General features: G+C 69.8%; 50 protein-coding genes and 1 pseudogene (1 of these 51 running past the window's edge). 34 read left to right on the top strand and 17 right to left on the bottom strand.

All coding sequences use genetic code 11. The features are described from left to right. Window positions 1-303 carry the beginning of a hypothetical protein gene (locus ACFYX0_RS02395; RefSeq protein WP_388965429.1) on the bottom strand. It extends 654 nt beyond the left edge of the window, so the window shows 303 of its 957 coding nt (coding positions 1-303); its start codon is at window positions 301-303; its stop codon lies beyond the left edge, outside the window. A 449-nt stretch (window positions 304-752) separates the two neighbouring features. Here ACFYX0_RS02395 and uvrC point away from each other — a divergent pair, with 449 nt between their 5' ends. The 11 genes and pseudogenes from uvrC (at window position 753) to pgi (ending at window position 15,202) form a co-directional block, all read left to right on the top strand. Beyond that, complete coding sequence (uvrC, locus tag ACFYX0_RS02390; protein WP_388965427.1) at window positions 753-2,789, top strand: excinuclease ABC subunit UvrC; 2,037 nt, start codon at window positions 753-755, stop codon at window positions 2,787-2,789. Then, the gene (rapZ, locus tag ACFYX0_RS02385) at window positions 2,786-3,796 is read left to right on the top strand and encodes an RNase adapter RapZ (RefSeq protein ID WP_388965424.1); all 1,011 of its coding nucleotides are present in this window, start codon (window positions 2,786-2,788) and stop codon (window positions 3,794-3,796) included. The genes uvrC and rapZ overlap by 4 nt, the downstream gene beginning before the upstream one ends. Further along, window positions 3,793-4,836, top strand: a complete 1,044-nt coding sequence (yvcK, locus tag ACFYX0_RS02380) for a uridine diphosphate-N-acetylglucosamine-binding protein YvcK (RefSeq protein WP_355903572.1) — start codon at window positions 3,793-3,795, stop codon at window positions 4,834-4,836. The genes rapZ and yvcK overlap by 4 nt, the downstream gene beginning before the upstream one ends. Further along, window positions 4,827-5,816, top strand: coding sequence for a DNA-binding protein WhiA (gene whiA / locus ACFYX0_RS02375; protein ID WP_355903569.1), 990 nt, complete (start codon window positions 4,827-4,829; stop codon window positions 5,814-5,816). Before yvcK ends, whiA begins: the two co-directional genes overlap by 10 nt. A gap of 151 nt (window positions 5,817-5,967) precedes the next feature. After that, a pseudogene (locus tag ACFYX0_RS02370) lies at window positions 5,968-8,901 on the top strand (M14 family zinc carboxypeptidase). Window positions 8,902-9,128: 227 nt separating this feature from the next. Next, a complete protein-coding gene (gap, locus tag ACFYX0_RS02365) occupies window positions 9,129-10,136 on the top strand; it encodes a type I glyceraldehyde-3-phosphate dehydrogenase (RefSeq protein WP_355903563.1) in 1,008 nt (335 codons plus the stop codon). A 159-nt stretch (window positions 10,137-10,295) separates the two neighbouring features. Next, entirely contained in the window at window positions 10,296-11,507 is a 1,212-nt protein-coding gene (locus ACFYX0_RS02360) for a phosphoglycerate kinase (RefSeq protein WP_311697110.1), read from the top strand. Between the two features lie 6 nt (window positions 11,508-11,513). Next, window positions 11,514-12,290, top strand: coding sequence for a triose-phosphate isomerase (gene tpiA / locus ACFYX0_RS02355; protein WP_355903557.1), 777 nt, complete (start codon window positions 11,514-11,516; stop codon window positions 12,288-12,290). 131 nt (window positions 12,291-12,421) lie between these two features. Next, complete coding sequence (gene secG / locus ACFYX0_RS02350; RefSeq protein WP_355903554.1) at window positions 12,422-12,658, top strand: preprotein translocase subunit SecG; 237 nt, start codon at window positions 12,422-12,424, stop codon at window positions 12,656-12,658. 275 nt (window positions 12,659-12,933) lie between these two features. Next, complete coding sequence (locus tag ACFYX0_RS02345; RefSeq protein ID WP_210719133.1) at window positions 12,934-13,221, top strand: RNA polymerase-binding protein RbpA; 288 nt, start codon at window positions 12,934-12,936, stop codon at window positions 13,219-13,221. 328 nt (window positions 13,222-13,549) lie between these two features. Next, on the top strand, window positions 13,550-15,202 hold the full coding sequence (gene pgi / locus ACFYX0_RS02340) for a glucose-6-phosphate isomerase (RefSeq protein ID WP_388965421.1): 1,653 nt from the start codon (window positions 13,550-13,552) through the stop codon (window positions 15,200-15,202). 137 nt (window positions 15,203-15,339) lie between these two features. Here pgi and ACFYX0_RS02335 read toward each other — a convergent pair whose 3' ends face one another. The 3 genes from ACFYX0_RS02335 to ACFYX0_RS02325 all read right to left on the bottom strand — a co-directional run bounded on the left by ACFYX0_RS02335 (window position 15,340) and on the right by ACFYX0_RS02325 (window position 18,947). Then, window positions 15,340-17,622 (bottom strand): FtsX-like permease family protein, encoded by a 2,283-nt coding sequence (locus tag ACFYX0_RS02335; protein WP_388965419.1) that lies wholly within the window; start codon window positions 17,620-17,622, stop codon window positions 15,340-15,342. A 63-nt stretch (window positions 17,623-17,685) separates the two neighbouring features. Then, entirely contained in the window at window positions 17,686-18,435 is a 750-nt protein-coding gene (locus ACFYX0_RS02330; RefSeq protein ID WP_388965416.1) for an ABC transporter ATP-binding protein, read from the bottom strand. Further along, window positions 18,432-18,947, bottom strand: coding sequence for a PadR family transcriptional regulator (locus ACFYX0_RS02325; protein WP_355903542.1), 516 nt, complete (start codon window positions 18,945-18,947; stop codon window positions 18,432-18,434). The genes ACFYX0_RS02330 and ACFYX0_RS02325 overlap by 4 nt, the downstream gene beginning before the upstream one ends. Window positions 18,948-19,235: 288 nt before the next feature. Here ACFYX0_RS02325 and ACFYX0_RS02320 point away from each other — a divergent pair, with 288 nt between their 5' ends. The 5 genes from ACFYX0_RS02320 (at window position 19,236) to ACFYX0_RS02300 (ending at window position 25,959) form a co-directional block, all read left to right on the top strand. Then, entirely contained in the window at window positions 19,236-20,507 is a 1,272-nt protein-coding gene (locus ACFYX0_RS02320) for an ABC transporter substrate-binding protein (RefSeq protein ID WP_388965413.1), read from the top strand. A gap of 247 nt (window positions 20,508-20,754) precedes the next feature. After that, window positions 20,755-22,389 carry a glycoside hydrolase family 13 protein gene (locus tag ACFYX0_RS02315; protein WP_388965907.1) on the top strand — a complete coding sequence of 545 codons (1,635 nt, stop codon included), beginning with the start codon at window positions 20,755-20,757 and terminating at the stop codon, window positions 22,387-22,389. Between the two features lie 37 nt (window positions 22,390-22,426). After that, window positions 22,427-23,752: an ABC transporter substrate-binding protein gene (locus ACFYX0_RS02310; protein ID WP_388965410.1), complete on the top strand. Its 1,326-nt coding sequence runs from the start codon at window positions 22,427-22,429 to the stop codon at window positions 23,750-23,752. 6 nt (window positions 23,753-23,758) lie between these two features. Beyond that, window positions 23,759-25,123 carry an ABC transporter permease subunit gene (locus ACFYX0_RS02305; protein WP_388965407.1) on the top strand — a complete coding sequence of 455 codons (1,365 nt, stop codon included), beginning with the start codon at window positions 23,759-23,761 and terminating at the stop codon, window positions 25,121-25,123. Continuing rightward, window positions 25,120-25,959, top strand: a complete 840-nt coding sequence (locus ACFYX0_RS02300) for a carbohydrate ABC transporter permease (protein WP_388965405.1) — start codon at window positions 25,120-25,122, stop codon at window positions 25,957-25,959. The genes ACFYX0_RS02305 and ACFYX0_RS02300 overlap by 4 nt, the downstream gene beginning before the upstream one ends. Window positions 25,960-26,032: 73 nt before the next feature. Here the strand turns inward: ACFYX0_RS02300 and pgl are convergent, their stop codons facing one another. Genes pgl through tkt form a run of 5 tightly spaced genes read right to left on the bottom strand, consistent with a single transcriptional unit; the run spans window position 26,033 to window position 32,659 of the window. After that, window positions 26,033-26,815, bottom strand: coding sequence for a 6-phosphogluconolactonase (pgl, locus tag ACFYX0_RS02295; RefSeq protein ID WP_355903532.1), 783 nt, complete (start codon window positions 26,813-26,815; stop codon window positions 26,033-26,035). Beyond that, complete coding sequence (gene opcA, locus ACFYX0_RS02290; RefSeq protein ID WP_388965402.1) at window positions 26,812-27,870, bottom strand: glucose-6-phosphate dehydrogenase assembly protein OpcA; 1,059 nt, start codon at window positions 27,868-27,870, stop codon at window positions 26,812-26,814. Before opcA ends, pgl begins: the two co-directional genes overlap by 4 nt. Beyond that, window positions 27,867-29,399, bottom strand: a complete 1,533-nt coding sequence (zwf, locus tag ACFYX0_RS02285; protein WP_355903526.1) for a glucose-6-phosphate dehydrogenase — start codon at window positions 29,397-29,399, stop codon at window positions 27,867-27,869. The genes opcA and zwf overlap by 4 nt, the downstream gene beginning before the upstream one ends. Before the next feature lie 4 nt (window positions 29,400-29,403). Further along, on the bottom strand, window positions 29,404-30,522 hold the full coding sequence (gene tal / locus ACFYX0_RS02280) for a transaldolase (RefSeq protein ID WP_355903523.1): 1,119 nt from the start codon (window positions 30,520-30,522) through the stop codon (window positions 29,404-29,406). A 34-nt stretch (window positions 30,523-30,556) separates the two neighbouring features. Next, entirely contained in the window at window positions 30,557-32,659 is a 2,103-nt protein-coding gene (gene tkt / locus ACFYX0_RS02275; protein ID WP_388965399.1) for a transketolase, read from the bottom strand. Window positions 32,660-33,070: 411 nt separating this feature from the next. Here tkt and ACFYX0_RS02270 point away from each other — a divergent pair, with 411 nt between their 5' ends. The 3 genes from ACFYX0_RS02270 to ACFYX0_RS02260 all read left to right on the top strand — a co-directional run bounded on the left by ACFYX0_RS02270 (window position 33,071) and on the right by ACFYX0_RS02260 (window position 35,686). After that, window positions 33,071-34,024 carry a heme o synthase gene (locus ACFYX0_RS02270; protein ID WP_355903969.1) on the top strand — a complete coding sequence of 318 codons (954 nt, stop codon included), beginning with the start codon at window positions 33,071-33,073 and terminating at the stop codon, window positions 34,022-34,024. A 130-nt stretch (window positions 34,025-34,154) separates the two neighbouring features. Beyond that, window positions 34,155-34,511: a hypothetical protein gene (locus ACFYX0_RS02265; RefSeq protein ID WP_311699433.1), complete on the top strand. Its 357-nt coding sequence runs from the start codon at window positions 34,155-34,157 to the stop codon at window positions 34,509-34,511. A gap of 68 nt (window positions 34,512-34,579) precedes the next feature. Then, complete coding sequence (locus ACFYX0_RS02260; protein ID WP_388965396.1) at window positions 34,580-35,686, top strand: amidohydrolase family protein; 1,107 nt, start codon at window positions 34,580-34,582, stop codon at window positions 35,684-35,686. 51 nt (window positions 35,687-35,737) lie between these two features. Here the strand turns inward: ACFYX0_RS02260 and ACFYX0_RS02255 are convergent, their stop codons facing one another. Genes ACFYX0_RS02255 through ACFYX0_RS02240 form a run of 4 tightly spaced genes read right to left on the bottom strand, consistent with a single transcriptional unit; the run spans window position 35,738 to window position 39,333 of the window. Continuing rightward, entirely contained in the window at window positions 35,738-36,745 is a 1,008-nt protein-coding gene (locus ACFYX0_RS02255; protein ID WP_388965393.1) for a heme A synthase, read from the bottom strand. A 54-nt stretch (window positions 36,746-36,799) separates the two neighbouring features. Continuing rightward, complete coding sequence (locus ACFYX0_RS02250) at window positions 36,800-37,570, bottom strand: ABC transporter permease (protein WP_388965390.1); 771 nt, start codon at window positions 37,568-37,570, stop codon at window positions 36,800-36,802. Then, window positions 37,567-38,490 carry an ABC transporter ATP-binding protein gene (locus tag ACFYX0_RS02245; protein ID WP_355903509.1) on the bottom strand — a complete coding sequence of 308 codons (924 nt, stop codon included), beginning with the start codon at window positions 38,488-38,490 and terminating at the stop codon, window positions 37,567-37,569. The genes ACFYX0_RS02250 and ACFYX0_RS02245 overlap by 4 nt, the downstream gene beginning before the upstream one ends. A gap of 51 nt (window positions 38,491-38,541) precedes the next feature. Continuing rightward, a complete protein-coding gene (locus ACFYX0_RS02240; RefSeq protein ID WP_388965387.1) occupies window positions 38,542-39,333 on the bottom strand; it encodes an aminoglycoside N(3)-acetyltransferase in 792 nt (263 codons plus the stop codon). A gap of 161 nt (window positions 39,334-39,494) precedes the next feature. On the opposite strand from ACFYX0_RS02240, the gene ACFYX0_RS02235 reads away from it, so the two are divergent. The 8 genes from ACFYX0_RS02235 (at window position 39,495) to ACFYX0_RS02200 (ending at window position 46,179) form a co-directional block, all read left to right on the top strand. After that, a complete protein-coding gene (locus ACFYX0_RS02235; RefSeq protein ID WP_388965384.1) occupies window positions 39,495-40,265 on the top strand; it encodes a helix-turn-helix transcriptional regulator in 771 nt (256 codons plus the stop codon). Then, entirely contained in the window at window positions 40,262-41,683 is a 1,422-nt protein-coding gene (gene sufB / locus ACFYX0_RS02230) for a Fe-S cluster assembly protein SufB (protein WP_311699440.1), read from the top strand. The genes ACFYX0_RS02235 and sufB overlap by 4 nt, the downstream gene beginning before the upstream one ends. Window positions 41,684-41,744: 61 nt before the next feature. Then, window positions 41,745-42,929, top strand: coding sequence for a Fe-S cluster assembly protein SufD (gene sufD, locus ACFYX0_RS02225; protein ID WP_355903500.1), 1,185 nt, complete (start codon window positions 41,745-41,747; stop codon window positions 42,927-42,929). Next, window positions 42,926-43,255, top strand: coding sequence for a non-heme iron oxygenase ferredoxin subunit (locus tag ACFYX0_RS02220; protein ID WP_311699442.1), 330 nt, complete (start codon window positions 42,926-42,928; stop codon window positions 43,253-43,255). Before sufD ends, ACFYX0_RS02220 begins: the two co-directional genes overlap by 4 nt. Before the next feature lie 7 nt (window positions 43,256-43,262). Further along, window positions 43,263-44,027: a Fe-S cluster assembly ATPase SufC gene (gene sufC, locus ACFYX0_RS02215; RefSeq protein ID WP_311699443.1), complete on the top strand. Its 765-nt coding sequence runs from the start codon at window positions 43,263-43,265 to the stop codon at window positions 44,025-44,027. After that, window positions 44,024-45,280 (top strand): cysteine desulfurase, encoded by a 1,257-nt coding sequence (locus ACFYX0_RS02210; RefSeq protein ID WP_355903496.1) that lies wholly within the window; start codon window positions 44,024-44,026, stop codon window positions 45,278-45,280. Before sufC ends, ACFYX0_RS02210 begins: the two co-directional genes overlap by 4 nt. Window positions 45,281-45,379: 99 nt before the next feature. Further along, window positions 45,380-45,847 carry a Fe-S cluster assembly sulfur transfer protein SufU gene (sufU, locus tag ACFYX0_RS02205; protein ID WP_355903493.1) on the top strand — a complete coding sequence of 156 codons (468 nt, stop codon included), beginning with the start codon at window positions 45,380-45,382 and terminating at the stop codon, window positions 45,845-45,847. Beyond that, window positions 45,844-46,179 (top strand): metal-sulfur cluster assembly factor, encoded by a 336-nt coding sequence (locus ACFYX0_RS02200; RefSeq protein ID WP_355903490.1) that lies wholly within the window; start codon window positions 45,844-45,846, stop codon window positions 46,177-46,179. Before sufU ends, ACFYX0_RS02200 begins: the two co-directional genes overlap by 4 nt. A 103-nt stretch (window positions 46,180-46,282) precedes the next feature. On the opposite strand, the gene ACFYX0_RS02195 is transcribed toward ACFYX0_RS02200, so the two are convergent. Continuing rightward, on the bottom strand, window positions 46,283-47,146 hold the full coding sequence (locus ACFYX0_RS02195; RefSeq protein WP_388965381.1) for an AbfB domain-containing protein: 864 nt from the start codon (window positions 47,144-47,146) through the stop codon (window positions 46,283-46,285). Window positions 47,147-47,641: 495 nt separating this feature from the next. Here ACFYX0_RS02195 and ACFYX0_RS02190 point away from each other — a divergent pair, with 495 nt between their 5' ends. From ACFYX0_RS02190 to dapD, 3 genes are all read left to right on the top strand, one after another. Beyond that, a complete protein-coding gene (locus ACFYX0_RS02190; protein WP_311699448.1) occupies window positions 47,642-47,962 on the top strand; it encodes a multidrug efflux SMR transporter in 321 nt (106 codons plus the stop codon). After that, window positions 47,962-48,501 (top strand): TetR/AcrR family transcriptional regulator, encoded by a 540-nt coding sequence (locus ACFYX0_RS02185; protein ID WP_388965379.1) that lies wholly within the window; start codon window positions 47,962-47,964, stop codon window positions 48,499-48,501. Before ACFYX0_RS02190 ends, ACFYX0_RS02185 begins: the two co-directional genes overlap by 1 nt. Window positions 48,502-48,598: 97 nt before the next feature. After that, complete coding sequence (gene dapD / locus ACFYX0_RS02180) at window positions 48,599-49,588, top strand: 2,3,4,5-tetrahydropyridine-2,6-dicarboxylate N-succinyltransferase (protein WP_388965376.1); 990 nt, start codon at window positions 48,599-48,601, stop codon at window positions 49,586-49,588. Between the two features lie 288 nt (window positions 49,589-49,876). Here dapD and ACFYX0_RS02175 read toward each other — a convergent pair whose 3' ends face one another. Next, window positions 49,877-50,350, bottom strand: a complete 474-nt coding sequence (locus ACFYX0_RS02175; RefSeq protein WP_388965373.1) for a GIY-YIG nuclease family protein — start codon at window positions 50,348-50,350, stop codon at window positions 49,877-49,879. Between the two features lie 413 nt (window positions 50,351-50,763). Between ACFYX0_RS02175 and ACFYX0_RS02170 the strand changes: the two genes are divergently transcribed. Further along, a complete protein-coding gene (locus ACFYX0_RS02170; RefSeq protein ID WP_388965371.1) occupies window positions 50,764-50,886 on the top strand; it encodes a hypothetical protein in 123 nt (40 codons plus the stop codon). Window positions 50,887-52,311: 1,425 nt separating this feature from the next. Here the strand turns inward: ACFYX0_RS02170 and ACFYX0_RS02165 are convergent. Then, window positions 52,312-53,319, bottom strand: coding sequence for a DUF1259 domain-containing protein (locus ACFYX0_RS02165; protein WP_388965369.1), 1,008 nt, complete (start codon window positions 53,317-53,319; stop codon window positions 52,312-52,314). 619 nt (window positions 53,320-53,938) lie between these two features. On the opposite strand from ACFYX0_RS02165, the gene ACFYX0_RS02160 reads away from it, so the two are divergent. Next, window positions 53,939-54,733 carry an NUDIX domain-containing protein gene (locus ACFYX0_RS02160; protein ID WP_388965367.1) on the top strand — a complete coding sequence of 265 codons (795 nt, stop codon included), beginning with the start codon at window positions 53,939-53,941 and terminating at the stop codon, window positions 54,731-54,733. Here the strand turns inward: ACFYX0_RS02160 and ACFYX0_RS02155 are convergent. Beyond that, window positions 54,717-55,850: an XRE family transcriptional regulator gene (locus tag ACFYX0_RS02155; protein WP_388965364.1), complete on the bottom strand. Its 1,134-nt coding sequence runs from the start codon at window positions 55,848-55,850 to the stop codon at window positions 54,717-54,719. The two genes, ACFYX0_RS02160 and ACFYX0_RS02155, sit on opposite strands and share 17 nt — an antisense overlap. 335 nt (window positions 55,851-56,185) lie before the next feature. Here ACFYX0_RS02155 and ACFYX0_RS02150 point away from each other — a divergent pair, with 335 nt between their 5' ends. After that, window positions 56,186-56,542 (top strand): hypothetical protein, encoded by a 357-nt coding sequence (locus ACFYX0_RS02150; RefSeq protein WP_388965361.1) that lies wholly within the window; start codon window positions 56,186-56,188, stop codon window positions 56,540-56,542. Window positions 56,543-56,544: 2 nt separating this feature from the next. Further along, the coding region (locus ACFYX0_RS02145; RefSeq protein ID WP_388965358.1) for an FtsK/SpoIIIE domain-containing protein at window positions 56,545-57,671 on the top strand (1,127 nt) is incomplete at its 3' end.

The following is a 57,671-nucleotide window of genomic DNA, read 5'->3' as shown; positions in this document are numbered from 1 at the left end:
GGTCTCGGCGAGCAGCCGGATGAGGGACTCGTCGGGCAGCTGGAGGATCTCCTCCAGGGCCCGTACGGCGCGCAGGGACTCGGGGCGCTGGGGGCGGCGCGCCCCTTGCTGCCAGTAGCTCAGGCTCGTCACCCCGACCCTGACCCCATACCGCGACAGATGGTGCTGCACGCGCTGCAGCGGCAGCCCGCGGGCGGTGATCGCGGCGCGCAGAGCGACATGGAAGGGGCCGCCGCGCAGGGCTGCCGCCAACTCCGCCGGAACGACCCGGACGACGTCCGCGTGCTGTGTGCCGTGCCGCATACAGGGGCCTTTCTGTGAAGGTGCGCGGCGGCTGGTCGGACCGCGCGCGGGGTCGTACCGGGCCACGCCGGAGGCGTGTGAGGTCCGTTCACAAGCGAACCTCTCCGGCGGCGGCCCGAAGTTTTCCCGCATTGAAGCGTGTTGACCAAGCCCCGACAACACCTGAGTTCCGACGGACGGTGGACCATGGCCGAAGGCTGTACCCGCTGCTGTGGGGCGATCACCGACTGCTGTGCGCAGGTGCCGAAACCGGACAGCCGAGGGCTCGCCGCGGTGTGGCCGACAAGACCGCCCCCGCGATCCGGCCGGACGGCGGCTCCGCGTCGGCGCGCCGCCTTGAAGAGGGCGACCGGGCGGGCCGGACGGCCCCGCGGGGCCGGGGCGGGATCCCGCCGGAGGTTGTCCACAGGGACGCCGCGCTGTCGGCCCCCGCCAGTAGGGTGTGAGACATGGCCGACCCCTCCAGCTACCGACCCAAGCCGGGCGAGATCCCGGACTCTCCCGGGGTCTACAGGTTCCGGGACGAGCACCGCCGGGTGATCTACGTCGGAAAGGCGAAGAGCCTGCGCCAGCGCCTGGCGAACTACTTCCAGGACCTGGCGGGCCTCCACCCGCGCACCCGCACCATGGTCACCACGGCCGCGTCCGTGGAGTGGACCGTGGTGTCCACCGAGGTCGAGGCCCTGCAGCTGGAGTACACCTGGATCAAGGAGTTCGACCCCCGGTTCAACGTCAAGTACCGCGACGACAAGAGCTACCCCTACCTCGCGGTGACGATGAACGAGGAGTTCCCGCGCGTGCAGGTGATGCGCGGCCAGAAGCGCAAGGGCGTGCGCTACTTCGGGCCGTACTCCCACGCGTGGGCGATCCGCGACACCGTGGACCTGCTGCTGCGTGTGTTCCCCGTGCGCACCTGCTCGGCGGGCGTCTTCAAGAACGCCGCCCGTACCGGCCGCCCCTGTCTGCTCGGCTACATCGGCAAGTGCTCCGCGCCCTGCGTCGGCCGGATCTCGCCCGAGGACCACACCGAACTGGCCGAGGAGTTCTGCGACTTCATGGCCGGCCGCACGGGCGCGTACCTCCGTCGTCTGGAGAGGCAGATGATGGAGGCCGCCGAGGACATGGAGTACGAGCGGGCCGGCCGTCTGCGCGACGACATCGAGGCCCTGAAGAAGGCCATGGAGAAGAACGCGGTCGTGCTCACCGACGCGACCGACGCTGATCTCATCGCGGTCGCCGAGGACGAGCTGGAGGCGGCCGTGCAGATCTTCCACGTGCGCGGCGGGCGGGTGCGCGGTCAGCGCGGCTGGGTCACCGACAAGGTGGAGGACGTCACCACCGGCGCCCTCGTCGAGCACGCCCTCCAGCAGCTCTACGGTGAGGAGACGGGCGACTCCGTGCCCAAGGAGGTCCTCGTCCCCGCGCTGCCCAACCCCATAGAGCCGGTCCAGGACTGGCTCACCGGCCGCCGCGGGTCCAACGTGTCGCTGCGCATCCCCCAGCGCGGCGACAAGAAGGCGCTCATGGAGACCGTGGAGCGCAACGCCCTGCAGGCGCTCGCCCTGCACAAGACCAAGCGCGCCTCCGACCTGACCACCCGCTCCCGCGCCCTGGAGGAGATCGCCGAGGCCCTGGACCTGGACAGCGCCCCGCTGCGCATCGAGTGCTACGACATCTCGCATCTCCAGGGCGAGGACGTGGTGGCCTCCATGGTCGTCTTCGAGGACGGACTGCAGCGCAAGAGCGAGTACCGCCGCTTCCAGATCAAGGGCTTCGAGGGCCAGGACGACGTCCGCTCCATGCACGAGGTGATCACCCGCCGCTTCCGGCGCTACCTCGCGGAGAAGGAGAAGACCGGTGAGTGGGCGGACGGGGAGATCGCCCTGACCGAGGACGACGGGCGGCCCAAGCGGTTCGCCTACCCGCCGCAGCTCGTGGTGGTCGACGGCGGGCAGCCGCAGGTCGCCGCCGCCCGGCGGGCCCTGGACGACCTGGGCATCGACGACATCGCCGTGTGCGGTCTCGCCAAGCGCCTGGAGGAGGTCTGGCTGCCGGAGGAGGACGACCCGGTGGTCCTGCCCCGTTCCAGCGAGGGGCTGTATCTGCTCCAGCGCGTCCGGGACGAGGCCCACCGCTTCGCGATCACCTATCAGCGCACGAAGCGGGCCAAACGCATCAGGTCGAGCCCCCTTGACGAGGTGCCGGGCCTCGGCGACACCCGTAAACAGGCGCTCGTGAAGCATTTCGGCTCGGTGAAAAAGCTGCGATCCGCGACAATCGACCAGATTCAGGAGGTCCCCGGGATCGGCCGCAAGACGGCCGAGACGATCGCCGTGGCCCTCGCCCAGGCGGCTCCGGCCGCACCCGCCGTGAACACGGCGACTGGAGAGATCATGGAAGAGGAAGAATCCGGGACGATCCCGGATTCCCCCGGGGAGCCCGTGTCCGCGGGTGCCCCGGACGAGCGACGGGGGCAGGAGACATGACCGAGCACGACCAGAGCGCAGAAGAACGCTCAGCCCAGGGGCGGGCCGCCCCGAGCGATGCGGGCGAGGACCGGACGCAGGCGACGGTCCAGGAAAACGGAGAACAGGTGAGTACGGGCAGTGAGACAGCCGGGGCCGCCGACGCGGGCATCCCCGAGCTGGTGATCATCTCCGGCATGTCCGGTGCCGGCCGTTCGACGGCCGCCAAGTGTCTGGAGGACCTCGGCTGGTTCGTCGTCGACAACCTGCCGCCCGCACTGATCCCCACCATGGTGGAGCTGGGCGCCCGCTCCCAGGGCAACGTCGCCCGGATCGCGGTCGTCGTGGACGTCCGCGGCCGGCGCTTCTTCGACAACCTCCGCGAGTCCCTGGCCGATCTGGAGGCCAAGCACGTCACCCGGCGGATCGTCTTCCTGGAGTCCTCCGACGACGCCCTGGTCCGCCGCTTCGAGTCGGTGCGCAGGCCGCATCCGTTGCAGGGCGACGGCCGCATCGTCGACGGGATCGCCGCCGAGCGCGAGCTGCTCCGCGAGCTGCGCGGCGACGCCGACCTGGTGATAGACACCTCCAGCCTGAACGTTCACGAGCTGCGCGCCAAGATGGACGCCCAGTTCGCCGGCGAGGAGGAGCCCGAGCTCCGGGCCACCGTCATGTCCTTCGGGTTCAAGTACGGCCTGCCGGTCGACGCCGACCTGGTCGCGGACATGCGCTTCCTGCCCAACCCGCACTGGGTCCCGGAGCTGCGCCCCTACACCGGCCTCAACGAGGAGGTCGCCGCGTATGTCTTCAACCAGCCCGGCGCCAAGGAGTTCCTCGACCGGTACGCCGAGCTGCTCCGGCTCATCGCGGCCGGGTACCGCCGCGAGGGCAAGCGCTATGTGACCATCGCCATCGGCTGCACGGGGGGCAAGCACCGTTCCGTCGCCATGTCCGAGAAGCTGGCCGCCCGCCTGGCCTCCGAGGGAGTGGAGACCGTGGTCGTGCACCGGGACATGGGGCGCGAGTGACCGGACGTACTCTGCGGCTGAGCAGGCTGCGCCGAGTGGTGCCCGAGGGACGTGGCGGCCGGCCGCGCCGCCGCGGCACCCAGCCCAAGGTGGTCGCCCTCGGCGGAGGCATGGGCCTGTCCGCCTCGCTCGCCGCTCTGCGCCGGATCACCGGCGACCTCACCGCCGTCGTCACCGTCGCCGACGACGGCGGCTCCAGCGGGCGCCTGCGCGACGAGCTGGGGGTGCTGCCGCCCGGCGATCTGCGCAAGGCGCTGGCCGCGCTGTGCGGCGACGACGACTGGGGCCAGACCTGGGCCCGTGTCATCCAGCACCGCTTCCACTCCCGGGGCGATCTGCACGACCACGCGGTCGGCAATCTGCTGATCGTGGCCCTGTGGGAGCAGCTCGGCGACCACGTCCAGGCCCTCGACCTGGTGGGCAGGCTGCTGGGTGCCCACGGCCGGGTGCTGCCCATGTCCGCCGTCCCACTGGAACTCCAGGCCCTGGTCAAGGGCCACGACCCGGAGCACCCGGACGAGGTCGGCACCGTACGGGGACAGGCGACCGTCGCGCTCACCCGGGGAGAGGTGCAGTCGGTGCACCTCGTGCCGCCCGACCCGCCGGCCGTGCCGGAGGCCGTCGCCGCGGTCCTGGACGCCGACTGGGTGGTGCTCGGGCCCGGCTCCTGGTTCTCCTCCGTGATCCCGCATCTGCTCGTGCCCGAGCTCCTGGACGCGCTCATGGAGACCAAGGCCCGCCGGGTGCTCTCGCTGAACCTCGCGCCGCAGCCGGGAGAGACCGAAGGGTTCTCACCGCAGCGTCATTTGGAGGTTTTGGGACGACACGCCCCTAAACTCGCCCTGGACGTGGTGCTGGCCGACCAGGCCGCGGTGCCTGACCGCGCCTCGTTGACCGAGGCCGCCAAGCGGTTCGGCGCAGCGGTCGAGCTGGCGCCGGTGGCTCGTACCGACGGAACCCCGCGGCACGACCCGGAGCTGCTGGCCGCCGCGTACGACCGTATTTTTCGGATGCATGGAAGGATCGGCCCATGGCGATGACGGCAGCGGTGAAGGACGAGATCTCCCGGCTTCCCGTCACCCGGACCTGCTGCAGAAAGGCGGAGGTCTCGGCGATCCTGCGGTTCGCGGGCGGACTGCACCTGGTCAGCGGGCGCATCGTGATCGAGGCGGAGCTGGACACGGCGATGGCGGCCCGGCGTCTCAAGCGGGACATCCTGGAGATCTTCGGCCACAGCTCCGAACTGATCGTGATGGCTCCCGGTGGTCTGCGCCGCGGCTCCCGCTATGTGGTGCGCGTGGTGGGCGGCGGCGACCAGCTGGCCCGGCAGACCGGCCTGGTGGACGGCCGTGGCCGCCCGATCCGCGGCCTGCCCCCGCAGGTGGTCTCGGGGGCCACCTGTGACGCCGAGGCGGCCTGGCGCGGCGCGTTCCTGGCGCACGGCTCGCTGACGGAGCCCGGCCGCTCGTCCTCCCTGGAGGTGACCTGCCCCGGCCCGGAGGCCGCGCTCGCACTGGTCGGCGCCGCCCGCCGCCTGTCGATCGCCGCCAAGGCCCGGGAGGTGCGCGGCGTGGACCGTGTCGTCGTCCGGGACGGTGACGCGATCGGTGCGCTGCTGACGCGGCTCGGCGCGCACGAGTCCGTGCTGGCCTGGGAGGAGCGGCGGATGCGCCGCGAGGTCAGGGCCACGGCGAACCGCCTCGCCAACTTCGACGACGCCAATCTGCGCCGCTCGGCCCGTGCCGCCGTCGCCGCCGGCGCGCGTGTCGCCCGTGCTCTGGAGATCCTCGGCGAGGAGGTCCCCGAGCACCTCGCGGCGGCGGGGCGGCTGCGCATGGAGCACAAGCAGGCCTCCCTGGAGGAGCTGGGCGCCCTCGCCGACCCGCCGCTGACCAAGGACGCGGTCGCGGGGCGTATCCGCCGGCTGCTGGCGATGGCCGACAAGCGCGCCGCGGACCTGGGCATCCCGGGGACGGAGTCCAACCTCAGCGAAGAGATGGCGGACAACCTGGCGGGCTGACGAACACGCCCCCCGACAGGCCGGTGCCGACGCCCGCTCGGGCGTCGGCACCGGCCTGTTTATGTGTCCTTGGGGCGCTCTTGACTCGATCATGAATTGTCATGAGCCTGGCACGTGCTCGCCGCCGTGGCGAGCCACTGCTAGGGGGTCCATGAGACACAGAGCGAGATCGATCCTCGCCGTCGGCGCACTCCTGCTCGGCGGAGCGGGTCTCGCACCCGCAACCCAGGCGCAGACCGGCACGTCCCCGGCGCCCGATCCGGACGAGGTCGGCGTCTACCGGGCCGACATCACCCAGAAGCAGATACCCCTGCTGCTCAAGGCCGGACAGGACGGCCGGGAGCTCGGGCAGCAGGCGACCGGGAACGGGCGGAGCACCGTCGAGGTCTACCTCACTCACCGGTCGGCAGGCGCGAAAGCTCAGGAAACAGGGCGTGTCGCTCACCGAGCACACCCTGTCCGCCAAGGCGGAGAAGCGGGTCGAGGACGCGTCCCAGGGCGTGTTCCGCCCGTACAGCGGCAAGGGCGGCCTGGAGGAGGAGGTCGTCGCGACCGCCCGGGCCCATCCCGGTCTGGCGAAGGTCGTCTCCATCGGCAAGACCGTACGAGGACAGGACATCCTCGCGCTCAAGCTGACCAAGAACGCCAAGACCTCCCGGGACGGCTCCCGGCCCTCCGTGCTCTACCTGGCGAACCAGCACGCGCGCGAGTGGATCACTCCGGAGATGACCCGCCGGTTGATGCACTACTACCTGGACCACTACGCCACCGACCGGCGCATCAAGAAGATCGTCGACTCCACGGAGCTGTGGTTCGTGCTCTCCGCCAACCCCGACGGCTACGACTACACCTTCAAGGACCCCGGCACGCGCCTGTGGCGCAAGAATCTGCGGGACGCCAACGGAGACGGCGTCATCGGGGTCGGCGACGGGGTCGACCTCAACCGCAACTTCGCCTACAAGTGGGGCTACGACGACGAGGGTTCGTCCCCCAACCCCACCAGCCAGACCTAGCCCGAGACCCGGGCGCTGGATGCCTTCGAGAAGCGCGTCGGGTTCACCTACGGCGTCAACTACCACTCCGCGGCCGAACTGCTCCTGTACGGAGTGGGCTGGCAGGTGGCCACACCGACCCCGGACGACGTCCTGTACAAGGCGCTCGCCGGCACCCCGGACAACCCGGCGATTCCCGGCTATCACTCCCAGGTCTCCTCGGAGTTGTACACCACCAACGGCGAGGCGGACGGCCAGGCCGCCAACGTCAACGGCATGGCGATGTTCACCCCCGAGATGTCGACCTGCCAGACCGCCTCGAACGCCGACCCGAACGACGCCTGGAACGCGGCCGACTGCGCGTCGGTCTTCAACTTCCCCGACGACGAAAAGCTGATCCGGCAGGAGTTCGAGAAGAACGTCCCGTTCGCGCTCTCCGTCGCCGAGACCGCCACCCACCCCGACCGGCCGTCCTCGTCGGTCGGCCTCGACGCGCCGGACTTCACCCCGGCCCCGTTCCCGACGTCGTACGCGCGCGGAGGCGACCAGGAGGTCTCCGTCGTCGTCCGCAGGTCGGTGCGCGACAAGGAACTGAAGTACCGCGTCAACGGCGGCCGTACCCGGGACATGGCGCTCCGGCCCTGGAAGGGCGGCGAGAGGTACGGCGGTGAGGACAACCTCTACTTCGACGAGTACCGGGCCGAGGTGAAGGACGGCGGCCCGGGCGACCGGGTCGAGGTGTGGTTCACCGGCGAGACCGCGAACGGCAGGAGGACATCCAGCCCGTACTTCACCTACACCGTGGCCGCCCGGCCGAAGGCGGACGTCCTCGTGGTCGCCGAGGAGGGCGCCAAGGCCACCCAGGCGCGAACCTACGTCGACGCGCTCAGGGCGAGCGGCCGCACGGCGCTCGTCTGGGACGCCGCCACCCAGGGTGCCCCCGACGCGCTCGGCGTACTGAGTCACTTCGGCACGGTCGTCCACTACACGGGCGCGGGCATCCCGGGCAACGCCACCCAGCTCCAACTGCGCGCCTTCCTCAACGAGGGCGGCAGGCTGATCGAGGCGGGCGAGCAGGCGGGCGGCGCCGTCGACCTCGGTGACGGCACCCTCTCGGACGACTTCAGCCAGTACTACCTGGGCGCCTACTCGCGCACCTCGACCCGGGAGCCACCGGATTCACCGGTTCCGGCGCGCTCGACGGGGTCACCGGGACGCTCGGCGAAGCGCCCGGCAACCCCCTGGACAGGGCGGGCTCCTACGGCGTCACCTCGGACCAATTGCCCGCCGGGACCTACCCCCAGTTCGCGAGCGCCGGGGCGGGCCAGTTCGCCGGCACCGTCAACCCGTACGGGCCCTACGCCGGCTCGGCCATGGCGGCGGCCGTCCACACCGACGACGCGTACAAGCGGCTCACCCGCACCCTCGACCTCACCAGGGTGACCGCCGCCGACCGGCCCGCGCTGCGCACCCGGCTGCTGTGGGACACCGAGCCCGGCTACGACCACGCCGTGGCCGAAATCCACACCCTCGGGGCCGACGACTGGACCACGCTGCCGGAGGCCGGGGGCGCCACGAGCGACGCCGTCCCGGCGGACTGCGGGGCCGGGTTCCTCGTCGGCGAGCACCCCTGGCTCAAGCACTATCTGACCGTGACGGCGGGCGGTTGCGCCACGACCGGCACCACCGGCGCCTGGCACAGCCTCACCGGCGCCTCCAGCGGCTGGCAGCAGGTGACCTTCGACCTGAGCGCCTACGCCGGGAGGACGGTCGAGGTCTCGCTGAGCTACATCACTGACCCGAGCACCGGCGGCCTAGGCGTTCTCGCCGACGACGCCTCGCTCGTCGTCGGTGGCAGCGCCGCCGACACCGAGGGCTTCGAGACCTCCCTCGGTGCCTGGAACATGCCCGGCCCGCCCGCGGGCAGCCCCGCCGTCCTCAAGGGCTGGGCGCGCACCGGGGCGCTGTTCCGCACCTACGGCGCGGTCACCACGGACCGCACCGTGCTCCTCGGTTTCGGCCTGGAACACATCGCCTCGGCGGCCGACCGGACCGCGCTGATGGGCAAGGCACTCGCCGCGCTCGACGGCTGACCTCCTGTAGTCAACGGCAGTTGGTTCCGTATCGCCGGAAGGGGTGACGGGGCCTTCGGGGCAGGGCGGTCCGTACCCCTACTGGCGGGTACGGACCACACTGCCGTGTATGAGCCATCTCGATGTCACTCCGGGGGCCTCAGGGAGGTAGGGTCGTAGGCGGTCGGGGACATCCCAAACAAAGCTCGCCGGCGTCGAAAGCCGGCGTACCACGAGGAGATCGGTTCGTGACGATCCGCGTAGGCATCAACGGCTTCGGCCGCATCGGTCGTAACTACTTCCGCGCGCTGCTGGAGCAGGGTGCAGACATCGAGATCGTGGCTGTCAACGACCTGGGTGACACCGCGACCACCGCTCACCTGCTGAAGTACGACACCATCCTTGGCCGCCTCAAGGAGGAGGTGTCCCACACCGAGGACACCATCACCGTGGGCGGGCGGACCATCAAGGTCCTGTCCGAGCGCAACCCGGCCGACATCCCCTGGGGTGAGCTGGGCGTCGACATCGTCATCGAGTCGACCGGCATCTTCACCAAGAAGGAAGACGCCGAGAAGCACATCGCCGGTGGCGCGAAGAAGGTCATCATCTCGGCCCCGGCCAAGAATGAGGACGTCACCATCGTCATGGGCGTCAACCAGGACGTCTACGACCCGGCGAACCACCACGTCATCTCCAACGCCTCCTGCACCACCAACTGTGTGGCGCCGATGGCGAAGGTCCTCGACGAGAACTTCGGCATCGTCAAGGGTCTGATGACCACGGTGCACGCGTACACGAACGACCAGCGCATCCTGGACTTCCCGCACAAGGACCTGCGCCGCGCCCGTGCCGCCGCCGAGAACATCATCCCGACCACCACCGGTGCCGCGAAGGCCACCGCCCTGGTCCTGCCGCAGCTCAAGGGCAAGCTGGACGGCATCGCCATGCGCGTCCCGGTCCCGACCGGCTCGGTCACCGACCTGGTCATCGAGCTCTCCCGCGAGGTCACCAAGGAAGAGGTCAACGCCGCCTTCCAGAAGGCCGCGGAGGGTGAGCTGAAGGGTCTGCTCGAGTACACGGAGGACCCGATCGTCTCCTCCGACATCGTCAACGCCCCGGCGTCCTGCACCTTCGACTCCTCCCTGACCATGGTCCAGGACGGGAAGAACGTGAAGGTCATCGGTTGGTACGACAACGAGTGGGGCTACTCCAACCGCCTCGTCGACCTGACGGTCTTCGTCGGCAACCAGCTCTGATCGCCGAAGCAGGCACCTTGATGTGAGAACAGGGCTCGGGCAGCGCGCGCTGCCCGAGCCCTGACTCACGTGCAGCGAGCGGCTCCGCCCACGGCGGGGCCCCTTGTGTGCAGAACGATCAGCCCTCGTACGATCAAGAGCCCTCTCCATGGAGTCCCTATGAAGACGATCGACGAACTTCTCGCCGAAGGCGTGGACGGCAAGCGGGTCTTCGTCCGCGCCGACCTGAACGTCCCGCTGGCCGACGGCCTCATCACCGACGACGGCCGTATCCGCGCCGTGCTGCCCACCGTCAAGGCCCTCGCCGAGGCGGGCGCCAAGGTGGTCGTCGCCTCGCACCTGGGCCGCCCCAAGGGCGCCCCGGACCCGGCGTTCTCCCTGCTGCCCGCCGCCGAGCGCCTCGCCGAACTGCTGGGCGCGCCCGTGGCCTTCGCCCAGGACACCGTAGGCCCCGCCGCCCACGACGCGGTGAACGGCCTTCAGCCGGGCCAGGTCGCGGTCATCGAGAACCTGCGCTTCAACCCCGGCGAGACCGCCAAGGACGACACCGAGCGCGGCGAGTTCGCCGACCGTCTCGCCGCCCTCGCCGATGTGTACGTGGGTGACGGCTTCGGCGCGGTGCACCGCAAGCACGCCTCCGTCTACGACCTCCCGGCCCGGCTGCCGCACTACGCCGGCTACCTCATCGCCACCGAGGTCAACGTCCTGCAGAAGCTCACCGAGGACGTCAAGCGCCCGTACGTCGTCGTCCTGGGCGGCGCCAAGGTCTCGGACAAGCTGGCCGTGATCGACCAGCTGCTCGACAAGGCCGACCGGCTGCTCATCGGCGGCGGCATGGCGTACACCTTCCTCAAGGCCAAGGGCTACGAGGTCGGCATCTCCCTCCTCCAGGAGGACCAGATCCCGACCGTCACCGAGTACATCGAGCGTGCGGAGAAGCGTGGCGTGGAGCTGCTCCTCCCCGTCGACGTGCTGGTCTCGCCGGACTTCCCGGACCTGAAGACCAAGGCCCCGGCCAACCCCACCGTCGTCGCCGCGGACGCGATCCCGGCGGACCAGGAGGGCCTGGACATCGGTCCGGAGACCCGCAAGCTGTACGCATCGAAGCTCGCCGACGCCGCCACCGTCTTCTGGAACGGTCCCATGGGCGTCTTCGAGCACCCCGACTACGCCGAGGGCACCAAGGCGGTCGCCCAGGCCCTCGTCGAGTCCCCGGGCTTCACCGTGGTCGGTGGCGGCGACTCCGCCGCGGCCGTCCGCACCCTGGGCTTCGACGAGTCCGCATTCGGCCACATCTCGACCGGTGGCGGCGCCTCTCTCGAGTACCTCGAGGGCAAGACGCTCCCCGGCCTCGCCGCACTGGAGGACTGAACCTCGATGAGTACCCGCACGCCGCTGATGGCGGGCAACTGGAAGATGAACCTCAACCACCTCGAGGCCATCGCCCACGTCCAGAAGCTCGCCTTCGCCCTGGCCGACAAGGACTACGAGGCCGTCGAGGTCGCCGTCCTGCCGCCCTTCACCGACCTGCGCTCCGTGCAGACGCTGGTCGACGGCGACAAGCTCAAGATCAAGTACGGTGCCCAGGACGTCTCGGCGCACGACTCCGGCGCCTACACCGGCGAGATCTCGGGCCTGATGCTGGCCAAGCTGAAGTGCACCTACGTGGCGATCGGCCACTCCGAGCGTCGGCAGTACCACCACGAGAGCGACGAGCTGGTGAACGCGAAGGCCAAGGCGGCCTTCAAGCACGGTCTGACCCCGATCCTGTGCGTCGGCGAGGAGCTGGAGATCCGCGAGGCGGGCGACCATGTCGGGCACACGCTCGCGCAGGTCGAGGGCGGTCTGAAGGACCTCCCGGCCGAGCAGGTCGAGTCCCTCGTGATCGCCTACGAGCCCGTCTGGGCCATCGGTACCGGCAAGGTCTGCGGTGCCGACGACGCCCAGGAGGTCTGCGCGGCGATCCGCGGCAAGATCGCCGAGCTGTACTCGCAGGACGTGGCCGACAAGGTCCGCATCCAGTACGGCGGCTCCGTGAAGTCGGGCAATGTGGCCGAAATCATGTCAAAGCCGGACATTGACGGCGCTCTGATCGGCGGTGCCTCGCTGGACGCCGACGAGTTCGTCAAGATCGTGCGCTTCCGCGACCAGTGATCGGCGCCCCACGGGCGAACCGAGCAGGCGTGAGTGTGTCCTAGGGGCGATCCGTCGTACCCTTGCGGGGGCATGGTGGCTGTCCACCGTGCCCCCGTCGTCCATCCGAGTCCGAGGAAGTTGGTCCAGCCGTGGTTTTGGGGTTCTCGATCGCCCTGATCATCTTCAGCCTGCTGCTGATGCTGCTGGTGCTGATGCACAAGGGGAAGGGCGGCGGCCTCTCCGACATGTTCGGTGGCGGCATGCAGTCCTCCGTCGGCGGCTCCTCGGTCGCCGAGCGCAACCTCGACCGGATCACCATCGTGGTCGGTCTGCTCTGGTTGGCGTGCATCGTGGTGCTCGGCATCCTGATGAAGGTCAAGAGCTGAAGCTCGAGAGGGTGCGCGGGCCGGTGTCGGCAGACCGCGCATGAAGAAGTACGTAACGCCCCATGTCCGGTGCGCGTCTTCGGACGCGGCCTATCATGGGGCGTGCGTCTAGGGGCGGGGGTAACTCCCATCACTGGACGCGCGTTGGGCCTTACGTAGACTGAGGCGCTCGCGGCGAAGCGAAACGCCGACTCGCTTCGCGGCACCATCACGCAGGGAGTTACGACGTGGCAAGTGGCAACGCGATCCGAGGAAGCCGGGTCGGGGCGGGGCCGATGGGCGAGGCCGAGCGCGGCGAATCCGCGCCGCGTCTGCGCGTCTCCTTCTGGTGCTCCAACGGGCACGAGACCCAGCCGAGCTTCGCCAGCGACGCGCAGGTTCCCGACACCTGGGACTGCCCGCGCTGCGGCTTTCCGGCCGGTCAGGACCGGGACAACCCGCCGGCTCCGCCGCGTACCGAGCCCTACAAGACGCACCTCGCCTACGTGCGAGAGCGCCGCAGCGACGCGGACGGCGAGGCGATCCTCGCCGAGGCGCTCGCCAAACTGCGGGGCGAGATCTAGTAGCTGAGTCCGGCCGGGCACCGTGTGGTGCCCGGCCGGAGCCGGTTTTCCTCACCGGTGGCGGGCGTCGGTGGTGCCCTCCGGTGTGCGCTGCTGCGCGCCCGCGGCCGTCGTCCGCTGCCTCCCTGCCGGGCCTGGCCCCTCGCCGCCGCCTTCTTCTGTCCGTCGCCGTGCTGACACCCCGGCGCAAGCCGGACGTACCTGTTGTTGCGCCGGACGACGGCGCGACCCCCGGTCATCGCACCCCCTGATCAACTAGGTTGGGACCGGCAGCGGGGGTGAGGCATTTGCGCAGCAGCACAGGTAAGGAAGAAGGCGGAAGTCCGAGATGAACGCAGACAGCCGTACCAGGCTCAATCAGACGCCCGAGTGGACCGCTCTGGCCAAGCACCGCGAGGAACTCGGCGAGGTGCGGCTGCGCGAGCTGTTCGCGGCGGAACCCGGGCGCGGCAGCGGGTACACCCTGGAGGTCGGCGATCTCTACGTCGACTACTCCAAGCACCTGGTCACCGACGAGACGCTCCGGCTGCTGCGTGAGCTGGCCGCCGCCCGGGACGTGTTCGGCCTCAGGGACGCCATGTTCCGCGGCGAGAAGATCAACACCACCGAGAACCGCGCGGTCCTGCACACCGCGCTGCGTGCCCCCCGGGACGCCGTCGTCGAGGTCGACGGGGAGAACGTCGTCCCCAAGGTCCACGCGGTGCTGGACAAGATGAGCGCCTTCTCCGACCGGGTCCGCTCGGGCGAGTGGACCGGCCACACCGGCAAGCGCATCAAGAACGTCGTCAACATCGGCATCGGCGGTTCCGACCTGGGCCCGGCGATGGCGTACGAGGCCCTGCGCGCCTACACCGACCGCGGTCTGACGGTCCGCTTCGTCTCCAACGTGGACGGCGCCGATCTGCACGAGGCCGTCCGGGACCTGGACGCGGCCGAGACGCTGTTCGTCATCGCCTCCAAGACGTTCACCACCATCGAGACGATCACCAACGCGACCTCGGCGCGCGGCTGGCTGCTGGACGAGCTGAAGGCCGGTCAGGAGGCCGTCGCCAAGCACTTCGTCGCCCTGTCGACGAACGCCGAGAAGGTCGAGGAGTTCGGCATCGACACGGCCAACATGTTCGAGTTCTGGGACTGGGTGGGCGGCCGTTACTCCTACGACTCGGCGATCGGCCTGTCCCTGATGATCGCCATCGGCCCGGACCGCTTCCGCGAGATGCTCGACGGCTTCCACACCGTCGACGAGCACTTCCGCACCGCGCCCGCGGAGTCGAACGTCCCGCTGCTGCTCGGCCTGCTGGGCATCTGGTACGACAACTTCCACGACGCCCAGTCGCACGCCGTGCTGCCGTACGCGCACTACCTGTCCCGCTTCACCGCCTACCTCCAGCAGCTGGACATGGAGTCCAACGGCAAGTCCGTGGACCGGGACGGCAAGGAGGTCGACTGGCAGACCGGTCCCGTCGTGTGGGGTACGCCGGGCACCAACGGCCAGCACGCCTACTACCAGCTCATCCACCAGGGCACCAAGCTGATCCCGGCGGACTTCGTCGGCTTCGCCCGGCCCGTCGACGAGCTGAGCGGTGACCTCAAGGCCCAGCACGACCTGCTGATGGCGAACTTCTTCGCCCAGACGCAGGCGCTGGCGTTCGGCAAGACCCCGGACGAGGTGCGCGCGGAGGGTGTCCCGGAGGAGCTCGTGGCGCACAGGACGTTCAAGGGCAACCACCCCACCACCACGATCCTCGGCGGGCAGCTCACCCCGTCGGTGCTCGGGCAGCTCGTCGCGCTCTACGAGCACAAGGTGTTCGTCCAGGGCGCGATCTGGAACATCGACTCCTTCGACCAGTGGGGCGTCGAACTCGGCAAGGTCCTCGCCAAGCGTGTGGAGCCCGCGCTGACCGAGGGCGCCGAGGTCCCGGGCCTGGACGAGTCCACCAAGACCCTGGTCGCCAAGTACCGGGAGCTGCGCGGCCACTAGGGCCGGACCTTCGTGACACGTCCTGGTTCGCGGACCGGGAGGCGGGCGGCGCGTCCGCGGACCGGGAGGCGGGCGGCGCGCTGCCGTCCGCCTCCCGTGGACTCCCGGGTGGTCGCGCCGGTCGGTGCGCTCCCCGCTCAGGCCACCGCGCTCAAGGTGTCCGCGAGCCGCCGGTGTGCCGCGCGCGACGCGGGCAGCGCGGCGAGAGCGCCGGCCCCGAGCACGGCGACCGCCCCGAACGGGACCAGCAGGAAGGGGGAGGGCCCCTGGGCGAGCCCGGCGCCGATACCGCTGGACCGGCCCTGGGCGTCGATCAGCCAGTGGGCCAGGGGAATGCCGAGCGCCGTGGCGACGCAGACCGCGGCCAGGGCGGTGCAGACCATGGCCGTGACCGTGATCCCGGTGATCTGCCGCGGGGACAGTCCGATCGCCTTGAGCGCCAGCAGATCCCGCTCGCCCTCCCGGACGGTGCCGCCGATCGCGGTCAGCAGCTCGGTGATCCCGATGAGCGCGAGCACGGCGATCAGAGCGAGGACCACGCCGCGCAGCGGCGAGAGCCCGTCCGCGGGATTGGCCACCGGATGCACGTCCAGGTGCCCGTGCGCGGCCCGGGACAGCTCGTCGGCGACCTGGTGGGGATCGGCGCCGGGACGGAGCCGCAGCTGGTAGAGGGTGGGGTGCAGCCGCGGGTCGTTGTCGCGCAGGGTGTCGAGCGAGGTGGAGATGACCCGTCCGGCGTTCTCCGGCTCGATGCTGCGGCCCACGATGTGCAGGATCTGCGGCTGGTCGCCCACCGTCATCCGCACCCAGTCGCCGACGCGCACGTCCAGCAGATCGAGCAGCCCCTGGCCGGCCACCGCCTCGTCGGGGCCGTGCGCGCGGCGGCCCTCGGCCAGGGCGTAGGGGTAGGGATCCTGCCGGGTGCCGAGACCGCGCAGGGCGATCGTCGCGGTCTGGCCCGGCACCAGGGCGGCCACCTCCACGCCGGGGTAGGCGGCGGCGATCCGGGGGTTGCCCGCCAGCAGGGCGCGGGTGGCCGTGTCGTCGAGACCGGCGTCGGGGCGGACGGTGAGGGCGGCGGCGAGGCCGATGTCCGCGGGCCGTGAGTGGAAGCGGTCGATGGTGCTCCACGCGCTCATGGCCACCACGATCAGCAGCAGCGGCAGCGCGAGCCGTACGACCGTCGCCAGCGACCGGGCACGGCGGGTGAACGCCTGGCGCCAGCCCAGGACCAGCGCGGGCGGCAGCCGCAGGCCGAGCGCCGCCCGCGCCACCCCCGTCAGACGGCCGCCTGCCGATGCCGCGGGCCGTGGCACCGGCACCGGAGGCACCCGCCCCGCGCGCCAGGCCGCGAGCCCGGTGGTGGCGGCGATGAACAGCACCGCGGCGACGGGCACGGCGAGCAGGGCCACGGTGTGCCCGGGCAGTCCGTGCCACACCCCGACCGCGTCCCCGAGGCGTCCCGGGATCCGGCCGCCGAGCCCCTGGGTGAGCGCGGCCGCGACCACCGCACCCAGCAGGGCGTACGCCACATGCTGGAGCAGAAAGACGCGGACGACCTGGCCGGGGGTGAAACCGATCGCCTTCAGGACCGATATGTCCCGCAGATGTCCCCGGACACGGGTGCCGATCGCCCCGTGCACCGCGCATCCGGCGGCGACGAGCGCGCCCAGCCCGAACAGGCCGAGGACCTGTCCCAGCAGCCGGTTCTCGCCCTGAGCCTCGGCCCGCGCCTGCTGCCAGGTGGAGACCTCGCTGATCGCACCGGCACCCAGCACGGTGACGGCCCGCTGGACGGCGTAGTCCGTGTCCTCGGGGTCCGTCAGGCGCAACCCGGTGACCTGGCCGTCGGCGCTGCGCAGGGCGGACGGCAGCGCCCAGACGAGCCCCGGCTGCTCACCCGGGCTGTAGCGGGGTTCGGCGCTGTCGGCGATGCCGACGACGGTCAGGGACCGGGCCGTGCCGGGGATGCTCAGGGTGTCGCCGGGCTCGGCCAGCAGCGCCCGGGCGAGCCGGCTCTCCAGCACCACACCGGCGGGGTCCGACGGATCCAGCCAGTGGCCCGCGGTGAGCAGCGGCCGGCCGACGGAGGGCGGCCGGAGCGTGCCGCGCAGTTGGACCGAGGCCCGGGTGCCGCGGGAGGTGACGGTCACGGACTCGGTGGGGTAGGGGCCGGCGACGGACTCGACACCGTCCAGCCGGGCCAGTTTCGAGGCGTCGGACGAGCGGCCGGAGTGGATCCACACATGGGCGCCGTGGGCCTGGGTGAAGACCCGCTGCCAGGGGTTGGTCGCATACCCGAACAGGGCGGTGGCCAGGAGCAGCGAGGCGACGATGCCGGCGGAGACGAGCACCAGGAACAGCGCCTCGCCGCGGTGCGAGCGCAGATCGGAGTGCGCCCAGCGCAGGGTGGCCCGCACGGCGTCAGCCCCTCTGCCCGCGGCGGGGGGAACGGGTCGGCGTCGGACGGTCGGGCACCGCGATCAGTCCTTCAGTTCCAGCACACCGGAGGTCCCGCTGCGCGGGGAGGGCGCCCCGTCCAGCTCCGCGTCGTCGACGATCCGGCCGTCGAAGAAGCTGATCACCCGGTCGGCGGCGCTCGCCAGCCGGGCGTCATGGGTGACCAGCACGATGGTCTGGCCGCGCTGGTGGAAGCGGGTGAGCAGGCGCATCACCTCGCGGGTGCCCTTGCTGTCGAGGCTGCCCGCGGGTTCGTCGGCGAGCAGCAGCGGCGGATGGTTGACCAGGGCCCGGGCCAGCGCGACCCGTTGCTGCTCACCGCCGGACAGTTCGCCGGGCATGCTGCGTTCCTTGCCGGTCAGCCCCAGCTCCGCCAGCAGCTCCTCCCGGCCGGCGCGCGCCTGCTTCGGCGGCACCCCGGCGAGCAGCGCGGGCAGCTCGACGTTGTCCGCGACCGACAGTCCGGAGACCAGGTTGAAGAACTGGAAGACGATCCCGATGCGCTTTCTGCGCTCGATGGCCCAGCGCGCCTCGGTGTAGGAGTCCGTACGCTCGCCGTCCAGCCAGATGCGCCCGGCGTCCGGCCGCTGCAACCCGCCCAGCAGATGCAGCAGCGTCGACTTGCCGGCGCCGGAGGGACCGGTGACGGCCACGAACTCGCCCCGGGTGACGCGCAGATCGACCCCGCGCACCGCATGGGCGGGCGCGCCCTCGCCGTGATGGGTCTTGACGAGGCCCTCGGCTCGCAGCAGAGGTGGGGAGCCCTCGGTCACTGCAGCCCCTCCAGTTCCTCCTGGCACCGCTCCAGCCAGTCGAGGTCGGCCTGCAGATGCAGCATCGCGCCCTCGATCAGCAGCTGGGCGATCCGGTTGTCACGGTCTTCGGCGGCGGCCAGTCTCGACAGGCTGCGCATGGTGTTGAGGTACTGGCGCCGCTGCTTGTTGATCAGGGCGATCTGGTCGGCGAGACCGGTCTGCGGAGCGAGTGCCAGCTTCATGAAGAACTCGTCCCGTACCCGCGGTTCGTCCTCGGTCTCCTCGAACCAGGCAGCCAGTGCCTCCCGCCCGGCGTCGGTGAGGTGGTAGATCTTCTTGTTGGGCCGGCTGGACTGCTCGACCTCCTCGCCCTCGATCAGCCCCGACTTCTCCAGGCGGCCGAGGGTGACGTAGATCTGGCCGACGTTCGGCTGAGGGTACGCGGAGCCCAGCAGTTGCTCAAGGTCCTGTTTGAGCTCGTAGCCATGGGCGGGGCCGCGGGCGAGGAGTGCCAGGAGAGGCAGGCGCACGCGTGCAGTCCTCCTCGCGTCTTCGTAAAGTGCTCCAGGCCCTAGTGCCCCGACAGACAATGTTCGCCCCGTCGCGACGCCCGGCACGCCCTCTCGCCGCACCGGCCGAAAGCCCAAGTACATCCAGTACGAGGACTTCCGGCCGGCCGGCCGAGAGCACGCACCGGACGCCGCTCCTCGAAAGGCGAACGTTACCTGCCGGGGCACTAGTATCGCCCATACCTAACAGGTATACATGGCCTCTGACCCGGGCGAGGGTGCCCGGTGCCGGTGTACAGGGAGGAACCTATGCGGTGGATGCGCGCCGCCGGTAGGGGCCTCCTCGTCCTCGCCGTGGTCCTGACCGGCTATGTCGCCTCGGGGGCCCGCGCCGACGACGGGAGCGGCAGCGGCCGCGGGCCGATCACCCTGGCCACCGCGGGCGATCTCACCGGCTATCTCGGCCCGCTCCTCCAGGGCTGGAACCGCACCCACCCCGGCGAGAAGGTCACCCTGGTCGAGCTGCCGGACTCCGCCGACGAGACCCATGCGCAGATGACGACGGACCTGCGCGGCGGCGACCGCAGCCGGTTCGACGTCCTCAACATCGATGTCGCCTGGACCTCCGAGTTCGCGGCGGCCGGCTGGATCCGCCCGCTGCCGCGCGACCGGTTCCCGCTGAAGAGCTTCCTGCCGCCGGTCGTCGGCACGGCGACCTACGACGGGCAGTTGTACGCGGTCCCGTACGTCACCAACGCCGGTCTGCTGCTGTACCGCAAGGACATCCTCGCCAAGGAGGGCGTGGCGCCGCCGCGCACCTGGGCGGAACTGGAGCGGGACGCCAAGTCCATCGCCCCGAAGTACGGACTGGGCGGCTACGCGGGCCAGTTCCTGCCGTACGAGGGCCTCACGGTCAACGCGGCCGAGGCCGTGTACTCGGCGGGCGGCTCGATCCTCGGCGACGAGGGCGAGCGCGTCACCGTGGACTCGGCCGCGGCCCGCGAGGGCATCGGGTTCCTGGCCCGCGGAGTGCGCGAGGGCTGGATTCCCAAAGCGGCGCTGACGTACAAGGAGGAGGAGTCCAAGCAGGCCTTCCAGGACGGCCGGCTGCTCTTCCTGCGCAACTGGCCCTACGCGTATGTCGCCGCCTCCGCCAAGGGATCGCGGGTCGCGGGCGAGGTGGGCGCCGTACCGCTGCCGGGACCGCACGGGCCGGGGACCAGCGTCCTCGGCGGCTCCAACCTGGCCGTCAACACACATGCGCGGCACCCGGATTCCGCCGAGCGCCTGATCGCCTATCTGACCGGCGAGCGGGTCCAGCGCCAGGTCCTCACCCGCGGCGCCCTGCCGCCCGTACGGGCCGCGCTCTACGACGACCCGGAGCTGATACGGCGGTTTCCGTATCTGCCGACCCTGCGCGCGAGCGTGCTGGCCGCCGCGCCGCGCCCCAAGAGCCCGCGCTACGACCAGGTGAGCCTGGCCGTGCAGGCGGTCGTCCATGACGCGCTGACCGGGCACGAGACGCCCGAGAGCGCGGTGCGACGGCTGGCGCGGGAACTGGCCGCCGTCTCCGGCCACTGAGCCGTCCCGGTCCCGATTCCAGGGCCATCTAGTTACTTGTTAGGTAACGCGAGGGTCTCACCTGTGCCGTGAGTGGGTTGATATATCCCTTTATAGCTTCCCAACTGCTCGGTATCTTCTGCGGGTTCGTTGACACCCTTATGACACGCCTACTTAACATGCATGCATAACCACTGGGCCCCTCGCCGGTCATCGTCATGGGCCCTCCCGCACGCACAGACAGGTCGACGGGGTGAGTCTCGAGCGCATCCGCACCCACCGCTGGTGGCGCGACGCAGTGATCTACCAGGTGTACGTCCGCAGCTTCCTGGACAGCACCGGCGACGGCATCGGCGATCTCGCCGGGGTCAGGGCAGGGCTGCCGTACCTGAGGAAGCTCGGCGTCGACGGGATCTGGCTGAGCCCCTTCTACCCCTCACCGCAGCACGACCACGGCTACGACGTCGCCGACTACTGCGACGTGGACCCGCTCTTCGGCGATCTCACCGAGTTCGACCGGCTGACGGCGGCCGCCCACCGGCTCGGCCTCAAGGTCCTTCTCGACGTCGTCCCCAACCACTGCTCCAGCGAGCACCGGTGGTTCCGCGAGGCGCTTGCCGCCGTGCCCGGCAGCCCGGCCCGCGCCCGCTTCCACTTCGCCGACGGCCGGGGACCGGACGGCGCACAGCCGCCCAACAACTGGCACGCCATGTTCGGCGGCCCGGCCTGGACCCGCGTCACCGAGGCGGACGGCCGCCCCGGCCAGTGGTACCTGCACATGTTCACGCCCGAGCAACCCGACTGGAACTGGCGCACCCCCGAGGTCGCCGCCGAGTTCGACCGGGTGCTGCGCTTCTGGCTGGACCGGGGCGTCGACGGTTTCCGTATCGACGTCGCCGCCGGCCTCTTCAAGCACCCCGCACTGCCGGACTCCCCGGACCCGGAGGCCGACGCCCGGACTCGCGACTCGGTCAACCCGCTCGCCTGGAACCAGCCCGAGGTGCACGAGGTCTGGCGGCACTGGCGGGCGGTGTGCGAGGAGTACACCGCACGGGACGGCCGCGAACGCCTGCTGGTCGGCGAGGTCTCCGTGCCGACCGCCCGGGACCACGCCCGATACGTCCGCCCGGACGAGCTGCACCAGGCGTTCTTCTTCGACCTGCTCAGCGCCCCCTGGGACACCGACGCCTTCCGCAAGGTGATCTCGGAGGCCATGCAGGACATCGCCGGCACAGGCTCCACGGTCACCTGGGTGCTCAACAACCACGACCAGGTCCGCACCGTCACCCGCTACGGAGAACCCGCCACCGAGGGCAGCGGCCTGGGAACCGCCCGGGCGCGCGCCGCCGCGCTGCTGATGCTGGCGCTGCCCGGGGCCGCGTACATCTACCAGGGGGAGGAGCTGGGCCTGCCGGAGGTCGTCGATCTGCCCGACGACGTCCTCACCGACCCGATCTTCCGCCGCACCGGCAGTCGCGCCAAGATCCGCGACGGCTGCCGGGTGCCGCTGCCGTGGTCGGGGCAGGCCTCCCCGTTCGGCTTCACCTCCGGCACCGAGAGCGCCAAGCCCTGGCTGCCGCAGCCCGAGTGGTTCGCCGAGCACGCCACCGACCGGGCGCTCGCCGACACCCGCTCCTTCTGGCACCTGTACCGCGACGGTCTGCAACTTCGGGCCACGCTGCCCCAGTTGGGCGAGGGCGATCTGCGCTGGCTGGACACACCGCCCGGCGTCCTCGGCTTCGTCCGCGGCGACGGCCTGGTCTGCGCCGTCAACTTCGGCACCGCCCCCACCCCGGCCCCCGTCCCCGGCACCCCGCTGCTGGCCAGCGGTCCCTGCCCGCCCGGTGTGCTGCCCGGCTCCACCGCCGCCTGGTGGATCGGCGACGAGGCCCTCGCTCTCTGAACCCCTCAGTTTCCCACTCCCCGAAGGGACATCGACGATGATGCGACGACGTACCACCCTGCTCACCGGCTGCACCGCCCTGGCGCTGGCGATCGGCGCGACGGCCTGCGGCGGCGGACCGGTCTCCGCCGGCGGCGGCGACAAGGCGCTCAGCGGCCAGACGGTCACCGTGGCCGGCGTCTGGTCGGGCAGCGAACAGAAGAACTTCCAGAAGGTGCTGGACGCGTTCACCGCGAAGACCGGCGCCAAGACGCAGTTCGTGTCCACCGGCGACAACGTCTCCACGGTTGTCGGCAGCAAGATCGAGGGCGGCAACGCCCCCGACGTGGTGATGGTCCCGCAGGTCGGCGTACTCCAGCAGTTCGCGAAGAAGGGCTGGCTCAAGCCGCTGTCGGCGACCACGCAGGGGACCGTCGACGCCGACTACGCCTCCGTCTGGAAGAAGTACGGCAGCGTCGACGGCACCCTCTACGGCCTGTACTTCAAGGCCGCCCACAAGTCGACCGTCTGGTACAGCCCTGAGGCCCTCAACCAGGCCGGCGTCAAGGCGCCGAAGACGTACGACGAGATGCTCAAGGCCGGGCACACCGTCTCCGACTCCGGGCTCGCAGCCTTCGCCGTCGCCGGGCAGGACGGCTGGACGCTCACCGACTGGTTCGAGAACGTCTACCTCTCCCAGGCCGGACCCGAGAAGTACGACGCCCTCGCCGCCCACCGGCTGAAGTGGACCGACCCGAGCGTGGTCAGGGCGCTCACCACGCTCGGCGCGCTCTTCAAGGACAAGCAGCTGATCGCGGGCGGCCAGAAGGAGGCCCTCGACACCGACTTCCCGGGCTCCGTCGAGAAGGTCTTCGGACCCAAGCCCGAGGCGGGCATGGTCTACGAGGGCGACTTCGTCGCCGGGGTCGCCCACGACCAGTTCGGGAAGACGATCGGCAAGGACGCGGACTTCTTCCCGTTCCCGGCGGTCGACGGCGGCACCGCGCCGGTGGTCAGCGGCGGTGACGCGGCGGTCGTCCTCAAGGACGGCAAGAACGCCAAGGCCGGCATGAAGCTCCTGGAGTACCTGGCGACCCCGGAGGCGGCGGCCGTGTGGGCGAAGGCGGGCGGCTTCCTCTCCCCGAACAAGAAGCTCGACCTCGCCTCCTACGGCGACGACGTCACCCGCGCCACCGCCAAGTCCCTCGTCGGCGCCGGGGACTCGGTCCGCTTCGACATGTCCGACCAGGCGCCCGCGGCCTTCGGCGGCACCAAGGGCACGGGCGAGTGGAAGCTGCTCCAGGACTTCCTGCGCGACCCGTCGAACCCGAAGGCGACCGCCGCGGCGCTGGAGGCCGCCGCGGCCAAGGCCTACCAGGGCTGACCGGTCATGACCGCCACCACGCTCGCGAAAGAGGCGAGCCCCCCGCCCGTCGCGTCCGCCGCCCGCACGCGGCGCACGCGACGGCGCGGCCGGACCGTCGCCCTGCTGTTCGTTCTCCCCGCGCTGATGCTGCTCGGCGCGCTCGTCGTCTACCCGGTGCTGTTCTCCGTCGGCCGCAGCTTCTTCGACGCCTCCGGCACCCGCTTCGTCGGCGGCGACAACTACACCGAGATGTTCCGTGACCCGGCGACGCTGAAGGCCATCCGCAACACTGCGATCTGGGTCGTCGTCGCCCCCGCGCTGCTGACCGGGCTGGGCCTGATCCTGGCCGTCCTGGTCGAGAAGGTCCGCTGGGCCACCGCGTTCAAACTGCTGCTCTTCATGCCGATGGCCGTGTCCTTCCTCGCCGCGGGCATCATCTTCCGGCTCGCCTACGACGAGGACCCGCACAAGGGCGTGCTGAACGCCGCCGTGGTCTCGGTCCACGACGCCTTCGAGGGCACCTCCTCGTATCCGACCGCCCGCGCCCGCCAGGGGCAGGGACTGACCCAGGGCCCGGACGGCTCCTACGCCACGAGCGAGGCCGTCTCACCAGGTGCCTCGGTGACGCTCCCGATGGTCGGCGTGCTGCCCAAGGACCTGCCCCGAGGCGCCGCTCCCGCCGCCGCCGCGGCGGCCGGGCGCCGGCCCGCCCCCGGCGAGCTGCGCGGAGTCGTCTATCTGGACTTCACACCCGGTGGCGGCGGACGGCAGGGCAAGGTCGACCCGCGGGAGAGCGGCCTGCCGGGGATGAAGGTCGAGGCGGTGCGCGACGGGCGGACCGTGGCGCGTGCGACGACCGCGTCCGACGGCTCCTTCCGCTTCCCGAAGCTGGCCTCCGGCACCTACACGGTGAAGCTGCCCGCGGCGAACTTCGCGCCGCCGTACCAGGGCGTCTCCTGGCTCGGGCCGGCCCTGGTCACCCCCGCGATCATCGGGGCGTATCTGTGGATCTGGACCGGCTTCGCGATGGTGCTGATCGGCGCGGGCCTGTCCACCTTGCCGCGGGACGCGCTGGAGGCGGCGCGGATGGACGGGGCGAACGAGTGGCAGATCTTCCGGCGCATCACCGTGCCGCTGCTCGCCCCCGTGCTGACCGTCGTCTTCGTGACCCTCGTCATCAACGTGATGAAGGTCTTCGACCTCGTCTACATCATCGCGCCCGGCCCGGTGCAGGAGGACGCGACCGTCCTCGCCACCCAGATGTGGCTGGTCTCGTTCGGCGGCGGCAACAACCAGGGCCTCGGCAGCGCGCTCGGTGTGCTGCTTCTGCTGCTGGTCGTCCCCGCGATGGTGTTCAACGTCCGCCGCTTCCGAAGGAGTCAGCGATGAACGCGGTCAGGCGTGGCCTGGGCAACGGGCTGGTGCAGGCCTTCCTCGTGGTGATCGGACTGATCTGGCTCACCCCGCTGGCCGGGCTGTTCGTCTCGTCGCTGCGGTCGGCCCAGGACACCGCGAAGGGCGGCTGGTGGACCGCGCTGGCCAGCCCCGGGCAGCTGTCCTTCGGCAACTACTCGGCGCTGCTGAAGAACGCCGGGATCACCCGGGCGTTCTGGAACACGGTGCTGATCTCCGTGCCGACCACCGCGCTGGTCGTGGTCATCGCGGCGCTCGCCGGATACGCCTTCGCCTGGCTGGACTTCCCCGGGCGCGAGCCGCTCTTCCTGCTGGTGGTCGCGCTGCTGGTGGTGCCGGTGCAGATCGGTCTGCTGCCGGTGGCCAAGCTCTTCGGGCAACTGGGGCTGTTCGGCACGATCCCCGGGGTCGTCCTGTTCCATGTGGCCTACGGTCTGCCGTTCGCCGTGTTCCTGCTGCGGAACTACTTCGCCGAGATGCCGAAGGAGATGCTGGAGGCGGCGCGGATGGACGGCGGGAGCGAATGGCGCATCTTCATCCGGCTCGTGCTGCCGGTGGGGCGGCCCGCCATCGCCAGCCTCGCGATCTTCCAGTTCCTGTGGGTGTGGAACGACATGCTGGTGGCCCTGCTGTTCGCCGACAGCTCCTCCCAGCCGCTGACCGTCGAACTTCAGTCACAGATACGGCAGTTCGGCAGCAATATCGACGTGCTCGCGCCGGGCGCGTTTCTGTCCCTGATCGTGCCGGTGGTGGTCTTCTTCGCCTTCCAGCGGCACTTTGTGCAGGGGGTCATGGCGGGCTCGGTCAAGTAGCCCCGCCACCCGGAACGGCGAACGCCGGACGGACCGTGATGCGGCCCGTCCGGCGTTCGATCCCGTCCGTGTCTCAGGCGGACGCCGGCGGATACAACGAGCGCGGCAGCCGGGCGGCCGCCGCCGCGTCCAGCAGCCACAGCGTGCGGGACCTGCCGTACGCGCCGGCCGCCGGAGCCTGGATCTCGCCCGTGCCCGACAACGCCATCGCCACGGCCTGCGCCTTGTCCTCGCCCGCCGCCAGCAGCCACACCTCACGCGCCGCGCGGATCGCCGGCAGCGTCAGGGAGACCCGGGTCGGCGGTGGCTTCGGCGCGCCGTGCACCCCGACCACCGTCCGCTCCGTCTCCCGCACGGCGGGCAGCTCCGGGAAGAGCGAGGCCACATGGGTGTCCGGGCCGACGCCCAGCATCAGGACGTCGAAGGTGGGCACCGAGCCGTGGTTCTCGGGCCCCGCGGCCCGGGCCAGCTCCGCCGCGTACGCCTCGGCCGCCGCCTCCACGTCGGCCCCGTACGGCCCGTCGGACGCGGGCATGGCGTGCACGCGCTTCGGGTCGAGCGGGACGGCGTCGAGCAGCGCCTCGCGCGCCTGGGTGTGGTTGCGCTCCGGGTCGCCCTCCGGCAGGTAGCGCTCGTCGCCCCACCACAGGTCGAGCCGGCCCCAGTCGATGGCGTCCCGGGCGGGTGCGGCGGCGAGCGCGGCGAGCAGCCCGTTGCCGTTGCGCCCGCCGGTGAGCACCACCGAGGCGGAGCCCCGCGAGGCCTGCGCGTCCACGATCTTGGTGATCAGCCGGGCCGCCGCGGCCTGGGCCATCAGTTCCTTGTCGCGGTGGACCACGAGCTGGGGGGTACTCACTTCGCCGCCGCCTTCTTCTCCGGGGCCTTCGGGGCGGTCGGCTTCGGGGCCGGCTTCGCGGCGGTCTGCCCGGGTGCCTCCGCCGCGGACTTCTCCGCTGCGGGTGCCCCGGCCGAGGCCGGTGCGGCCGCGGTGGTCAGCCGGTCCACGCCGTAGCGCAGCGCCGACGCATAGGTGTCGTCCGGGTCCAGCCGGCGCAGCTCCTCCGCGATCAGCTCGGAGGTGTCGCGGCGCTTGAGCGCCACCGCCCGGTCCGGCTGTCCCTCGATCGAGAGCGTGGCCAGCGCGCCGTCCGCCCGGTCCAGGACGATCGGGCCGCAGTTCGTGTCCATCCGGACGGCCGTGAGACCGGGGCCGGCGGACAGGGAGCGCTTGACCGGGACGTCCAGCCGGTTCGCGAGCCACATCGCGAGCAGCTCACAGCTCGGGTTGAACTCCTCGCCCTCCACCTCGACGGCCTTGACCTTGCAGGTGACCTGGTCGAGGGCGGCGGCCAGCATCGAGCGCCAGGGCGTGATGCGGGTCCACGACAGGTCGGTGTCGCCGGGCGTGTAGGCGTCGGCGCGGGCGCTCAGCTCCCGCACCGGCGCCTCGGCCGTGTAGGTGTCGGTGACCCGGCGCTGGGCGAGCGCGCCCAGCGGGTCGTTGGCCGGGTCGAGCGGGGCGTTCACCGGCCACCACACGACCACGGGCGCGTCGGGCAGCAGCAGCGGCAGCACCACCGAGTCGGCGTGGTTGACCACCTCGCCGTACAGCCGCAGGACGACCGTCTCGCCGGTGCCCGCCTCGGCACCCACCCGCACCTCGGCGTCCAGCCGCGAGGACGTGCGGTCGCGCGGGGAACGCGACACGCGCTTGATGACCACCAGGGTCCGCGAGGGGTGCTCGCGGGACGCGTCATTGGCGGCCCGCAGGGCGTCGTAGGCGTTCTCCTCGTCGGTGACGATGACCAGCGTGAGCACCATGCCGACGGCGGGGGTGCCGATGGCACGGCGGCCCTCCACCAGCGCCTTGTTGATCTTGCTGGCCGTGGTGTCCGTCAGGTCTATCTTCATGGGCGGCGCCAGCTCCGTCCGTCTCGTTCCAGCATCTTGTCGGCCTGGACGGGCCCCCAGGTGCCGGCCGGATACTGCGCGGGCTTGCCGTGCCTGTCCCAGTACTCCTCGATCGGGTCGAGGATCTTCCAGGACAGCTCGACCTCCTCGGTGCGCGGGAAGAGGTTGGAGTCGCCGAGCAGGACGTCCAGGATCAGCCGCTCGTACGCCTCCGGGCTGGACTCCGTGAACGACTCGCCGTAGGCGAAGTCCATGGACACGTCCCGGATCTCCATCGACGTGCCCGGCACTTTGGAGCCGAAGCGCACGGTGACGCCCTCGTCCGGCTGGACGCGGATGACGACCGCGTTCTGCCCGAGTTCCTCGGTGGCGGTGGTGTCGAAGGGGGAGTGCGGGGCGCGCTGGAAGACCACCGCGATCTCGGTGACCCGGCGGCCCAGCCGCTTGCCGGCGCGCAGGTAGAAGGGAACGCCCGCCCAGCGGCGGTTGTCGATCGCCAGCTTCACCGCGGCGTAGGTGTCGGTCTTCGACTGCGGGTCGATGCCCTCCTCCTGGAGGTAGCCGATGACCTTCTCGCCGCCCTGCCAGCCGGACGTGTACTGGGCGAACACCGTGTCGCGGCCCAGGTCCTTGGGCAGCCGGACGGCCCCGAGCACCTTGGTCTTCTCGGCCGCGAGCGCGTCCGCGCCGAAGGAGGAGGGCTCCTCCATGGCCGTCAGCGCCATCAGCTGGAGCAGGTGGTTCTGGATGACGTCACGGGCCGCGCCGATGCCGTCGTAGTAGCCCGCCCGGCCGCCGATGCCGATGTCCTCGGCCATGGTGATCTGCACATGGTCCACGAAGGACCGGTTCCAGACCGGCTCGAACAGCTGGTTGGCGAAGCGCAGCGCCAGGATGTTCTGGACGGTCTCCTTGCCCAGGTAGTGGTCGATGCGGAAGACCTGGTCCGGGGCGAAGACCTCGTGCACGATCGCGTTGAGCTCCTCGGCCGACCTCAGATCGTGACCGAAGGGCTTCTCGATGACCGCCCGGCGCCAGGAGTCCTCCGTCTGGTCGGCCAGACCGTGCTTCTTCAGCTGCTGGATGACCACCGGGAAGGAGCGCGGCGGCACCGAGAGATAGAAGGCGAAGTTGCCTCCCGTGCCCTGTGCCTTGTCCAGCTCGTCGATGGTGGCGCGCAGCCGCTCGAACGCGTCGTCGTCGTCGAAGGTGCCCTGGACGAAGCGCATGCCCTGGATGAGCTGCTGCCAGACCTCCTCGCGGAAGGGGGTACGGGCATGCTCCTTGACCGCGTCGTGGACCTCCTTCGCGAAGTCCTCGTCCTGCCATTCGCGGCGGGCGAAGCCGACGAGCGAGAAGCCCGGCGGCAGCAGGCCGCGGTTGGCCAGGTCGTATACCGCAGGCATCAGCTTTTTACGTGACAAATCGCCCGTAACGCCGAAAATCACCAGGCCCGACGGACCCGCGATACGCGGGAGCCGTCGGTCCGCGGCGTCACGAAGCGGATTCGCTCCGTGTACGGATGTCAAGGTGTCAGCCTTCCGAGGGGGCGAGGCGCTTGAGTTCCGCCTCGGTCGACTTCAGGAGGTCGATCCAGGACGCCTCGAACTTCTCGACGCCCTCGTCCTCCAGGAGCTGGACCACGTCGTCGTACGAGATCCCGAGCTTCTCGACGGCGTCCAGGTCGGCGCGCGCCTGCTCGTAGGTGCCGGCGATGGTGTTGCCGGTGATCTCGCCGTGGTCCTCGGTGGCCACCATGGTGGCCTCCGGCATGGTGTTCACCGTGTTCGGCGCCACCAGGTCCTCGACGTACATGGTGTCCTTGTACGCCGGGTCCTTGACGCCCGTGGACGCCCACAGCGGGCGCTGCTTGTTGGCCCGCGCCTTGTCCAGGGCGAGCCAGCGGTCGCTGGTGAACACCTCTTCGTAGGCCTCGTAGGCGAGGCGGGCGTTGGCGATGGCCGCCTTGCCGCGCAGCGCCTTGGCCTCGGGGGTGCCGAGCGCGTCGATCCGCTTGTCGATCTCGGTGTCCACACGGGACACGAAGAAGGACGCCACCGAGTGGATCTTGGACAGGTCCAGGCCGCGCTCCTTGGCCTTCTCCAGGCCGGTCAGGTAGGCGTCCATGACCTTGCGGTAGCGGTCGAGCGAGAAGATCAGCGTGACGTTGACGCTGATGCCGTTGCCGATCGTCTCTGCGATCGCCGGAAGACCCGCCTCGGTGGCCGGGATCTTGATGAGCGTGTTCGGCCGGTCGACCAGCCAGGCCAGCTGCCTGGCCTCGGCGACGGTGGCCCGGGTGTTGTGCGCCAGACGCGGGTCGACCTCGATCGACACGCGGCCGTCCTGGCCCTGCGTGGCGTCGAACACCGGACGCAGGATGTCGGCGGCGTCCCGGACGTCCGCCGTGGTGATCATGCGGATCGCCTCGTCGACGGTGACCTTGCGGGCGGCGAGGTCGGCGAGCTGCTGCTCGTAGCCGTCGCCCGACGAGATCGCCTTCTGGAAGATCGTCGGGTTGGTGGTGACGCCCACGACGTGCTGCTGGTCGATCAGTTCGGCGAGATTGCCGGACGTGATCCGCTTGCGCGACAGGTCGTCCAGCCAGATCGCGACGCCCTCCTCGGAGAGGCGCTTGAGTGCGTCTGTCATGGAAAATGCATCTCCTACGTGTCGTGTATCAGCGTCAGCGCTGGGCTGCGGCGATCGATTCCCGGGCGGCGGATGCGACGTTCTCGGCAGTGAAGCCGAACTCGCGGAAAAGCACCTTGCCGTCGGCCGAAGCACCGAAGTGCTCCAGGGAAACGATGCGGCCCGCATCCCCGACGAACCGGTGCCAGGTGAGGCCGATCCCGGCCTCGACCGCGACCCGGGCCTTCACCGACGGCGGCAGGACGCTGTCCCGGTACCCCTGGTCCTGCTCCTCGAACCACTCCACCGAGGGCATCGACACGACCCGGGTCGGAACGCCCTCGGCCTGGAGCTGCTCACGGGCCTCGACGGCGAGGTGCACCTCGGAGCCGGTGGCGATCAGGATCACCTGCGGCTCCGCGCTCTGCCCTTCGGGCCCTTCCGCCTCGAACATCACATAACCGCCGCGGACGGTGTCCTCGTTGGGCGCGTACGTCGGCACGCCCTGACGGGTCAGCGCCAGACCGTGCGGAGCGCCCTTGCCGAACTCCTTGGTCCAGCGGCGCTGGATCTCGCGCCAGGCGATCGCGGTCTCGTTGGCGTCGGCCGGACGGACGACGTTGAGGCCCGGGATGGCGCGCAGGCTGGCCAGGTGCTCGACGGGCTGGTGGGTCGGGCCGTCCTCGCCCAGACCGATGGAGTCGTGCGTCCACACGTACGTCACCGGCACGTGCATCAGGGCCGACAGGCGCACGGCGTTGCGCATGTAGTCGGAGAAGACGAGGAAGGTGCCGCCGTAGACGCGGGTGTTGCCGTGCAGCGTGATGCCGTTCATCTCCGCGGCCATGGAGTGCTCGCGGATACCGAAGTGGATCGTGCGCCCGTACGGGTTCGCCTCCGGCAGCGGGTTGTCCGCCGGCAGGAACGAGCTGTTCTTGTCGATGGTGGTGTTGTTCGAGCCGGCCAGGTCGGCAGAGCCGCCCCACAGCTCGGGCAGGACCGCGCCGAGCGCCTGCAGCACCTTGCCGGAGGCGGCACGGGTGGCCACCGCCTTGCCCTCCTCGAAGACCGGCAGCACGTCCTCCCAGCCGAGGGGGAGCTCGCCCTTGCTGATGCGGTCGAACTCGGCGGCGCGCTCCGGGTTGCCGGTCCGCCACTCCTCGAAGGTCTTCTCCCACTCGGCCTTGGCCTCACGCCCGCGCTCCAGCGCCTTGCGGGTGTGCGCCAGGACCTCGTCGGTGACCTCGAAGGACTTCTCGGGGTCGAAGCCGAGGACGCGCTTGGTGGCCGCGACCTCCTCCTCGCCCAGCGCCGAGCCGTGCGCGGCCTCGGTGTTCTGGGCGTTCGGGGCGGGCCAGGCGATGATCGAGCGCATCGCGATGAAGGACGGCCGGTCGGTGACCTTCTTGGCCGCCTCGATCGCGTCGTAGAGCGCGTGCGGGTCCAGGTCGCCGTCCGGCTTCGGCGCCACGCGCTGCACGTGCCAGCCGTAGGCCTCGTAGCGCTTGACCGTGTCCTCGGAGATCGCGGTCTCGGTGTCGCCCTCGATCGAGATGTGGTTGTCGTCCCACAGCAGGATCAGGTTGCCGAGTTCCTGGTGACCGGCCAGCGAGGACGCCTCCGCGGAGATGCCCTCCTGCAGACAGCCGTCACCGGCGATGCAGTAGATGAAGTGGTCGAAGGGCGAAGCGCCCTGCGCGGCGTCCGGGTCGAACAGGCCGCGCTCGTACCGGGAGGCCATCGCCATGCCCACCGCGTTGGCGACACCCTGGCCCAGCGGGCCGGTCGTCGTCTCCACGCCCGTGGTGTGCCCGTACTCCGGGTGGCCGGGGGTCTTCGAGCCCCAGGTGCGGAACGCCTTCAGATCGTCCAGCTCCAGGCCGAAACCGGCCAGGTAGAGCTGGGTGTAGAGGGTCAGGGACGAGTGACCGGCGGACAGTACGAAGCGGTCGCGCCCCACCCAGTCGGCGTCCGCCGGGTCATGGCGCATCACCTTCTGGAAGAGGGTGTAGGCGGCCGGAGCCAGGCTCATCGCCGTACCCGGATGGCCGTTGCCGACCTTCTGTACGGCATCGGCGGCCAGGACGCGGGCGGTGTCCACGGCCCGCTGGTCCAACTCGGTCCACTCGAGGTCTGTGGTGGTCGGCTTGGTGCTCACCCTGAGTCAGGGCTCCTCTCCACATGTCGAATGCCGGTGCACTGAACGCCCACCGGCCGCTGCTGAGCCTACCCCTGTGTGTACGTGCGTCTTTTCGAGTCATTCCAGACTGCCGGGAGTCGCTCCGATCCGCCTCCCGACCGGCTGGAACGCTATGCGACACATGAATACGGAGCCGCTCATCCGTCTGCTCAATCGAGCGGTTCGCGGCTCGTGCATTTCCGCCTTTCCGTCGTCATTCCGTCCGCTCAATGGAGGGATGCCGCTGCTCACCCGCGCACCGGGCGGCGCTCCCAACACGACCGACCCCCGCGAAGGGCGGGCTGGGGGCAACGTCTAAAGTTGCGTGGGTACGCGCGAGCCTTTACCGCAAGTTCACAGCCCGGGCTCGCTGGGATGTCTCTGTCAGGGGTGTACGTGACGGCCGTCGAATCCCGTCCGCCGGGAGTGCTCGGGACGAGCAGCAGCCGGGGCCAGCGGCCGTTTGGGGCCCGTGTCAAGGCGTTCGTGGCGCTGACCAAGCCGCGGATCATCGAACTGCTTCTGATCACCACCGTTCCGGTGATGTTCCTCGCCCAGCAGGGCGTGCCGAGCCTCAGACTCGTGGTGCTCACCTGCCTCGGCGGCTACCTCTCCGCGGGCGGCGCCAACGCGCTGAACATGTACATCGACCGTGACATCGACGCGCTCATGGAGCGCACGTCGCAGCGTCCGCTGGTCACCGGCATGGTCAGTCCCCGTGAGTGCCTCGCCTTCGGCATCACGCTGGCGGTCGTCTCGACGCTGCTGTTCGGATTTACCGTCAACTGGCTGTCCGCCTGGCTGTCGCTCGGAGCGCTGCTCTTCTACGTCGTCGTCTACACGATGATCCTCAAACGACGTACGTCGCAGAACATCGTGTGGGGCGGCATCGCCGGCTGCCTCCCGGTCCTCATCGGCTGGTCCTCCGTCACCGACTCCCTGTCGTGGGCGCCGGTCATCCTGTTCCTCGTCATGTTCTTCTGGACGCCGCCGCACTACTGGCCGCTGTCCATGAAGGTCAAGGAGGACTACGCGCGCGTGGGCGTGCCGATGCTGCCGGTCATCGCCTCCAACAAGGTGGTCGCCCGGCAGATCGTGATCTACAGCTGGGTGATGGTCGTGGTCTCGCTGCTGCTCACGCCGCTCGGCTACACGGGATGGTTCTACACGGCGGTCGCACTCGCGGCCGGCGGCTGGTGGCTGTGGGAGGCGCACGCGCTGCAGAACCGCGCGAAGGCGGAGGCGACCGGCGTGAAGCTGAAGGAGATGCGCCTCTTCCACTGGAGCATCACCTATGTCTCGCTGCTGTTCGTCGCGGTGGCCGTGGACCCGTTCCTTCGGTAACGGCCGTACGGAGACCTGACGGGAGTGGGGGTCCCCCTGCTCGAGCGAAGCCGAGAGCTTGGGGGTGCGTGGTCAAGGCCACGCACCCCTCCCGTCGCCCTTCGTTCTACTCGTCGGTAGCATCCTGGCCATGGCAGACACGCAGCAGGTTGACGAGGGCACCGACGCCAAGCAGGCCGCGAAGGCCGAGCGCCGGGCGGCCCGGCTCGCCAAGGAGATCGACGCCTTCGCCAAGGCGCACGGCGGCGCCGAGGGTCAGGTGGCGTACATCGGGGAGCGCGGCGCCCGGATCGTGCTCGTCGGCGAGGACGGCGGGTGGGGTGACCTCGTCGCACCTACGTACGACATCGCCGAGAAGGCGGTACAGAAGGCGGGAATCACCGTCCACGAGGCCTTCGACGGCGAGTTCGCGGGCAAGGTCAGGACCGGTCCGTACGAGTGGACGCGGATGGCCGGGATCCAGTTGGGCGGCAAGCGCACCGCCTGAGAGCAACACCTCCCGCCGGTTCACCCGTTAGGACCTTTGGAGGCACGGTCCAGTCGCGGGGAGTCCGGATGATCGAAACGCCGTCCCTGGTGGACCAGTACTGCCACGGCGTGCTCCGTACCGAGCTGGGCCTCGGCACGTTCGAGGCCCACCTGGCCCGCACCGAGGGCCCACCGGCCGCGGGCACCACCCTCTTCGACACCCAGACCGGTTTCGCCGTACGCCGCTGGTGCCCGCCGCTGCTCGGCCTGGAGCCGCACTGCCCGCCCGCCCGCTATCTCGCGCGGCGCCGCGAACTCGGCGTCCTGGAGACGGACCGCCGACTGCTGCGGGGCAGCGGCATCACCACCTATCTCGTCGACGCCGGGCTGCCCGGCGATCTGACCGGGCCGTCCGAGATGGCCTCCGCGGGCGACGCCGAGGCCCACGAGATCGTCCGTCTGGAGCTGCTCGCCGAACAGGTGGCCGACACCTCCGGCACGGTGGAGGCGTTCCTCGCAAATCTGGCCGAGTCGATCCACGGGGCGGCGGCCCACGCGGTGGCGTTCACGTCCCTGGCCGGCGTACGGCACGGTCTGGCGCTCGCGCCGGAGCCGCCGGGGCCGGGGGAGGTGCGAGGCGCCGCAGGCCGCTGGCTCGCCGGACGCCGGGTGGGCGGCGCCCTGTCGGATCCGGTCCTGCTCCGCCATCTGCTGTGGAGCGCGGTGGCCTCGGGCCGCCCCCTCCAGCTCCACGCGGGCCTCGGCGAACCGGGTCTGCGCATCGACCGCACCGATCCGGTGCTGCTCACCGACTTCGTGCGCGCCACGGCCGGGCTCGGCACGGACCTGGTGCTGCTGCACGGCTATCCGTACCACCGGCACGCAGCGCATCTGGCGGGGGTGTTCCCGCATGTCTACGCGGACCTGGGCGCGGTGCTCGCCCGTACCGGTGCCCGGGCCGCCGCCGTCCTGGCCGAACTGCTGGAACTGGCCCCCTTCGGCAAGCTCCTCTTCTCCAGCGGCGCCCACGGCCTGCCCGAGCTGCATGTGATCGGCGCCCGTCTGTTCCGGGAGGCGCTCTCCCGGGTGCTGGGCGGCTGGGTCGCCGAGGGCGCCTGGTCGCTGGAGGACGCGCAGCGGGTGGCGGGGATGATCGCCGCGGGGAACGCACGACGGGTGTACGGGCTGACCTGACCGTACGTCCGCCGTGCGACCCGGATCAGCGGTGCCGTACGGGGCCCGTGGTCACGCGGTGGTGAGCGCCGACTCCGCCGAAGGGCCCGGAAGATCCGCCGTCAGGGAGGGGCGCTCACGCAGCGACAGCAGCACGCGCAGCGTTCCGATCCACACCAGGCAGGAGCCGAACATGTGGACGCCGACCAGTGTCTCGGGGAGGTGCGTGAAGTACTGCACATAGCCCACCACTCCCTGGGCCAGCAGCACCACGAACAGATCGCGGGTGCGGTGCAGCGGTCCCGTGGGCGCGTCGACCGCCTTGAGGACGAACCACAGCGCGAAGGTCAGCGTCACCACGATCCAGGCGAACACGGCGTGCAGCTTGCTGACCGTCTCCCAGTCGATCGGGATGCGCTTGACGTCGCTGGAGTCACCGGCGTGCGGTCCGGCACCCGTGACCACCGTGCCGACCGTGATCAGCAGCGCCGAGGCGACGACCAGGAACCACACCAGCTGCTGCACGGCCTTGCCGACCAGCGGGCGCGGTGCCGCGTCGCCCTCGCGGGTGCGCTGCCACATGACCGCGGCCACCGTGATGAGCGCGGTGGTGAGCAGGAAGTGGGCGGCGACGGTGTACGGGTTGAGACCGACGAGGACGACGATGCCGCCGAGGATCGCGTTGCTCATCACGATCCAGAACTGCGCCCAGCCGAGCCGGGTGAGGCTGCGCCGCCGCGGCTTCTCCGAGCGCGCCGCGATGATCGCCCAGCCGACCGCCGCGCACAGCACGTACGTCAGCATGCGGTTGCCGAACTCGATGGCGCCGTGCAGGCCCATCGCGCTGGTCGTGGTCAGCGAGTCGTTCGTGCACTCCGGCCAGGTCGGGCAGCCGAGCCCCGAGCCGGTCAGGCGCACGGCACCACCGGTGACCACGAGGACCACCGACATGGCGAGCGCGGCGAACGCCGCCCGCTGCACCGTCCGGGGTTCCGGGGTCCAGCGTGCGGCGATGAAGGCGAGCGGGTTGCGCACGGCCGCTACGGCATCGGCGCGGGTCACGTTTGGCACGCCCCTCATCGTAGGGGGCCGCTTGTGCATGAATTCACGTGGGTCGGGCCCATGGCCGGCCACTCACTCCCAGCGGAAGAACCGGCCGGCCACGGCCAGTCCCACGACCGCCCACACCGCGAGGATCCCCAGGTCGCCGACGGGCATGCCGGCACCGTGCTGGAGGACGCTCCTGAGGCCGTCCGAGAGCGCGGAGATCGGCAGCAGGCCGAGGACGTCCTGCGCGCCGGAGGGGAACTTGTCCAGCGGCACGATCACACCGCCGCCGACGAGCAGCAGCAGAAAGACCAGGTTCGCCGCGGCCAGGGTGGCCTCCGCCTTCAGCGTGCCCGCCATCAGCAGACCGAGCCCGGAGAACGCCGCCGTCCCCAGGACCAGCAGGAGCAGCACGGCGAACGGGTTGCCGTGCGGCGACCAGCCCAGCGCGAAGGCGATGACCGTCAGCAGGATCACCTGGAGGATCTCGGTGACCAGGACGGAGGCCGTCTTCGCGGTCATCAGGGCCCAGCGGGGCAGCGGCGAGGACGCGAGCCGCTTCAGCACGCCGTAGCGGCGCTCGAAGCCCGTCCCGATGGCCTGCCCGGTGAACGCGGTCGACATCACTGCGAGCGCGAGGATGCCGGGGGTGAGGAAGTCCACCGCCTTGCCCGCGCCGGTGTCCACGATGTCGACCGAGCTGAAGAGGACCAGCAGCAGCGTCGGGATGACGACCGTCAGCAGCAGCTGCTCGCCGTTGCGCAGCAGCATCTTCGTCTCGAGCACGGCCTGCGCCGCGATCATCCGCGCCAGCGGCGCGGCGCCGGGCTCGGGGGTGTACGTACCGGCGGTGGTCATGAGCGCAGCTCCTTGCCGGTCATTTCCAGGAAGACGTCTTCGAGGGTGTGCCGTTCGACGGAGATCCGGTCCGGCATCACCCCGTGCTGGGCGCACCAGGAGGTGACCGTGGCGAGCAGCTGAGGATCGACCTTGCCGACGACGCGGTACGCGCCCGGCGTCAGTTCCGCCGCCGTGCAGTCCGCCGGCAGGGCCTTGAGCAGGGACCCCACGTCGAGGCCCGGCCGGCCCGTGAAGCGCAGCGTGTTCTCGGCGCCGCCGCGGCACAGCTCCTCGGGGGAGCCCTGGACGATGACCCGGCCCGCGTCGATGATCGCGACATCGTCGGCGAGCTGCTCGGCCTCGTCCATGAAGTGGGTCGTCAGGATCACGGAGACGCCGTCGGCACGCAGATCGCGCACCAGGTCCCAGGTGGCGCGGCGGGCCTGCGGGTCCAGGCCGGCGGTGGGCTCGTCCAGGAAGACCAGCTCCGGGCGGCCGACTATGGCCATCGCGAGCGCCAGCCGCTGCTGCTGGCCGCCGGACAGCCGCCGGTAGGGCGTCCGTCCGCAGCTGCCGAGCCCGAGCCGCTCCATGAGCGTGTCCACGTCCAGCGGGTGGGCGTGCAGCTTCGCCACGTGCCGGAGCATCTCCTCGGCGCGGGCGCTCGCGTACACACCGCCGGACTGGAGCATCACGCCGATGCGGGGGCGCAGCGCGGCGGCGTCGCGGACCGGGTCGAGGCCGAGGACGCGCACCGTGCCGGAGTCCGGCCTCCGGTATCCCTCGCAGGTCTCGACGGTGGTCGTCTTGCCCGCCCCGTTGGGGCCGAGTACGGCGGTGACACCCGCTTCGGCCACCAGGTCGAGGCCGTCCACAGCGGTCTTCGTGCCGTACCGCTGCACCAGGGACTGCACCTGGATGACCGGCTCACTTCGCATGGGCCAGAGTCTAGGTAGGCGCGCCGCGCGCCGGACGAGGGGGTCCGAAAACTACTCGTCTCGTGGCCGGTGCAGGCCCAGCCACCGCTGCGCGTAGGCCACCGCGTCCGCCACCGGGAAGAGCCGTGCGCGGGCCGCGCCCACCGTTGCGCGGATCACCGCACGGTCCCGCTCGAAGTCATGGCCCAGCTCGTCGAACCGGTCGGAGGTGATCGAGACCTCGGTCACCACCTCCCAGCCGTCCGGTCCGGGCCGTCCCACCCGGACCAGAGGGGAGGGGATCCGGTACTCGGCGAGATGGAAGCTCGTACAGGTGTCGTAGCCCGTGCCCAGCAGGAGCACCCGGGCTCCCATCGTCTCCAGCCGCGCCAGCGGGCTGTGCTCGCCGAGCCGGCAGTCGGTCGCGTGCCCCGCGACCACCTCCGCCGCCCGGGCTCCGACGGCCGCGAAGGAGGTCTGCGGGTGCGCGCTGCGCAGGGCACCCGGCCATCGCCGGACGGTCTCCGGTATCACCCCGACCCCGAGCGAGGGGGTGACGAGCGGGTCGTAGGCGGGCATCGTGGCGCGGATCGTGCCCCACCACTCCCGGGGCACCGGGGGACGGGACCACACCGCCGGGTCCGAGAGATGCCCGGTCTGGGTGGGGACCACCAGGGTGCCGTCCGGGCCGAGCGCGTCGAGCAGCCCCTGGACGACCGCGACGGCGCCTCCGCAGACCCAGCCGAGCGCGCTGAGCGAGGAGTGCACGAGGAGGGTCTCGCCGGGCTGGACGCCGAGCGTGCGCAGCTGCGCGAAGACCGTGTCCCGGGTGACAAGAGGGCCGGTCGGAGGGGGTGTGGACATGGTCCGGGAGTCTCGCGCAGACCATCGCGGACCGCCACCCGTTTGATCGATCAGAGATCGTTTGCGCAGGTCAGTTTAGGTATGCCTAAGTGATGTACCGCACCGGCGGCCCACTCCGACGCCGCTTGTCAGTCTTCGAGGAATTACGCAACAATGGCGTTGTGAAAAACGTCGGCGAGGCCCAGGAGGCACCTACGGGGGCCCCTCAGGAGGAACTCGGGACCGGGGAGCGCTCCACGCGCAACCGGGTCGCGCGCTCCATCCTGGACCACGGCCCGTCGACCGTCGCCGAGCTGGCCGGACGGCTGGGACTCACCCAGGCGGCCGTACGCCGGCATCTGGACGCCCTGGTCGCGGACACCGTGGTCCAGGCGCGCGAGCAGCGGGTGTACGGGGCGCGTACGCGCGGCCGTCCCGCCAAGGTCTTCGCGCTCACCGACTGCGGCCGGGACGCCTTCGACCAGTCGTACGACAAGCTGGCCGTGGACGCGCTGCGCTGGATCCAGGAGCGGTTCGGCGGGGACGAGGCCGTCGTCGCTTTCGCGCGCGCGAGGATCGCCGAGCAGGCCACCGCCTACCGCCGGGCCATCGAGGCCGCCGACCCCGAACGGCGGACCGAAGCCCTGGCCAAGGCGCTGAGCGCGGACGGGTACGCTGCCACGGCGCGCAGCGCGCCGGTCGGCGAACAGCTCTGCCAGCACCACTGCCCGGTCGCCCACGCCGCGGAACAGTTCCCCCAGCTGTGCGAGGCCGAGACGGAGATCTTCTCCGAGCTGCTCGGCACGCATGTCCAGCGACTGGCGACGATCGCGCACGGTGACGGCGTCTGCACGACGTTCATCCCCAAGACGCCCCCGGCGACCAAAGCCCCAAAGATTTCCGAGACCACCCACAACGCATCTGCCAGCACGGCCGGGAGGAACCCCGCATGACTCTCCCCACGGAGACTGCCCACCCCGAACTCGAGGGCCTGGGCAAGTACGAATACGGCTGGGCCGACTCCGACGAGGCCGGTGCCGCGGCGAAGCGCGGTCTGAACGAGGACGTCGTCCGTGACATCTCCGGCAAGAAGTCCGAGCCGGAGTGGATGACCAAGCTGCGCCTCAAGGGTCTGAAGCTCTTCGAGAAGAAGCCCATGCCGAACTGGGGCTCGGACCTGTCGGGCATCGACTTCGACAACATCAAGTACTTCGTGCGCTCCACGGAGAAGCAGGCGGAGTCCTGGGAGGACCTGCCCGAGGACATCAAGAACACGTACGACAAGCTCGGCATCCCCGAGGCGGAGAAGCAGCGCCTCGTGGCCGGTGTCGCGGCCCAGTACGAGTCGGAGGTCGTCTACCACCAGATCCGCGAGGACCTGGAGGAGCAGGGCGTCATCTTCCTGGACACCGACACGGCGCTCAAGGAGCACCCGGAGCTGTTCAAGGAGTACTTCGGCACGGTCATCCCGGCGGGTGACAACAAGTTCGCCGCGCTGAACACCGCCGTGTGGTCCGGCGGCTCCTTCATCTACGTGCCGCCGGGCGTGCACGTGGAGATCCCGCTTCAGGCCTACTTCCGTATCAACACGGAGAACATGGGCCAGTTCGAGCGGACCCTGATCATCGTCGACGAGGGTGCCTACGTGCACTACGTCGAGGGCTGCACGGCCCCGATCTACAAGTCGGACTCGCTGCACTCCGCGGTCGTCGAGATCATCGTCAAGAAGAACGCCCGCTGCCGTTACACGACCATCCAGAACTGGTCGAACAACGTCTACAACCTGGTCACCAAGCGCGCCGTGGCCTACGAGGGCGCCACCATGGAGTGGATCGACGGCAACATCGGCTCCAAGGTGACGATGAAGTACCCGGCCGTCTACCTGATGGGCGAGCACGCCAAGGGCGAGACACTCTCCATCGCCTTCGCCGGCGAGGGCCAGCACCAGGACGCCGGCTCCAAGATGGTCCACATGGCGCCGAACACCTCGTCCAACATCGTGTCGAAGTCCGTGGCGCGTGGCGGCGGCCGTACGTCCTACCGAGGTCTGGTCGAGATCGGCGAGGGCGCGCACGGCTCCAAGTCGAACGTGCTGTGCGACGCGCTGCTCGTCGACACCATCTCCCGCTCGGACACGTACCCGTACGTCGACGTCCGCGAGGACGACGTGTCCATGGGCCACGAGGCGACCGTCTCCAAGGTCTCCGAGGACCAGCTCTTCTACCTGATGAGCCGCGGCCTCTCCGAGTTCGAGGCGATGGCGATGATCGTGCGCGGCTTCGTCGAGCCGATCGCCAAGGAGCTGCCCATGGAGTACGCGCTCGAACTCAACCGGCTGATCGAGCTGCAGATGGAAGGCGCGGTCGGCTGAGACCCGGCCCCCGACAGCAGCACGCAGATTTCTGACGTAGGAAGAGAGCAGACCGACAGCCATGGCTGAGGCTCAGAACATCCCCGTGGGCTCCACCACCGCGGGCCAGATCGCGGTCGCCGCCGAGTCGACCGTCGCCACGCGCATGAGTGCGCCGCCGTCCTTCGACGTGGCGGACTTCCCGGTGCCGCACGGCCGCGAGGAGGAATGGCGGTTCACGCCGCTGGAGCGCCTGCGTGGTCTGCACGACGGCACCGCCGTCGCGAACGGCGACGGCGTGAAGGTGACCGTCGAGGCCCCCGAGGGCGTCACCGTCGAGACCGTCGGCCGTGACGACGCCCGGCTCGGCAAGGCGGGCACCCCGGTGGACCGCGTCGCCGCCCAGGCGTACTCCGTCTTCGAGCAGGCCTCGGTCGTCACCGTGCCGAAGGAGACCGTCCTCACCGAGCCGATCCGTATCGCCGTGCACGGCCAGGGCGGCACCGCCTTCGGCCACCAGGTGATCGAGCTCGGCGCCTTCGCCGAGGCCGTCGTGGTCATCGACCACACCGGTGACGCGGTGCTCTCCGCCAACGTCGACTACCTGCTGGGCGACGGCGCCAAGCTGACCGTCGTCTCCGTCCAGGACTGGGACGACAAGGCGGTGCACGCGGCCCAGCACAACGCGCTGATCGGCCGGGACGCCTCCTTCAAGTCGGTCGTCGTGACCTTCGGCGGCGACGTGGTGCGCATCAACCCGCGTGTGACCTACGCGGGCACCGGCGGCGAGGCCGAGCTGTTCGGGCTCTACTTCACCGACAAGGGCCAGCACCAGGAGCACCGGCTCTTCGTCGACCACAACACCCCGCACTGCAAGTCGAACGTCGTCTACAAGGGCGCGCTCCAGGGCGACGACGCGCACGCCGTGTGGATCGGCGACGTGCTCATCGAGGCCAAGGCCGAGGGCACCGACACGTACGAGATGAACCGCAACCTCGTGCTGACCGACGGCGCCCGCGTCGACTCGGTCCCCAACCTGGAGATCGAGACCGGCGAGATCGTCGGCGCCGGCCACGCCAGCGCCACCGGCCGCTTCGACGACGAGCAGCTCTTCTACCTGATGGCCCGCGGTATCCCGGAGCACGAGGCCCGCCGTCTGGTGGTGCGCGGCTTCTTCGCCGAGCTGGTCCAGCAGATCGGCGTCGCGGACATCGAGGAGCGGCTGCTCGCCAAGATCGAAGAGGAGCTGGAGGCCTCGGTCGCATGACTGACTCGTCGAAGTTCGTACGCGTCTGTGGGCTCAGCGAGCTGGAGGAGGACACCCCGAAGCGGGTGGAACTCGACGGCACGCCGGTCTCCGTCGTGCGCACGGAGGGCGAGGTGTTCGCCATCAACGACATCTGCTCGCACGCCAACGTCTCGCTGTCCGAGGGCGAGGTCGACGACTGCCACATCGAGTGCTGGCTGCACGGCTCGCGCTTCGACCTGCGGTCCGGCAAGCCCGACGCTCTTCCCGCGACGCGCCCCGTCCCCGTATACCCCGTAAAGATCGAAGGGGACGACGTGCTCGTCTCCCTCACCCAGGAGTCCTGAGGCACCCATGGCAACGCTTGAAATCCGAGACCTGCACGTCACCGTCGAGGCCGACAACGCCACGAAGGAGATCCTCAAGGGCGTCGACCTCACCGTGAAGCAGGGCGAGACGCACGCCATCATGGGCCCCAACGGCTCCGGCAAGTCGACCCTCGCCTACTCGCTCGCGGGTCACCCCAAGTACACGATCACCAGCGGCACCGTGCTGCTCGACGGCGAGGACGTCCTGGAGATGTCCGTCGACGAGCGCGCCCGCGCGGGCCTGTTCCTGGCGATGCAGTACCCGGTCGAGGTCCCCGGCGTCTCGGTCTCCAACTTCCTCCGCACCTCCGCCACGGCCGTCCGCGGCGAGGCGCCGAAGCTGCGCACCTGGGTGAAGGAGGTCAAGGAGGCCATGGAGCGTCTCCACATGGACCCCTCCTTCGCCGAGCGCAACGTGAACGAGGGTTTCTCCGGCGGTGAGAAGAAGCGCCACGAGATCCTTCAGCTCGAACTGCTCAAGCCGAAGGTCGCGATCCTCGACGAGACCGACTCGGGTCTGGACGTCGACGCGCTCCGCATCGTCTCCGAGGGCGTCAACCGCGTCCGCGAGACCGGCGAGGTCGGCACCCTGCTGATCACGCACTACACGCGCATCCTGCGCTACATCAAGCCCGACTTCGTCCACGTCTTCTCCGGCGGGCGGATCGTCGAGTCCGGCGGTGCCGAGCTCGCCGACAAGCTGGAGGACGAGGGCTACGAGGCGTACACGAAGGGTGGCGTATCCGCGTGACACAGCTGCCGGGCCTCCTCGACACCGAGGCGATCCGCAAGGACTTCCCCGTCCTGGACCGTCTGGTCCACGACGGCAAGAAGCTCGTGTACCTGGACAACGCGGCGACCTCGCACAAGCCGCGCCAGGTGCTCGACGTCCTCAGCGAGTACTACGAGCGCTACAACGCCAACGTCCACCGCGGTGTGCATGTGCTCGCCGAGGAGGCCACGGCGCTGTACGAGGGCGCGCGTGACAAAGTCGCCGAGTTCATCAACGCGCCGAGTCGCGACGAGGTCATCTTCACCAAGAACGCCTCCGAGTCGCTCAACCTCGTGGCGAACATGCTGGGCTGGGCCGACGAGCCCTACCGCGTGGACCGCGACACCGAGATCGTCATCACGGAGATGGAGCACCACTCCAACATCGTCCCGTGGCAGCTGCTCTCGCAGCGCACCGGCGCGAAGCTGAAGTGGTTCGGTCTCACGGACGACGGCCGGCTGGACCTGTCGAACATCGACGAGATCATCACCGAGAAGACGAAGATCGTCTCCTTTGTGCTGGTGTCCAACATCCTGGGCACGGTCAACCCGGTCGAGGCGATAGTCCGCCGCGCCCAGGAGGTCGGTGCGCTGGTGTGCATCGACGCCTCCCAGGCCGCGCCGCACATGCCGCTGGACGTGCAGGCGCTGCAGGCCGACTTCGTGGCCTTCACCGGCCACAAGATGTGCGGCCCGACGGGTATCGGCGTTCTCTGGGGCCGCCAGGAGCTGCTGGAGGACCTTCCTCCGTTCCTGGGCGGCGGAGAGATGATCGAGACGGTGTCGATGCACTCGTCGACGTACGCCCCCGCCCCGCACAAGTTCGAGGCGGGCACCCCGCCGATCGCGCAGGCGGTCGGTCTGGGCGCGGCGATCGACTATCTGACCTCGATCGGCATGGACAAGATCCTCGCCCATGAGCACGCGCTCACCGAGTACGCGGTGAAGCGGCTGGGCGAGGTCCCCGACCTGAAGATCATCGGCCCCACCACGGCCGAGGACCGGGGCGCGGCGATCTCCTTCACGCTGGGTGACATCCACCCGCACGACGTGGGTCAGGTCCTGGACGAGCAGGGCATCGCGGTCCGGGTCGGGCACCACTGCGCCCGTCCCGTCTGCCTGCGGTACGGAATTCCTGCGACCACGCGAGCGTCGTTCTATCTGTACTCCACGCCGGCCGAGATCGACGCACTGGTCGAGGGGCTGGAGCACGTACGGAACTTCTTCGGCTGAAGGGCGTGCTGAGACCGTGCTGAGTTATCCCGGGGGGCAACCCCCGGCCCCCCGGCCGAATGACCACGCAACGGACGACAGGACGCGAGGTTGGTCGCTGTGAAACTGGATTCGATGTACCAGGAAGTCATCCTGGACCACTACAAGCACCCGCACGGGCGTGGTCTCCGGGACGGCGACGCCGAGGTGCACCATGTCAATCCGACCTGCGGCGACGAGATCACGCTGCGTGTGAAGTACGACGGCACGACGATCAAGGACGTTTCGTACGAGGGCCAGGGCTGCTCGATCAGCCAGGCCTCGGCCTCCGTGCTGAACGAACTCCTCGTCGGCAAGGACGTGGCGGAGGCGCAGAAGGTCCAGGAGACCTTCCTGGAGCTGATGCAGTCAAAGGGCAGGATCGAGCCCGACGACGCGATGGAGGACGTCCTGGAGGACGCGGTCGCGTTCGCGGGTGTCTCCAAGTACCCGGCACGGGTCAAGTGCGCCCTCCTGAGCTGGATGGCGTGGAAGGACGCGACGGCCCAGGCCCTGGGCGGGGCCGACGCCGAAAGGAAGACGGCATGAGCGACACCGTGGAGATGAAGCCGGTCTCGGAGGATGAGCTCCGCGAGGCCCTGATGGACGTCGTCGACCCCGAGCTGGGCATCGACGTCGTCAACCTCGGGCTGATCTACGGCATCCACATCGACGAGTCGGCCAACATCGCCACCGTCGACATGACCCTGACCTCGGCGGCCTGCCCGCTGACGGACGTCATCGAGGACCAGGCCAAGTCCGCCACGGACGGTCTGGTGAGCGAGCTGCGGATCAACTGGGTCTGGATGCCGCCGTGGGGTCCCGACAAGATCACGGACGATGGCCGTGAGCAGCTTCGGGCGCTCGGCTTCAACGTCTGAGCTCCCCCGACCTCTCCGAGGTCGCCCTGACCCCTGAGCTCCTTTCGGCCTTCCCGGCCGCGGAGAACGGCGACGCCCGACGGGCGTCGCCGTTTCCTGTTGTTCAGCTCAGGCCGTCCACCAGCCGGAACGCGGAGTCCGCCCGGTAGAGGTCGCTGTTCTGGTTCGGATCCAGCTTGAGCCGGAAGTTCCGGTGGCGCAGGAAACGACCCGGATAGTTCACCGACTCCAGCATGACCGCGCCGGGGTAGGACGAGACACGGGGACAGAAGGTGGCGTCCTGCGCGAAGAGCGCGGAGCGGTCGTCGGCCTCGGCCCGCAGCAGGAAGTCGCGGTGCCGCAGATAGGTGCCGTCGGCCGTGGCGAAGGAGTAGCACGAGTCATCGGCCAGCCCCTTCACCAGTTTGAAGGTCGCGGCACGCTGGGCGGAGGCGGAACCGGCCGGGTCCAGCCGCACGATGTCGCCGCTCACCTGCCAGTAGCGGTCCGGGTAGTTGACCGACCGGACCGAGCGCCAGGTGGCGGACGACGTGGACGTGCCGGGCTTGCCGGAGGAGGCCGGCGCGCCGCCCTTCGACGGATGGGTGGCGGACCCCGATCCGGCCGTGGGCGTCGCGGGCGACGCGGAGGCCGATCCGTCCACCGAGGCCGACGACCGGACGGAGGTCATGCCGCTCTTTCCGCTGGGGGCCGCCACGGGGGCGGCGGGCAGCGTGAAGCCGAGCCCGTCCGGGCCGCTCAGCGCGACCGCGGTGTCCCCGTCGCTGCCGGGTGACGGGCCGTCAGTGTTCCTGTCCAGCAAGGAGATCGCCAGCGTGCTGGAGGAGAAGACGGCCACGGCTATCAGGCCGGCCGCCCAGAGCCGGCGGCTCCCGGGCGTGCGGGGCTCGCCGGGGGCCACGCCTGTCTCCCAGACGGGGGGGTGGGCGGGGCGGTCAGGGGTGAGTGGGGGGTTCTGTTCTGGCATGCGCGGTTCCCTCGGCGTCGCCTGACGGCGTACGCGGAATCGTCGAGTGGGTGTGACCCAACAGGGGAGCAGGGGAAAGGCAGAGGCGACCCGGTCACGGGCGCGCGGAAGGGCGGCGGCCGTGGACACCGGGTGGGTAACCGGTGAAACAGTAGTGGACATGACCGGTCGGTAGCACCCTCTTAGAGAGCGGTTTCTCCATGCTGTGATCTGTGCGTCCGGGCAGTGGATGAACGGCTGTTGACGCTGTGTCAGACAATCCTGCGCGAGGCCGCGTCGGCCGCTGCTCTCGCGCGCCCACGGCTGCGCGCAGGGCCGAGGCGGGCTGCGCGTCGACCCGGGGTGGAAGGGCTGTGGACGGGGCTGCGGGCGGGTTCGTGGATGGGGCCGTGGACGGGGCCGTGGACGGGGGCCTGGGCGGGGGCGTTGATGGGGTGTGGATGGGGGTGTGACGGGATGTGTACGGCCGTACATATCGCGCGTACACTCGTACACATGGGATACGCGTTCCTCGCCGGGGCGATAGCTGCCGAAGTCGCCGCCACCACCGCCATGAAGTACAGCGAGGGCTTCAGCAAGCTGGGGCCGTCCCTGGTGACCCTCCTCGGGTACATCGTGTCCTTCGCGCTGCTCGCCCAGTGTCTGAAGACCCTGTCGATCGGCACGGCCTACGCGATCTGGGCAGGGGTCGGCACCGCGACCGTGGCCGCCCTCGGCCTGGTGCTCTTCGGGGAGGGGCTGGGTCTCGCGAAGATCGCCGGCATCGTGCTGATCGTCGGCGGGGTGGTGGTCCTGAACCTCGGAGGTGCTCACTGATGCCCCGGCGCTACGACCCCGAGCGGCGGCAGCGGATCGTGGACGCGGCGATCCGGGTGGTGGGGAAGAAGGGCCTGGCCGGACTGAGCCACCGCTCCGTCGCCGCCGAGGCCGACGTGCCGCTCGGCTCCACGACGTACCACTTCAAGACCCTCGACGAGCTGATGGTCGCCGCACTGCGGCAGACGAACGAGGGTTTCGCCAAGGCCCTCGCCGACAGCGGTCTGCCGCAGTCCACGGATAGCGATCTCGCGGCTGACCTCGCCCATGCCCTGGGGACGTGGCTGGGCGGCGACCGAACGGGCGTGGAGCTGGAGTACGAGCTGTACCTCGCGGCCCTGCGCCGGCCCGCCCTGCGCCCGGTCGCCGCGGAGTGGACGGAGGAGACGGCCGAGCGGCTGTCCCACCGCACCGACCCGGTCACCGCGCGGGCGCTGCTCGCGCTGATGGACGGGATCTGTCTCCAGGTGCTGCTGACGGGGGCGGAGTACGACGAGGAGTACGCGCGCGAGATGCTCCGACGGGTGCTGGAGGGCTGACTCTCGTGGGCGCCCGGTGCGCGGTGCCGGGCCCGGCTCGTGAGACGGCTCGTTCACCGGTTCGCCCGCGCGCCCCCCGCCACGTTAGGTTTCCCTCATGACCGACACGACTGCTCCTCGCACCACCGGTGCCGTGGCCGCCGGCCTCGCCACCATCGCCACCGACGGCACCGTTCTCGACACCTGGTTCCCCGCGCCCGAGCTGGCCGCCGAGCCCGGCCCGTCCGGCACCGAGCGGCTGTCGCCCGAGCATGCCGTGGAACTGCTCGGCGAAGGCGCCGCGCGGGCGATCGGCCCGGACGCCCGCCGGGGCGTCGAGGTGATCGCGGTCCGCACGGTCATCGCCTCCGTCGACGACAAGCCGATCGACGCGCACGACGTCTATCTGCGCCTGCACCTGCTCTCGCACCGCCTGGTCAAGCCGCACGGCCTGAGCCTGGACGGCATGTTCGGCTTCCTCGCCAACGTCGTCTGGACCTCGCTCGGCCCGGTCGCCGTCGACGACGTCGAGAAGGTGCGCCTCACCGCCCGCGCCGAGGGCCTGCACCTCCAGGTGACGTCCGTCGACAAGTTCCCGCGCATGACGGACTACGTCCTCCCGAAGGGCGTCCGGATCGCCGACGCCGACCGGGTGCGTCTCGGTGCCCACCTGGCCGAGGGCACGACGGTCATGCACGAGGGCTTTGTGAACTTCAACGCCGGCACGCTCGGCACCTCCATGGTCGAGGGCCGTATCTCCGCGGGCGTCGTGGTCGGCGACGGTTCGGACATCGGCGGCGGCGCGTCCACCATGGGCACGCTCTCCGGCGGCGGCAACGTGATCATCTCCATCGGGGAGCGCTGCCTGATCGGCGCGGAGGCGGGCGTCGGCATCGCCCTCGGCGACGAGTGCGTCGTCGAGGCCGGCCTGTACGTCACCGCCGGCACCCGGGTGACCATGCCCGACGGCCAGATCGTCAAGGCCCGTGAACTCTCCGGCGCCTCCAACATCCTCTTCCGCCGCAACTCGGTCACGGGCGCGGTCGAGGCCCGCCCGAACAACGCGGTCTGGGGCGGCCTGAACGAGATCCTGCACAGCCACAACTGACCATGGGCGGCCGTGACGTGCGGCCGCCTCATCGATCAGCGCTCTGACCTGCCGTTGAGCTGTCGGCAGTTGTCGACGTTGGTCATCGTTGAGCGCCCTTTCACGGCCCCAGGACGGCCCGGGAGGGCGCTCATGCGTTGGGAGATACACCGCCTTGTAAGTTCGTTCTCTGGGTCAGGCGACCTCCGGGAACGGATCCTCGCGGCTGCCCGATACTCCAGCCCGAGCCGCCGTCGTCCGCTCTGGTTCGGCGCCGTTGATGTCAGCTGGTGATGTCAGCCGGACGCTCTACGCGCTGATGGGCAGTGCTCTCGCCCGCTCACGCGCTCTGGCGCGCAGCTCCTTGAGACGGTCGTGGAAGCCGTTGTGGCGGTTCTGGTCGAGGTTCAGCGGCAGGTCGAGCTGGGAGATGAGCTCCGACTCCATCGTCCACGGCTCGTGGTGCTCCAGCCAGCACACTTGTGCGTTGTCGGCCATCCACTGACTGAGGACGGCCTCTCCGGCCTTGCCGAAGGTCAGGCGGGTCCCGTTGCCGACACGACGCAGCTCCAGGCCTAGGAGGCAACCGAGGGTGAGGCGAAGGGTTGAGCCGGCCGCGTTGCCCCGATAGTGGTAACGCACGCGCTTCCGCAGGTTCTGAGTGCTGGTCCGGTTCGACATGGGGCGCGGAGCTATACCGACGTAGAGCAGTCGTTCGGAGCCCAGGTCCGGGTGGGGCGACTCCTTGAAATGCCACCCGTAGACCCCGGCCGCGGCCGGCACCGGGCTCGGCCTCGCCAAGACCTCTCGGGCCGACCACAGTCGGTCAGGACGGGTAAGGGCGGTAGCGTCCACAGAGCCTCCAACGTCAAGCGCACCACGGCGCAGGCTACTGGCAGGCCAATCATCGTTGGGTGGCTTCGTGGAGCCTCGGACGGCTCAGAGACGGCCGTGGATTGCCCCGTGCACCTTTCCAGCTGCCCAACCGACTAATGTGCTGCCCCATGAGATGTCCCCGTTGCGGGAACCTGCTGGAGGGCTCCGACGGCGAGTTGGTCTGCCGGGTTGGAGGCATGGAACTGTCCCGGACCGTCCAGCAGGAGCTCGCCGAGTGGGTCACTTGCGATGGCGGTCCGGAACCCCCGTCATCCTTTCGATGGGGCGGACTCTGGCACTGCCCAGCCGACGGTACGCGTATGCACGAGGAACAGGGGCGGGTGAGCTGCCCGGAATGCGAACGCCATCTGTCGCGTCGTCTGCTGTACCAACTGATCGAGTTCCACGTGCACGGTCCAGTCGCGGAGAAGGACGACTCCTAAGGCTCCGCTCAGCCGGTCGCCCGGTCGCCGAGTTGGAACAGAAGCCGAAGAAGTGACGGGCCGGGTCTCTGACCTGCGGCCGTGCAATCGATCAACGCTGCGACCTGCGACTAACCGTCGGTGGTTGTCAGCGTTGGTCGTCGTCGGCCGCCCCCGGACGGCCCACAGACGGCCCAGCGCTCACAAGCGCCTGATGCAAGTTGGGCCGTCCGCGGCAACCAAAATCGGTGCAGCAAGGTCTCATGGATATGAGCCCTCGTTTCACGGTGCCGGGTGCGACACACGTCAGCATGGTCCGCCTGCTTGGGGCCAGCACGGTCATGATCGGTGCGCTTGCTGGGTGCACGACCCAGCCGACAGTATGTGCGGCCTCGGCGGTATATGCGTTTCCCTCCGTCCAACTAAACGTCTCGGCTTGGACGCGATCGCACCCGCAGGCGACAATGCGAGCCTGCGCCGGCACTCACTGCGTTTCGTACCCAGGCGGGGTTGTCGGAGCGCACCTGCACGTCCCGACTTCACCCGGCACCGACCCACGCCGCATAGTGCCAATCACCCTCACCGCGGACCAGGCCGGACAGCAGGTGCTCCGGACCAACACCTTGGTGCGGCTCGTGCACCACACCACGCATGATCCGTGTGGATCACGCGACTGGTGGACAGCGTCGGTCACCCTCACCGCGACGGGAAAGCTCCAGCCCGGCTGATTGTCGGCGCCTAGAGCCCCAGTTTGGAAGACGCCGTATGCGGGTGGCGGCTGACTTGCGAAGTCGCTGACCTGGGCCGGAGCGTGGTCGGCGCCGCTGTTCCCCGTGAGTCCCCGCTGCGTCCCGTCAGAACGGGCACGCAACGGGCACGGTCCGGGCTCGAACTACAAGTGCGGGGCAACGATCAGGACTGTGAAGAGCAGTGTTGGCCAGAAGACGGCCAGCAGACTAATGAGGCACCCGAAGGGAAGAGCCTTACGCGGTTGTGTCCCCTTGGACACTGCGAGCACCGTGGCTACGACCGCCAGGACAGCAGCGAGCATCAACAGCAAACAGATTGCGACGCCCCCACCCATAAGATTCCCCTCGCTCAAGATCGAAGCCTATGACTCACATGCGCCGCGTGGTGCCTCGGGGCCGTGCGCCGCCCATCAGTGAGGACGGCGCACCGCGCCCGATGCACGCTTTGAGGTCTGGCCTCATCCCTATCAGGTCGATCACGGGGACTCAGCGATGTCCATCAACTCGCGCTGAGCCTCGGCTGATCGTCCGGTGAAGTCCGGCGCTGATCGCTGCTGTACGCGCCTGTTGGTGTCAGCCGCTGATGTCAGCCACCGCATGTGGTCTTGACAGATGCGCCCCCCACTGCCGTACCGCCAGGGTGGAAACCGTCCAGGGCCTCTGGCTTGGGGTTTCCTCGACGGACGGGGTTGATGTGTCAGGTGGTGGGCTTGACGAGGTTGGTCACGTCGAGTGCTTGGCGGATGGCCTTGGCGAGGCGTGTGCCGTCGCCGGTGGCCCAGAAGTGCAGGTAGAACAGGCGTGGCTGGTCGTTCAGCATGTGGTTGTGGATCTCGACGATGTCGATGCCGCCGCGCCGTAGGGCGCGGATGACCTTGTTCACCTCGTCGGCGGTCATGACGAAGTCGCCGTTGATTGCGGCCTTGCGCTTGCCGAGGGGCTGGAAGTTGACCGCGGTGCTGATGCCCAGGGCTGGGGGCAGGATGTGCGTGCCGTCGGTGACGGCGTCCTGGCGGGGGATGGAGAACTTGTAGATGCCTCCGTCGGCGGTGCCCTTGCGGCCCATAGCGCTGTCGATGGCGGTGGTGTCCAGGTCGATGCGGGGCTGAGTAGGCTTTGTCGGCGAGGTGGCCGGGGTGCTCGTGGCCGCGAGGGCTTCCTTGAGGCCGCGGGCAAGGGTGACGGGGTCGCCCATCCCGTGGATGTGGGTCCACCAGACGGCGGGGGACTGCTGCAGGAGGTGCTTGTGGAGTCCTGTCTGCTCGATGCCGGCCTTCTGCAGGGCGTCCGTGACCCTTTGCAGTTCGTCCTCGGTGACCACAAGGTCGCCCATCACCATGGCGCCGTCGCGGTACTTGGCGAAGTTCGCGTACCCGCCGAGCGCGAGACCCGCTTTGATGGCCACGCCCTTGCTGGTGATTTTAAGGTCGGTGCGGGGCAGCGCGACGTGGTAGACGGTCCCGCCCATCAGCGATCCGGTACGACCGAGGGCGTCGGCGACCGGCTTCCAGTCGGACGCCTCGGTAAACAGGGGGGCGGCGGCCTGCGAGGTGGGACCTGTGTCTCCCCCGGACATGGCGGTCTGTAGGGCCTTTGCGGTGGCCGACGTCCCCATGAGGCTGGGACCGACCGAGATCAGCGTGGAGGTTGTCAGCAGAGCCAGTGCCAGCGTGCCGGGCTTGAGTGAACGCCATGTGCGAGACACGGAGCCTCCTTTCGAATACCACCCCCTTACTTAAAGTAACTGTGCGGCTGCAAGTCGTCGCAGTAGGTGTAGCGTTTGGGTGAATCGGGTGACTGCCGCCGACCTCAGCCAGGACGGCAGCAGCCAGTTCCGACCTGCGCGTTCACCACGCGGTCGGCTCCACGGCTTTTGGGCGGGAGCTGCCTTGGCGCGAGTGATCATGGCCCCTTACGCTGACCCGCGAATCGGGCAGGCTTGTGAACCTGCCCGTTAGTGCCCGATGTGGGGCCATGATCTTCGAGGCTCGCGCCAAGGTGGCTGCCTAAAAGCCGTGGAGCCGACCGCCCCAGCCACGACGTGTTCTGACCTCATGCTCCGTGTGCCTACCTGTTGGGCGGGAGCGGGCGGCCGGCGGTGCCGAGCGGGGCGGAGACATAAGCGCGGGCGCCGCCGGCCGCCCGCGCCCGCCCGGAGGAGCGAAGCGACGACGGGTGCTTGATGAAGTAGGGAAAGTCTTACCGCGCCCGTCGGTGATCGTCGGTGATCGCCGCGATCGGTTCGTGCCTACTCATGCGTGTAGCTACACGGCTAGGCTTGTGCTCGGCCGACCTAACAGGACGCAGGGGAGCGTGCGCGCGGGATGGGACCAAAGTCAGAGCGGGTCTACCGCACGATCCGTGAGTGGATCTCGACGGGGAAGTACCTGCCTGGTTCCAAGATCCCTTCGGAGCGAACGCTGTCCGAAGAGCTGGGCATTGGCCGCACAGCGCTGCGTCAGGTGCTCGCGAAGCTCGTCGCCGAGGGCGTCATCGAGGTGCACGGCCGCAGCTCCTACCGGGTGCCGGATCGGTCCGTGACCACGGAAGTGCCAGTGGACCTCGAGCCGTGGCAGATCCATGGTGAGCGCACCCTGTACGACAACCACTGGGTGAAACTCAGCCTCGTCGACGTCCAACCGCCCGGAGTCGAACGCTTCGAGCATCACGTCGTGAAGCTGCACCGTGTGGCGATCGCGGCCGTCCTCGACGACCAGGACCGTGTGCTCATGATGTGGCGCTACCGCTTCGTTCCTGACTCCTTCGGCTGGGAACTCCCGGGCGGCATCGTCGAGGACGGTGAAGAGCCCACGCAGACCGCGCTGCGTGAGGTCGAGGAAGAGACCGGCTGGCGGCCGGAGGGCCTTGAGCACGTGGTCACCTACCAACCCATGGTCGGCATGGTCGACTCGCCACACGAGATCTTCGTAGGCGAGGGCGCCAAGCTCGTCGGGGAGCCGACGGACCTCGAAGAGGCGGGGCACATCGCCTGGGTGCCTCTCTCGGACATCCCGGGGCTCATGGCACGCGGTGAACTCATGGGTTCGGGAACGCTCGTCGCTCTCCTGCATGTTCTGTCCTCGCGCGGCGCCGGCACTTCGCCTACAACTGCTGCGTGAGCTGCTCGATCCTCCGCCGCTGACGGACTGATCCCGTGCGGTTCGCTATCAAGCGGGCCTGGCGGAGGTGCTCGTGCGCCTGGTCGTACTCGCCGCGGGCCATGTGTGCCTGGGCGAGATCGCAGCGGAGTCCGGCGGACGCCCGTATGAACGTGGAGTCGGCGTTGTCGAGGGCCGTGTAGAGGCTGCCTACCGCCTCGTCGTTGCCGATCAGGGCGAGCGCGTTGCCGCGCCACCTGGTGAGGTGCCCTTCGTTCAGGAAGATGCTCAGCATGTCCGGATCGCGGGCTTCATCGCCTGGCGGGAGAGATCGCGCTGCTTTCTCCAGCGCGCGCTGGCAGTCGTCGGGAAGGCCTGCCCGGGCGCAGATTTCGGCTTCGGCTGCGTACAGCCAGGCGGTGAGGCGTGGGGACATGGTCTTGCCGCCGAGTCGCTGCGCGTCGTGTATCAGCTGCACTGCCATGGGCGCCCGGCCCGCGTCACAGAGCACGTATGCCTGCTCGGCGGTGGCGTGCGCCAGGTACATCGGCTCTTCGGCTTCTTGGGCAGCTCGTTTGCCTAACTCGTAGTGGCGCCAGGCCCGTTCAACGGCTCCGACGTCGAGTGCCTGCCAGGCCGCCAGCGTCGCCGCTCCGGCCAGTGCTCGGGCAACTGGACGTCGGGTTTCTGGCAGCACGGCGAAGGTGAGGGCGTCCTCAAGGGTCGCCAGGTGGGCCGTCATCTGATCGACGAGGCTCGCGGCACCCATCTGCCGGTCCATGGTCCTGAGCAGCTCGGTCTGGTCCATGAATGTGTTCACCATGGTCAGGCTGATACTGCGAGCCGCGTCTATCCGGCCCATGAGGTCGTCGTATCCGTCCGTCATGGTCATCGGCGTCAGCAGCTCGGCCCTGCCGCTGAGTTCGTCGTCAGTGATGCCGAGCAAGGCTCGCAGTATCTTCGCGTAGCGTGCCGAGATGGCGCGTCGGCTGTTCTCCCACTCCGAGACGTACACGCGCAGGCTGGCGGTGGATGCGACGTCGAGCATGTGCTGTCGCGCATAGCGCTCGATCTCTCGGACCAGCCGCTCTTGCGACCACTCCCGTGCGCTCCTTGCTGCCTTGAGTCCGTTCGTCACGTCATGCCGCCCAGCCTGGGTTACAGGGACCTCATTGCAGCATGCCTCACATCAGCGCAGGTCGGCAGGGGTTAACGCGTCAGGTGTTAACCCCTGTTGGCTACCGGGGTGTTGGCGGAGGCGCTTCCCTAGAACTGTCGCAGTAAGGCGAGTTGAGAAGCCATCGCGGCGACACTGCTTGACATCTGGTGCGCACCAGATGCAACCTACTGGTGCGCACCAGTTGGAAGCGCAAATCCCCGCAGCTTTGCTGCGGTCATCGGCCAACGCACGGAAGCGGCGACCCACCGCCAAGCAAGTACGCCGCTCCCGCCCCTCTTCAAGGGAGTTCCATCATGCGTCAGATTCCCGTCGACACCTCCGCCGCGACCGTGATGGTCGCCAAGACCCCGCAGCCGAAGGTCAAGGACCGCCGTACCGGCGAGATCGCCACCGACGTCGAGACCGGAGCGAAGCTGATGACGGTCGATGTGATGTTCGCGGCGAACGACGAGGTCGAGATCCTGTCCGTCACCGTCCCCGAGCCCGGTATCTCCGGTGAGCTGGCGATGGGCACGCCGGTCGCGCTCACGGGCCTGATCGCCCGGCCGTGGGAGAACGACTTCAACGGCCAGAAGCGGCACGGGATCGCGTTCCGCGCGGTCGCGGTCACCTCGCTCGCCGCTGCTGCGTCGAAGCCCAAGGCGGCCTGATCATGACCGCCATCATGGTCACGCTCGTGCTGGTCGTCGCCGCTGCGGGTCTCCTGCGGTGGCGGCGCCCCGCCTGGTACTGGCTGACCTTCGGGGTCACCCTCGCCACGCTGCGGGTCTTGTTCCGCTACGCCTCCGTCATGGATGCCTGCGGGCTGACCATGCCGCCCTCGCGCTGGCGCCTGGCGTTAGCCCGGGCCACCAACCGGCCCGTGCCTGACTCCCGCCCGCCGCGCATCCTGCGCCTCCGACCGACCAGGACCGGCCTGGTCCTGCGGCTCAAGCTCCGTCCGGGGCAGGACGCCTTCGACGTCGCCGCCGCCTCCGACCGGCTGCGCCACTCCTTTGCGATGTACGGCGTCACCTCGCGTGAGGTGCGCTCGGGTGTGGTCGAGGTGCGGATGACCGGCTACGACGTCCTCAAGCGGGTGCAGATGCCCGCCAAGACCGACACCCACCCGATGCGGGTCCCGGTCGCGCTGCGGGAGGACGGCTCGGTTCACTACCGCGACTACCGGGCGATACCGCACGCGCTGACCCTGGGCGCCACCGAGTCCGGGAAGTCGGTCTACCAGCGCAACCTGGTCGCCGGGCTGGCTGCGATGGACGTCGCCCTGGTGGGCATCGACTGCAAACAGGGGGTGGAGCTGTTCCCGCTGGCCCGCCGGTTCTCCGCGCTCGCCGACAACCCTGACACCGCCGCCGAACTCCTCGAAGCCCTCGTGGCCCGTATGGAAGGCGTCTACCAGCTCATCCGCACCGAGCAGCGCATCACCGCAGACGTCCCCGACGCCGAGATCGCCGCCGACATCTGGGACCTGCCCGATCACCTGCGCCCCACCCCGGTCGTGGTCCTGGTCGACGAGGTCGCCGAACTCGCCCTCTTCGCCACCAAGGAGGAGGAGAAGCGACGGGACCGCATCATCACCGCCCTGGTCCGGCTCGCCCAGCTCGGCCGCGCCGCCGGCATCTATCTGGAGATCTGCGGGCAGCGCTTCGGCTCCGAACTCGGCAAGGGCATCACCATGCTCCGCGCCCAGCTCACCGGCCGCACCGCCCACCGCGTCAACGACGAAACCTCAGCGAACATGGCCTTCGGCGACATCTCCCCGGACGCCGTCCTCGCCGC

Origin of the sequence: Streptomyces sp. NPDC002573, from assembly GCF_042889625.1 — a bacterium.
GTDB classification, from domain to species: domain Bacteria; phylum Actinomycetota; class Actinomycetes; order Streptomycetales; family Streptomycetaceae; genus Streptomyces; species Streptomyces gibsoniae.
Note: the sequence above shows the minus strand (reverse complement) of the source record. Positions and strands in the feature narration are given on the sequence as shown.

Bases quoted from the DNA above. Each gene is read 5' to 3' on its own strand.
- uvrC (WP_388965427.1), top strand. From the start codon at position 753: ATGGCCGACCCCTCCAGCTACCGACCCAAGCCGGGCGAGATCCCGGAC.
- rapZ (WP_388965424.1), top strand. From the start codon at position 2,786: ATGACCGAGCACGACCAGAGCGCAGAAGAACGCTCAGCCCAGGGGCGG.
- whiA (WP_355903569.1), top strand. From the start codon at position 4,827: ATGGCGATGACGGCAGCGGTGAAGGACGAGATCTCCCGGCTTCCCGTC.
- ACFYX0_RS02360 (WP_311697110.1), top strand. From the start codon at position 10,296: ATGAAGACGATCGACGAACTTCTCGCCGAAGGCGTGGACGGCAAGCGG.
- tpiA (WP_355903557.1), top strand. From the start codon at position 11,514: ATGAGTACCCGCACGCCGCTGATGGCGGGCAACTGGAAGATGAACCTC.
- ACFYX0_RS02345 (WP_210719133.1), top strand. From the start codon at position 12,934: ATGGGCGAGGCCGAGCGCGGCGAATCCGCGCCGCGTCTGCGCGTCTCC.
- pgi (WP_388965421.1), top strand. From the start codon at position 13,550: ATGAACGCAGACAGCCGTACCAGGCTCAATCAGACGCCCGAGTGGACC.
- ACFYX0_RS02320 (WP_388965413.1), top strand. From the start codon at position 19,236: ATGCGGTGGATGCGCGCCGCCGGTAGGGGCCTCCTCGTCCTCGCCGTG.
- ACFYX0_RS02310 (WP_388965410.1), top strand. From the start codon at position 22,427: ATGATGCGACGACGTACCACCCTGCTCACCGGCTGCACCGCCCTGGCG.
- ACFYX0_RS02305 (WP_388965407.1), top strand. From the start codon at position 23,759: ATGACCGCCACCACGCTCGCGAAAGAGGCGAGCCCCCCGCCCGTCGCG.
- ACFYX0_RS02300 (WP_388965405.1), top strand. From the start codon at position 25,120: ATGAACGCGGTCAGGCGTGGCCTGGGCAACGGGCTGGTGCAGGCCTTC.
- opcA (WP_388965402.1), bottom strand. From the start codon at position 27,870: ATGAAGATAGACCTGACGGACACCACGGCCAGCAAGATCAACAAGGCG.
- tal (WP_355903523.1), bottom strand. From the start codon at position 30,522: ATGACAGACGCACTCAAGCGCCTCTCCGAGGAGGGCGTCGCGATCTGG.
- ACFYX0_RS02265 (WP_311699433.1), top strand. From the start codon at position 34,155: ATGGCAGACACGCAGCAGGTTGACGAGGGCACCGACGCCAAGCAGGCC.
- ACFYX0_RS02260 (WP_388965396.1), top strand. From the start codon at position 34,580: ATGATCGAAACGCCGTCCCTGGTGGACCAGTACTGCCACGGCGTGCTC.
- ACFYX0_RS02255 (WP_388965393.1), bottom strand. From the start codon at position 36,745: ATGAGGGGCGTGCCAAACGTGACCCGCGCCGATGCCGTAGCGGCCGTG.
- ACFYX0_RS02250 (WP_388965390.1), bottom strand. From the start codon at position 37,570: ATGACCACCGCCGGTACGTACACCCCCGAGCCCGGCGCCGCGCCGCTG.
- ACFYX0_RS02245 (WP_355903509.1), bottom strand. From the start codon at position 38,490: ATGCGAAGTGAGCCGGTCATCCAGGTGCAGTCCCTGGTGCAGCGGTAC.
- ACFYX0_RS02240 (WP_388965387.1), bottom strand. From the start codon at position 39,333: ATGTCCACACCCCCTCCGACCGGCCCTCTTGTCACCCGGGACACGGTC.
- sufB (WP_311699440.1), top strand. From the start codon at position 40,262: ATGACTCTCCCCACGGAGACTGCCCACCCCGAACTCGAGGGCCTGGGC.
- sufD (WP_355903500.1), top strand. From the start codon at position 41,745: ATGGCTGAGGCTCAGAACATCCCCGTGGGCTCCACCACCGCGGGCCAG.
- ACFYX0_RS02220 (WP_311699442.1), top strand. From the start codon at position 42,926: ATGACTGACTCGTCGAAGTTCGTACGCGTCTGTGGGCTCAGCGAGCTG.
- sufC (WP_311699443.1), top strand. From the start codon at position 43,263: ATGGCAACGCTTGAAATCCGAGACCTGCACGTCACCGTCGAGGCCGAC.
- ACFYX0_RS02200 (WP_355903490.1), top strand. From the start codon at position 45,844: ATGAGCGACACCGTGGAGATGAAGCCGGTCTCGGAGGATGAGCTCCGC.
- ACFYX0_RS02195 (WP_388965381.1), bottom strand. From the start codon at position 47,146: ATGCCAGAACAGAACCCCCCACTCACCCCTGACCGCCCCGCCCACCCC.
- ACFYX0_RS02190 (WP_311699448.1), top strand. From the start codon at position 47,642: ATGGGATACGCGTTCCTCGCCGGGGCGATAGCTGCCGAAGTCGCCGCC.
- ACFYX0_RS02185 (WP_388965379.1), top strand. From the start codon at position 47,962: ATGCCCCGGCGCTACGACCCCGAGCGGCGGCAGCGGATCGTGGACGCG.
- dapD (WP_388965376.1), top strand. From the start codon at position 48,599: ATGACCGACACGACTGCTCCTCGCACCACCGGTGCCGTGGCCGCCGGC.
- ACFYX0_RS02170 (WP_388965371.1), top strand. From the start codon at position 50,764: ATGCACGAGGAACAGGGGCGGGTGAGCTGCCCGGAATGCGAACGCCAT.
- ACFYX0_RS02160 (WP_388965367.1), top strand. From the start codon at position 53,939: ATGGGACCAAAGTCAGAGCGGGTCTACCGCACGATCCGTGAGTGGATC.
- ACFYX0_RS02150 (WP_388965361.1), top strand. From the start codon at position 56,186: ATGCGTCAGATTCCCGTCGACACCTCCGCCGCGACCGTGATGGTCGCC.